At 60.9% G+C, this 56,071-nt stretch carries 54 protein-coding genes and 1 pseudogene (1 of these 55 cut by a window edge); 25 read left to right on the top strand and 30 right to left on the bottom strand.

Annotation, left to right across the window (positions count from 1 at the left end):
• The 3 genes from G5533_RS18600 to G5533_RS18590 form a co-directional block, all read right to left on the bottom strand.
• Window positions 1–667, bottom strand: the start of a protein-coding gene (locus G5533_RS18600) for a DUF885 domain-containing protein (protein WP_421255758.1). 1,445 nt of this gene lie to the left of the window's left edge; the window shows 667 of its 2,112 coding nt (coding positions 1–667); its start codon is at window positions 665–667; its stop codon lies off the left edge, out of view.
• Window positions 668–869: 202 nt separating this feature from the next.
• Window positions 870–1,349 carry a bacterioferritin gene (gene bfr / locus G5533_RS18595; RefSeq protein ID WP_005335967.1) on the bottom strand — a complete coding sequence of 160 codons (480 nt, stop codon included), beginning with the start codon at window positions 1,347–1,349 and terminating at the stop codon, window positions 870–872.
• 144 nt (window positions 1,350–1,493) lie between these two features.
• Entirely contained in the window at window positions 1,494–1,700 is a 207-nt protein-coding gene (locus G5533_RS18590; RefSeq protein ID WP_111901511.1) for a bacterioferritin-associated ferredoxin, read from the bottom strand.
• A 136-nt stretch (window positions 1,701–1,836) separates the two neighbouring features.
• On the opposite strand from G5533_RS18590, the gene G5533_RS18585 reads away from it, so the two are divergent.
• On the top strand, window positions 1,837–2,148 hold the full coding sequence (locus G5533_RS18585) for an HlyU family transcriptional regulator (RefSeq protein ID WP_005354958.1): 312 nt from the start codon (window positions 1,837–1,839) through the stop codon (window positions 2,146–2,148).
• Window positions 2,145–4,211 (top strand): tRNA(Met) cytidine acetyltransferase TmcA, encoded by a 2,067-nt coding sequence (locus tag G5533_RS18580; RefSeq protein WP_441255212.1) that lies wholly within the window; start codon window positions 2,145–2,147, stop codon window positions 4,209–4,211. Before G5533_RS18585 ends, G5533_RS18580 begins: the two co-directional genes overlap by 4 nt.
• Here G5533_RS18580 and G5533_RS18575 read toward each other — a convergent pair.
• Window positions 4,198–4,917, bottom strand: coding sequence for an SDR family NAD(P)-dependent oxidoreductase (locus tag G5533_RS18575; protein ID WP_255910860.1), 720 nt, complete (start codon window positions 4,915–4,917; stop codon window positions 4,198–4,200). The two genes, G5533_RS18580 and G5533_RS18575, sit on opposite strands and share 14 nt — an antisense overlap.
• Window positions 4,918–5,098: 181 nt before the next feature.
• Between G5533_RS18575 and G5533_RS18570 the strand changes: the two genes are divergently transcribed.
• The 3 genes from G5533_RS18570 (at window position 5,099) to G5533_RS18560 (ending at window position 7,402) form a co-directional block, all read left to right on the top strand.
• Window positions 5,099–6,115: a chemotaxis protein gene (locus G5533_RS18570; protein WP_005335957.1), complete on the top strand. Its 1,017-nt coding sequence runs from the start codon at window positions 5,099–5,101 to the stop codon at window positions 6,113–6,115.
• Between the two features lie 175 nt (window positions 6,116–6,290).
• A complete protein-coding gene (locus G5533_RS18565) occupies window positions 6,291–6,770 on the top strand; it encodes a hypothetical protein (protein WP_421206067.1) in 480 nt (159 codons plus the stop codon).
• 17 nt (window positions 6,771–6,787) lie between these two features.
• Window positions 6,788–7,402: a superoxide dismutase gene (locus G5533_RS18560; RefSeq protein ID WP_421202983.1), complete on the top strand. Its 615-nt coding sequence runs from the start codon at window positions 6,788–6,790 to the stop codon at window positions 7,400–7,402.
• A gap of 83 nt (window positions 7,403–7,485) precedes the next feature.
• Here the strand turns inward: G5533_RS18560 and G5533_RS18555 are convergent, their stop codons facing one another.
• The 9 genes from G5533_RS18555 to G5533_RS18515 all read right to left on the bottom strand — a co-directional run bounded on the left by G5533_RS18555 (window position 7,486) and on the right by G5533_RS18515 (window position 18,789).
• The gene (locus G5533_RS18555) at window positions 7,486–8,433 is read right to left on the bottom strand and encodes a SanA/YdcF family protein (protein ID WP_421255754.1); all 948 of its coding nucleotides are present in this window, start codon (window positions 8,431–8,433) and stop codon (window positions 7,486–7,488) included.
• 187 nt (window positions 8,434–8,620) lie between these two features.
• Window positions 8,621–11,380: a collagenase gene (locus G5533_RS18550; RefSeq protein ID WP_441255211.1), complete on the bottom strand. Its 2,760-nt coding sequence runs from the start codon at window positions 11,378–11,380 to the stop codon at window positions 8,621–8,623.
• Window positions 11,381–11,608: 228 nt separating this feature from the next.
• Entirely contained in the window at window positions 11,609–13,027 is a 1,419-nt protein-coding gene (gene menE / locus G5533_RS18545; protein WP_441255210.1) for an o-succinylbenzoate--CoA ligase, read from the bottom strand.
• Complete coding sequence (gene menC, locus G5533_RS18540) at window positions 13,020–13,949, bottom strand: o-succinylbenzoate synthase (RefSeq protein WP_323886296.1); 930 nt, start codon at window positions 13,947–13,949, stop codon at window positions 13,020–13,022. The genes menE and menC overlap by 8 nt, the downstream gene beginning before the upstream one ends.
• On the bottom strand, window positions 13,949–14,809 hold the full coding sequence (gene menB, locus G5533_RS18535; protein ID WP_042081860.1) for a 1,4-dihydroxy-2-naphthoyl-CoA synthase: 861 nt from the start codon (window positions 14,807–14,809) through the stop codon (window positions 13,949–13,951). The genes menC and menB overlap by 1 nt, the downstream gene beginning before the upstream one ends.
• A complete protein-coding gene (locus G5533_RS18530) occupies window positions 14,802–14,927 on the bottom strand; it encodes a hypothetical protein (protein WP_259265626.1) in 126 nt (41 codons plus the stop codon). Before G5533_RS18530 ends, menB begins: the two co-directional genes overlap by 8 nt.
• A complete protein-coding gene (gene menH, locus G5533_RS18525) occupies window positions 14,920–15,717 on the bottom strand; it encodes a 2-succinyl-6-hydroxy-2,4-cyclohexadiene-1-carboxylate synthase (protein WP_441255209.1) in 798 nt (265 codons plus the stop codon). The genes G5533_RS18530 and menH overlap by 8 nt, the downstream gene beginning before the upstream one ends.
• On the bottom strand, window positions 15,677–17,434 hold the full coding sequence (gene menD, locus G5533_RS18520; RefSeq protein ID WP_441255208.1) for a 2-succinyl-5-enolpyruvyl-6-hydroxy-3-cyclohexene-1-carboxylic-acid synthase: 1,758 nt from the start codon (window positions 17,432–17,434) through the stop codon (window positions 15,677–15,679). The genes menH and menD overlap by 41 nt, the downstream gene beginning before the upstream one ends.
• Before the next feature lie 32 nt (window positions 17,435–17,466).
• Window positions 17,467–18,789 carry an isochorismate synthase gene (locus tag G5533_RS18515; protein WP_441255207.1) on the bottom strand — a complete coding sequence of 441 codons (1,323 nt, stop codon included), beginning with the start codon at window positions 18,787–18,789 and terminating at the stop codon, window positions 17,467–17,469.
• Between the two features lie 208 nt (window positions 18,790–18,997).
• On the opposite strand from G5533_RS18515, the gene G5533_RS18510 reads away from it, so the two are divergent.
• Window positions 18,998–19,903, top strand: a complete 906-nt coding sequence (locus tag G5533_RS18510) for a 1,4-dihydroxy-2-naphthoate polyprenyltransferase (RefSeq protein WP_421255752.1) — start codon at window positions 18,998–19,000, stop codon at window positions 19,901–19,903.
• Between the two features lie 73 nt (window positions 19,904–19,976).
• Here the strand turns inward: G5533_RS18510 and G5533_RS18505 are convergent, their stop codons facing one another.
• Window positions 19,977–21,371 (bottom strand): PepSY-associated TM helix domain-containing protein, encoded by a 1,395-nt coding sequence (locus G5533_RS18505; RefSeq protein WP_421255751.1) that lies wholly within the window; start codon window positions 21,369–21,371, stop codon window positions 19,977–19,979.
• Between the two features lie 268 nt (window positions 21,372–21,639).
• Here G5533_RS18505 and G5533_RS18500 point away from each other — a divergent pair, with 268 nt between their 5' ends.
• A complete protein-coding gene (locus G5533_RS18500; protein ID WP_421255750.1) occupies window positions 21,640–22,044 on the top strand; it encodes a hypothetical protein in 405 nt (134 codons plus the stop codon).
• On the opposite strand, the gene G5533_RS18495 is transcribed toward G5533_RS18500, so the two are convergent.
• On the bottom strand, window positions 22,041–22,331 hold the full coding sequence (locus G5533_RS18495) for a YkgJ family cysteine cluster protein (protein WP_216980058.1): 291 nt from the start codon (window positions 22,329–22,331) through the stop codon (window positions 22,041–22,043). The two genes, G5533_RS18500 and G5533_RS18495, sit on opposite strands and share 4 nt — an antisense overlap.
• Window positions 22,332–22,420: 89 nt before the next feature.
• A complete protein-coding gene (dbpA, locus tag G5533_RS18490; protein WP_421332789.1) occupies window positions 22,421–23,800 on the bottom strand; it encodes an ATP-dependent RNA helicase DbpA in 1,380 nt (459 codons plus the stop codon).
• A gap of 544 nt (window positions 23,801–24,344) precedes the next feature.
• Between dbpA and G5533_RS18485 the strand changes: the two genes are divergently transcribed.
• Window positions 24,345–25,550: a NupC/NupG family nucleoside CNT transporter gene (locus G5533_RS18485; protein WP_005363118.1), complete on the top strand. Its 1,206-nt coding sequence runs from the start codon at window positions 24,345–24,347 to the stop codon at window positions 25,548–25,550.
• 64 nt (window positions 25,551–25,614) lie between these two features.
• Here the strand turns inward: G5533_RS18485 and G5533_RS18480 are convergent, their stop codons facing one another.
• Both G5533_RS18480 and G5533_RS18475 read right to left on the bottom strand, forming a co-directional pair.
• A complete protein-coding gene (locus G5533_RS18480; protein ID WP_041234360.1) occupies window positions 25,615–26,115 on the bottom strand; it encodes a metal-dependent hydrolase in 501 nt (166 codons plus the stop codon).
• A 125-nt stretch (window positions 26,116–26,240) separates the two neighbouring features.
• Complete coding sequence (locus G5533_RS18475; RefSeq protein ID WP_124928468.1) at window positions 26,241–26,690, bottom strand: YaiI/YqxD family protein; 450 nt, start codon at window positions 26,688–26,690, stop codon at window positions 26,241–26,243.
• 140 nt (window positions 26,691–26,830) lie between these two features.
• Here G5533_RS18475 and zntB point away from each other — a divergent pair, with 140 nt between their 5' ends.
• Entirely contained in the window at window positions 26,831–27,796 is a 966-nt protein-coding gene (gene zntB / locus G5533_RS18470; RefSeq protein WP_162506411.1) for a zinc transporter ZntB, read from the top strand.
• Window positions 27,797–27,809: 13 nt separating this feature from the next.
• Window positions 27,810–28,322, top strand: a complete 513-nt coding sequence (locus tag G5533_RS18465) for a mechanosensitive ion channel domain-containing protein (RefSeq protein WP_005354921.1) — start codon at window positions 27,810–27,812, stop codon at window positions 28,320–28,322.
• Between the two features lie 141 nt (window positions 28,323–28,463).
• Here the strand turns inward: G5533_RS18465 and G5533_RS18460 are convergent, their stop codons facing one another.
• Window positions 28,464–28,877: a hypothetical protein gene (locus tag G5533_RS18460; RefSeq protein ID WP_216952830.1), complete on the bottom strand. Its 414-nt coding sequence runs from the start codon at window positions 28,875–28,877 to the stop codon at window positions 28,464–28,466.
• A gap of 262 nt (window positions 28,878–29,139) precedes the next feature.
• Here G5533_RS18460 and pulA point away from each other — a divergent pair, with 262 nt between their 5' ends.
• The gene (gene pulA / locus G5533_RS18455; protein ID WP_441255206.1) at window positions 29,140–33,204 is read left to right on the top strand and encodes a pullulanase-type alpha-1,6-glucosidase; all 4,065 of its coding nucleotides are present in this window, start codon (window positions 29,140–29,142) and stop codon (window positions 33,202–33,204) included.
• Window positions 33,205–33,414: 210 nt separating this feature from the next.
• Here the strand turns inward: pulA and G5533_RS18450 are convergent, their stop codons facing one another.
• Window positions 33,415–35,838, bottom strand: coding sequence for a zinc/cadmium/mercury/lead-transporting ATPase (locus tag G5533_RS18450; protein ID WP_441255205.1), 2,424 nt, complete (start codon window positions 35,836–35,838; stop codon window positions 33,415–33,417).
• Between the two features lie 184 nt (window positions 35,839–36,022).
• On the opposite strand from G5533_RS18450, the gene tpx reads away from it, so the two are divergent.
• A complete protein-coding gene (gene tpx, locus G5533_RS18445) occupies window positions 36,023–36,523 on the top strand; it encodes a thiol peroxidase (RefSeq protein ID WP_005341463.1) in 501 nt (166 codons plus the stop codon).
• 58 nt (window positions 36,524–36,581) lie between these two features.
• Here tpx and G5533_RS18440 read toward each other — a convergent pair whose 3' ends face one another.
• A complete protein-coding gene (locus tag G5533_RS18440) occupies window positions 36,582–37,409 on the bottom strand; it encodes a transporter substrate-binding domain-containing protein (RefSeq protein WP_100646827.1) in 828 nt (275 codons plus the stop codon).
• 145 nt (window positions 37,410–37,554) lie between these two features.
• Here G5533_RS18440 and G5533_RS18435 point away from each other — a divergent pair, with 145 nt between their 5' ends.
• Window positions 37,555–38,784, top strand: a complete 1,230-nt coding sequence (locus G5533_RS18435) for a DEAD/DEAH box helicase (protein ID WP_421255746.1) — start codon at window positions 37,555–37,557, stop codon at window positions 38,782–38,784.
• 3 nt (window positions 38,785–38,787) lie between these two features.
• Here G5533_RS18435 and G5533_RS18430 read toward each other — a convergent pair whose 3' ends face one another.
• Complete coding sequence (locus G5533_RS18430; RefSeq protein WP_441255204.1) at window positions 38,788–39,618, bottom strand: lysostaphin resistance A-like protein; 831 nt, start codon at window positions 39,616–39,618, stop codon at window positions 38,788–38,790.
• A gap of 252 nt (window positions 39,619–39,870) precedes the next feature.
• Between G5533_RS18430 and G5533_RS18425 the strand changes: the two genes are divergently transcribed.
• On the top strand, window positions 39,871–40,485 hold the full coding sequence (locus G5533_RS18425; RefSeq protein WP_441255203.1) for a substrate-binding periplasmic protein: 615 nt from the start codon (window positions 39,871–39,873) through the stop codon (window positions 40,483–40,485).
• Window positions 40,486–40,556: 71 nt separating this feature from the next.
• Here G5533_RS18425 and G5533_RS18420 read toward each other — a convergent pair whose 3' ends face one another.
• The gene (locus tag G5533_RS18420) at window positions 40,557–40,853 is read right to left on the bottom strand and encodes a hypothetical protein (protein WP_005348860.1); all 297 of its coding nucleotides are present in this window, start codon (window positions 40,851–40,853) and stop codon (window positions 40,557–40,559) included.
• A 66-nt stretch (window positions 40,854–40,919) separates the two neighbouring features.
• Window positions 40,920–41,294, bottom strand: coding sequence for a YacL family protein (locus tag G5533_RS18415; protein ID WP_031227767.1), 375 nt, complete (start codon window positions 41,292–41,294; stop codon window positions 40,920–40,922).
• 195 nt (window positions 41,295–41,489) lie between these two features.
• Here G5533_RS18415 and G5533_RS18410 point away from each other — a divergent pair, with 195 nt between their 5' ends.
• The 7 genes from G5533_RS18410 (at window position 41,490) to G5533_RS18380 (ending at window position 48,917) form a co-directional block, all read left to right on the top strand.
• Window positions 41,490–42,605: a sugar diacid recognition domain-containing protein gene (locus tag G5533_RS18410; RefSeq protein ID WP_441255202.1), complete on the top strand. Its 1,116-nt coding sequence runs from the start codon at window positions 41,490–41,492 to the stop codon at window positions 42,603–42,605.
• 118 nt (window positions 42,606–42,723) lie between these two features.
• Window positions 42,724–43,986: a GntP family permease gene (locus G5533_RS18405; RefSeq protein WP_108613298.1), complete on the top strand. Its 1,263-nt coding sequence runs from the start codon at window positions 42,724–42,726 to the stop codon at window positions 43,984–43,986.
• 9 nt (window positions 43,987–43,995) lie between these two features.
• Window positions 43,996–45,129 (top strand): glycerate kinase, encoded by a 1,134-nt coding sequence (locus G5533_RS18400; RefSeq protein WP_266134741.1) that lies wholly within the window; start codon window positions 43,996–43,998, stop codon window positions 45,127–45,129.
• A gap of 232 nt (window positions 45,130–45,361) precedes the next feature.
• Complete coding sequence (locus tag G5533_RS18395) at window positions 45,362–45,925, top strand: NnrU family protein (RefSeq protein ID WP_042053314.1); 564 nt, start codon at window positions 45,362–45,364, stop codon at window positions 45,923–45,925.
• Between the two features lie 58 nt (window positions 45,926–45,983).
• Entirely contained in the window at window positions 45,984–46,520 is a 537-nt protein-coding gene (locus G5533_RS18390; protein ID WP_005340333.1) for a glutathione peroxidase, read from the top strand.
• Window positions 46,521–46,602: 82 nt separating this feature from the next.
• Window positions 46,603–47,538: a LysR family transcriptional regulator gene (locus G5533_RS18385; RefSeq protein WP_042053315.1), complete on the top strand. Its 936-nt coding sequence runs from the start codon at window positions 46,603–46,605 to the stop codon at window positions 47,536–47,538.
• Window positions 47,539–47,720: 182 nt separating this feature from the next.
• Window positions 47,721–48,917 (top strand): NupC/NupG family nucleoside CNT transporter, encoded by a 1,197-nt coding sequence (locus G5533_RS18380; RefSeq protein ID WP_005357935.1) that lies wholly within the window; start codon window positions 47,721–47,723, stop codon window positions 48,915–48,917.
• A 101-nt stretch (window positions 48,918–49,018) separates the two neighbouring features.
• On the opposite strand, the gene G5533_RS18375 is transcribed toward G5533_RS18380, so the two are convergent.
• The 5 genes from G5533_RS18375 to G5533_RS18355 form a co-directional block, all read right to left on the bottom strand.
• A complete protein-coding gene (locus tag G5533_RS18375; protein WP_111901074.1) occupies window positions 49,019–49,438 on the bottom strand; it encodes a DUF4426 domain-containing protein in 420 nt (139 codons plus the stop codon).
• A 43-nt stretch (window positions 49,439–49,481) separates the two neighbouring features.
• Complete coding sequence (yggU, locus tag G5533_RS18370; protein WP_123173809.1) at window positions 49,482–49,784, bottom strand: DUF167 family protein YggU; 303 nt, start codon at window positions 49,782–49,784, stop codon at window positions 49,482–49,484.
• Window positions 49,784–50,335 (bottom strand): YggT family protein, encoded by a 552-nt coding sequence (locus G5533_RS18365; RefSeq protein WP_042011910.1) that lies wholly within the window; start codon window positions 50,333–50,335, stop codon window positions 49,784–49,786. The genes yggU and G5533_RS18365 overlap by 1 nt, the downstream gene beginning before the upstream one ends.
• Before the next feature lie 11 nt (window positions 50,336–50,346).
• A complete protein-coding gene (proC, locus tag G5533_RS18360; protein ID WP_219295531.1) occupies window positions 50,347–51,171 on the bottom strand; it encodes a pyrroline-5-carboxylate reductase in 825 nt (274 codons plus the stop codon).
• A gap of 142 nt (window positions 51,172–51,313) precedes the next feature.
• On the bottom strand, window positions 51,314–52,015 hold the full coding sequence (locus tag G5533_RS18355) for a YggS family pyridoxal phosphate-dependent enzyme (RefSeq protein ID WP_204480235.1): 702 nt from the start codon (window positions 52,013–52,015) through the stop codon (window positions 51,314–51,316).
• 39 nt (window positions 52,016–52,054) lie between these two features.
• Between G5533_RS18355 and tapT the strand changes: the two genes are divergently transcribed.
• The 4 genes from tapT (at window position 52,055) to G5533_RS18335 (ending at window position 55,668) form a co-directional block, all read left to right on the top strand.
• On the top strand, window positions 52,055–53,089 hold the full coding sequence (gene tapT / locus G5533_RS18350; RefSeq protein WP_005340354.1) for a type IVa pilus ATPase TapT: 1,035 nt from the start codon (window positions 52,055–52,057) through the stop codon (window positions 53,087–53,089).
• A 28-nt stretch (window positions 53,090–53,117) separates the two neighbouring features.
• Window positions 53,118–54,227, top strand: coding sequence for a type IVa pilus ATPase TapU (gene tapU, locus G5533_RS18345; RefSeq protein WP_216954525.1), 1,110 nt, complete (start codon window positions 53,118–53,120; stop codon window positions 54,225–54,227).
• Window positions 54,228–54,274: 47 nt separating this feature from the next.
• On the top strand, window positions 54,275–55,048 hold the full coding sequence (yaaA, locus tag G5533_RS18340) for a peroxide stress protein YaaA (protein WP_421206081.1): 774 nt from the start codon (window positions 54,275–54,277) through the stop codon (window positions 55,046–55,048).
• Between the two features lie 194 nt (window positions 55,049–55,242).
• Window positions 55,243–55,668: a hypothetical protein gene (locus G5533_RS18335; protein ID WP_005340360.1), complete on the top strand. Its 426-nt coding sequence runs from the start codon at window positions 55,243–55,245 to the stop codon at window positions 55,666–55,668.
• 157 nt (window positions 55,669–55,825) lie between these two features.
• Here G5533_RS18335 and G5533_RS18330 read toward each other — a convergent pair.
• A pseudogene (locus tag G5533_RS18330) lies at window positions 55,826–56,071 on the bottom strand (integrase core domain-containing protein); the annotation flags it as partial.

The following is a 56,071-nucleotide window of genomic DNA, read 5'->3' as shown; positions in this document are numbered from 1 at the left end:
GAGCGCTGCCCAGTTCGAACTGGTGCTTCACCTCGGCAAGGTAGCCGTTATAGGCCTTGAGCCAGGTGAGGTGCTCCTGATACCAGGCCTGCGGGGTCATTGTTGTCTTTGCTCGAGTTGCCATTGCAAGTGCCGGCGCTGTGTCTGTACGGTCGAGATCCCGTCGCCATGCTCCATCACCCGGCGTGACCCTGTCGGCCGAGCTGTGCTCGAAATAGTCGAAGCCACTGCTGACGGTGCGAGCCGCTTTGCCGCTGGCAGGGGCTGCTCCGACGTCATCTGCCAGATCCACCACGCGGTTGCGGAAGTGATGGATCGGGATCTGGGATTGGGGTAAATCGTATCCTTCAAGATTGATCTGCAAGTCCCAGCGGATCATGTCGTAGAACAGCCGATCCCGCTCACTTAGCACCGTGGGATCCAGAGCATTCAGTCGTTGGAGCAGTGAGCTGTCGAGTGCTTTGCGCTTGGCGATGCTGGTGGCATCGATGGCAAAACCGTAGGGGTCGAGCGACTGGCTCTCTCGCAGGGCTTCATCCATGGTCTGCATCAGGGATGCCTTGGTGGCTGCGGGATCTGCAGGTGCGTTCGAGCTGTTGTCATTGCAGGCGGCAAGAGACAGGGCAATGGCGCAGGCTAGCGCGAGCTTGTTGGGTAGGAAGTGCATGATGTAGTCCTTTCACATGTTGTTATTGTATGTCCCTGTGAGGGGCCCCAATAGTGCAACTCCCAAGCGTCTGTTTTTGCGATCTGAATAGCAAAAATACGCTTATTTTTCATGCTGATAAGTGGCGTGAAAAGCTATGCAGCCAGACATTAAAAAACCCGCCTGAGCGGGTTTTTTAACCGTTTTTTCATGCCATAACTATTCAGGATGAACCATGGTGCAGTTGCGACTGCTGGTAGTTCTCCAGCCCGATGCGATCGATAAGGTCTAGCTGGGTCTCCAGCCAGTCCACGTGTTCCTCCTCATCCTCCAGGATCTCCTGGAACAGGTCGCGGCTGATGTAGTCCTGCACCGACTCGGCGTAGGCGATGGCTACCTTGAGGTCGGGGATGGCATCCATCTCCAGCGAGAGGTCGCAGCGCAACATCTCTTCGACGGTCTCGCCGATGCGCAGCTTGCCCAGATCCTGCAAATTGGGCAGCCCTTCGAGAAACAGCACGCGCTTGACCAGCTCGTCGGCGTGTTTCATCTCATCGATAGACTCGTGATACTCCTTGTGCCCGAGCGCCTTGAGGCCCCAGTCATCGTAGATGCGGGCGTGCAGGAAGTATTGGTTGATGGCAATCAGCTCATTGGCCAGCACCTTGTTGAGGTGGGCAATGATCTTGGGATCTCCTTTCATCGACAGTGCTCCTTGGTTCGTGCCTGAGGCTCCGATCGTTAGAGCTTAGTCCAGAAAAGTGACAACAAGAGGTCTGGCGAGCCAGCTCGCCTGAGAAAAGGGGTGACCCTGTTGGCGGGTCGCATCAGAAAAGAGGTGTCCGGATCACGCCACTTCGTAGTAGAGCACGGGTTGCTCCTGCTCCAGCTTGTCGAGCTCGGCGGCGATGATCTCCATGGTCATGCGCACGCACTTGCCACATTGGGCGCCCACCTCGAGCGACTGCTTGAGCTGGCGGAATTCGCTTTTACCTGACTGCACCGCTTTGCGGATCTGGGTATCTGTGATGCCGCGGCACAAACAGACGTACATGATGGTCACCTCTTGTGGAATGAGACGAAATCTAAATGAGAATGGTTCGTAGTGCAAATAACCATTGGTAATAAGATCCCCTGCTTGCCACTGTGCAACCCCTTGGGGACAATGCTGGCAACCAGAGGAGATCACCATGCTCAAGAAACTGTTCAGTGCCCTGTTCGGGGGCGAGCCGACCAAGGCGCCGGAAGTCACTCCCACCGAATATGCCGGCTATCTCATCTATCCGGAGCCCATGGCGGAAGGGGGTCAGTACCGATTGGCAGGGCGTATCACCAAGGAGCTGGACGGCGTGCTGCAAACCCACCGTTTCATCCGCTCCGATCTGTTTGCCAATCCGGCCGATGCCGAGCGTTTCATGGTGCAGAAGGCCCACACCTTTATCGATCAGATGGGAGATCGCATGTTCGAGCCCCGCAAACCGGCTGACAGCCAAGCTTCATGACATTGCAAGAGGTCACCCTGCTGCGCGAGGCGCTGGCCCGCGCCGGTGAGCGGCGCCTGATCTGGCTGGAGGGGGAGGATGCTGAGTGCATTGCCCGCGCCCAATCCCTGCTCGGCGAGACCGTCTTCTGGCTGGGTGCCGGGCCCGAGCATTATGCTCCGCAACCAGCAGCCAAGGCGCTGCAGCGGCTCGGTCAGGAGTGCGACACGCTGGTGTTCAACGCCTTCAGCGGCTTTCATCCCGACGCCTTCGGGGCGCTGGCGGGCACTCTATGCGCCGGTGGCTTGCTGTTGCTGCTGACGCCGCCCAGAGTAGAGTGGCCTTCATGGCCGGATCCCGACCGGATCCGGCTGGTGGCCCAGCCGGAGGAGGCGGGCCGGGCCGGCCACGCCTTTATCGCCCGGCTGGTGCGGTTGCTGGCGGGGGATCCTGCCCTCTCTCTGGAGCCGCCGGTTTGCTCGCAGCCGTGGCAACCGATTGGGCCGGAGCGCAGGCTGAGCTGCGATCAGACACGGGCGCTGCCCGCCATCCACAAGGTGTTGCACGGTCATCGCCGTCGGCCGCTGGTGCTGAGCGCTGACCGCGGTCGTGGCAAGAGTGCGCTGCTGGGGCTTGCTGCCGCCGAGCTACTGCGTCAGCAGCCCGCGCTGAACATAGTGGTGACGGCCCCCTCGCAGGCAACGGTGGCGACCCTGTTTGCCCACGCCGCTCGCGTGCTAGATACTACACCGGAGCAGCTGGCCGGGCTGAGCTACTGCTCGCCGGATCGGCTGGTGCACGAGGCGATTAATCCCGATCTGCTGCTGGTGGATGAAGCGGCCGCCATTCCGACCCCGCTGCTCGAGACCATGCTGGCCCGCCACAGTCGCATCGTGTTTGCCACCACCGAGCACGGTTACGAGGGGACGGGGCGCGGTTTTCACCTGCGCTTCAAACGGGTGCTCGATAGCCAGACCCCGGAGTGGCAGGAGATCCACCTCTCTGAGCCCATCCGCTGGAGTGAGCGCGATCCGCTGGAGCCGCTGATTTTCCGCCTGCTCGGCCTCAATGCCGAAGTGGCAACTCCCTTGCCGCCGACCAGCCCGAGCTGGCGTCTTATCTGTCAGGAGGCGCTGGCGAGCGACGAGGCGTTGCTCAACCAGCTGTTCGGCTTGCTGGTGCTGGCTCACTACCAGACTACGCCGAGCGATCTCAGATCGCTGCTGGAGAGTCCAGATCTCGACATCCATCTGCTGGAGCAGGATGCGAGCCTGCTGGGAGTGGCGCTGGTGGCGCGGGAAGGGGAGATAGAGCACGAGCTGGCCGAGGCGATTTGGGCCGGGCGTCGCCGTCCGCGCGGCCATCTGCTGCCCCAGTCGCTGCTGGCCCACGCCGGTTTTAAAACGGCGGGGGCGCGCAGCTACGCTCGGGTGATGCGTATCGCCATCCATCCCGAGCTGCATCGCCACGGGTTGGGGTCGCTGCTGCTTGGCAAGCTTGAGGAGCACTATCGCCAGATTGGCACCGACTACCTCGGCTCGGCCTTTTCGGCCAGCGCCGACCTGCTCCCCTTCTGGCGCAAGGCCGGACTGACGGTGCTGCGCATCGGTCTGCAACGGGATGCCGCCAGCGGCTGCCACGCAGCCCTGCTGCTCAAAGTGCTGAAACCCGAGCATGAGCCCGAGCTGGATCAGTGGCAGCAGCGTTTTGTTTGCCAGTTGCCGACCCTGCTGGCGGGTGAGTTGAGCGCGTTGGATCCCGAGTTGGTATGGCAATGTCTGCAAGGCAGCACCGTCACCGCGCCGGAGCTTGGCGAGTTCGAGCGTGACGAGATTGAATGCTTTGCCCTGCATCACAAGCCGTTCGAACTGAGCCAATCCAGCCTGCAGTTGTGGTTGGCGCGCAATCTGGATGTGCTGGCTTCGCTGACTCCTGACGAGCGTTATCTGCTGATCGCCACCATCTGGCAATATGCCGACTGGGGAAGACTGGCTGCGAGGTTGCAACTGGCGGGCAAGCCCGCCGTGATCAAGAGGTTGCGGGCGCTGCTGGCGCGTCTTCTGATCTCCCCTACCACTCGATAGGTTTGCCCTGCCAGTCGAGAAAGCTCAGCTCGCCATCCGGTTGCAGCCGGTTCATCAGCTTAATCAGATGGTCGGCTACCAGCTCGGGACTCTGCACATTTCCCGCCGGTACATTGGCGTGAAATGGGCGAGAGAGTTGGGTATCCACTGTGCCGGGATGGAAAGCCAGCAATTTGATGCCGGGGGCCCGCCGGGCCAGCTCGATGGCGGCACACTTGAGCAGCATGTTGAGGGCGGCCTTGGATGCGCGATAGCCATACCAGCCGCCCGCTCGGTTGTCGCCAATGCTGCCGACCCGAGCGCTGAGAACGGCCAGAGTGCAAGGCTCGCGGCCAAACAGCGGTAACAGCTGGCTGATCCAGCGCAGCGGCAGCAGGGCGTTGGTCTGGTAGAGACGGGTCATGGCATCGAGATTGATTGCTTCGAGCCGCTTCTCTGGCTGGATCTCCCCCTTATGCAGGATGCCGTTGCAGATCACTACCCTGTGCGGTTTCGGCGCCAACTCCGCGATGCGGGCCACCACTTTTGCCATCTGCTCATCGCTGTAGTCACAACATAGCCAGTGCAGGGCTGGCGAAGAGGCTCCTGCTGGTGCGGGCTGACGACTGATGGCAATCACTGGCCCGACACCAGCCGCCAACCAGTGTGCGACCAGCGCCGCCCCGATACCGCCAGAAGCGCCAATCACGACGATACCTTCACTCATCTCAGGCTCCTTATCAGCGCATGGATTTGTCCTGATTGGCAGATACGATCGTGCCAGCCTGCGGGATCAAGCGGTTAACGCTGCAATCTTGCCGAGATCCGAGCCGCTGGGTGAATTCCATTCCTATACTGAGGGAAAACCGCAGCGGTCTGCTGCCCGCGCAACCAGAATGAGAGTCACCATGATGTCCAAAGATGGGGAAGAGCGTAAATCTATCCTGACCGAAAGTGGCACCAACGAGCTTGAGATCATCGAGTTTCACCTCAAGAAGCAGCTACCGGACGGCCGTGAAAAAACCGCTTATTACGGGATAAACGTCGCCAAGGTGCGCGAGGTGATCCGGGTGCCGGAGACCACAGATTACCCCAACGCCCAGCGTCATATGGTAGGGGTCTTCTCCCTGCGGGATCGGTTGATCCCGCTGGTGGATCTGGCGGGCTGGCTTGGCATCAAGACCAACCCTGACCCCAGCCACAAGGTGGTGATCGTCACCGACTTCAACAAGATGGCCAACGGTTTTCTGATCGATAGCGTCAGCAGGATCCATCGGGTCTCCTGGGAGGATGTGGAGTCTCCCAGCCAGTTTCTGGAGGCGGGGGAGAACGACTGCGTGGTGGCCGTGGTCAGGCGTGATGGCAACCTCATCATGATCCTCGACTTCGAGAAGATCATCGCCGATATCAACCCCGAGCTCAGCATGGAGAAGTACGACGTCACCCAGGATCGCAAGGTGCTCATCGACGATCGCATGATGGCACTACGTCAGGGCAAGACCATTCTGGTGGTGGACGACTCGGCCTTTATCCGCAAGATGATCGAGACCACCCTGCGCACCGCTGGCTACAACGTGATCACGGCCAAGGATGGGGGAGAGGGGCTGGAGATGATGACGGATTTCGATCGCCTAGCCCAGGAGGAGAGAATGCCGGTGACCGGCTTCGTCAATGCGGTGATCACCGATGTGGAGATGCCGCGCATGGATGGCATGCACCTGCTCAAGCGGCTGCGGGACACCCCCTCCTACAAGGAGATGCCCATCGTGATGTTCTCCTCCCTGATGAGCGATGACAACCGTCAGAAAGCGCTGCAATTGGGGGCCAACGATACCATCACCAAGCCCGAGATAGGGCGCATGGTGGGGATGATGGATCACATGCTGCTGGGGATTGCCCCGCCCTCGCCCGCCAACAACATCTGACCTGCCGTTAACTTCCAATTGGCCGGTCGAATCCACTGACCGGTGCCTCAAGCGGCCACTCCTTGCCAAGGGGTGGCTGCGTTGTTTTGGCTGTTTACTGCGATTCCCGACGCCCCTTGTCTCCCGGATATAATTCATGTAATGATAATTATTATCATTTGTTGGTGTGAAGCATATGACAGCAACCTGGGTGAAGGGGTGGGTCGAGTCGACCGAAGGTGGCAGCAGCATGAGTCACTGGAAAAAGCAGACCCGAGAGGGCAACCGGCTGTTTGATTGCGGCGAGTATCATCATGCGCTGGCTCATTATCAGCAGGCGCTCTGGCTGGCTCGTCAGCAATTGGTGCAGTGGCACGATGCCGATGAGGCGGTGGCGGCGCTGGTTGTGGCTCACCACAATCTGGCGGATCTGCTGGTGGCCATGACTCTGCCCGATCGCGCCGCCGACCTGCTCTGCTATGTGCACGACTGCCTGCTGGCGACCTGTCACTCCCCCGCTTGCTCCTCTCGCCTGCGTGAAGCCGCGTTGCGCCATACCAGCACAACCCGTGCCGAGTTGCTGACGTTCGTACAGCGCCACGGCAGCCACGCCGGGATCATGCGTTCGCTCGGGCACTGCCTGTGTCAGAGCGAGCCCTCATCCCGGCTCCATTAATCCGAACAGAGGTCATCATGATCCATACCCTACCAGCTCTGAACTATGCCTACGACGCACTGGAACCCCATATCGATGCCCTGACCATGGAGATCCACCACAGCCGTCATCACCAGACCTATATCAACAACCTCAACGCCGCGCTGGAAGAGGCGCCAGAGCTGGCCGCACTGCCGGTAGAGGAGCTGCTGCGCCGCTTCGATACTCTGCCTGCCACCTTGCAGGGGGCGGTCCGCAACCATGGTGGCGGCCATGCCAATCACTCTCTGTTCTGGCTGGTGATGAGCCCGCAGGGGGGCGGTGAGCCGGGTGGTGAGCTGGCTCTGGCCATCGAGCGGGAATTGGGGGGATTCGATGCCTTCAAGCAGGCCTTCACTCAGGCGGCTCTGAGCCGCTTTGGCAGTGGCTGGGCCTGGCTGGTGGTGGACAAGGCGGGCAGATTGCAGGTGGAGAGCAGTGCCAATCAGGATAGCCCCCTGATGCATGGCCATACCCCGATCCTGGGGCTGGATGTGTGGGAGCACGCCTACTATCTCAAGTACCAGAACAAGCGTCCTGACTATATCGCTGCCTTCTATCAGGTGGTGGATTGGGCCGAAGTGGCCCGCCGCTATCAGGCGGCGCGAGGCTGACTTGGCCGCTGGGAATGGGTGTACAGGTCACCGCCACAACCTGCGCTGTAATAACAAGACCCGCCAGTTGGCGGGTCATCTGTTTATGGTGTGGCTGTGCTGGCGCTGGCGGCTGAAGGGGCCACCGGCAATGTGGGCAAGGCCGCGCTGGGCGTCTTGGCGGTGGTTTCTACCGCGGGTTTAGCGGGAGTGACCGGCTCAGTCGTTGCCGCAGCGGATAAAGCTAGCGTGACTTGTTCAGTCACAGCCGAGGCAGATGGGGTAGCCGACTCGGTGGCAACAGCGGCAGAGACTGCCGCTGGCTTTGCCTCATCCACCGCCGGTTTGGGTTGTTTTAGGCAGGGTTGCAGGCTGCCGATGGTGCTCAGTGACTGGCAAGGCACAGGCAGACCGATGGGGACCGGAGCCCCGAGGAACTTGGGCCCCTTGTCCAGTACATAGAGGTCGAGCAGCCCCATCAGGCGGGCAAAGACTTCCCGCACCCGGGTGCGGATCCCCTGATAGGCGCTGGGATCCTCGGCATTGAAGCCGACCGCATCGATACCGAAATGGCGAGCGATGAAAATGGCCCGCTCGTTATGAAAGCCCTGGGATACCACGGTAAAGCGCTCCTGGCCGAACACCTCCTTGGCGCGAACCACTGAGTCGAGGGTGCGAAATCCGGCGAAATCCATATAGATGGCGGAGGCGGGGATGCCCGCCTTGATCAGGGCGCGGCGCATCTGGCGTGGCTCGTTGTACTGCACGGTGGCGTTGTCACCGGAGACGATGATGAAGTCCACCTTGGCATTGTTGTAGAGCTCGGCCGCCGCCTTGATGCGGTATTTGAAGTAGTGGTTGGGGCCGCCACCAGAGAGATATTTGGAGGTACCCAGCACCACCGCAACCCGGTTGTAGGGCACCTTGTCCACCTGATCGTAGGTGTAGTGACGGGCATCCGAGACGATCCACTCGCTGTAGCCCAGCAGCATGGCAATCAGGGCCAGCAGCAAAACGAGGCAGGCGAGGAGGATCTTGGCAAACTTCTTCATGCGCGGTGCGGTCAGGGTCTGAAGTTGGGAGTGGCTATCGGCATTCTATTACAACTCGGCCGCTGGCGTCAGGCTTGATAACGGGCGGGCACCTCATTCGGGCAGAGGCTGTCGCAGCAGAGGCCGGGGGTGCGGGAGGATAAAGCGAGGGGCTGCAATGGCAGCCCCTCTGGTCGGCGAAGGTTTATCAGTGGGCGGAGTCGTTACCCTTGCAGGCGTCTGACTCCTTGTTTGCTTGCCACCAGGGCAGCAGATCCCGGGCGAGCCATGCCTGATAGGCGTTGCTGTCGTTGGCGATCAGCCGGTCCAGCTCCCCTTCGAAGTCGCTCATCGCCTGCTGCCGATCCGGATTGCGCAGCGCCTGTGCCAGCGCCAACCAGCTGGCGCCGCGACCGGTATCGTTGAGGAAGCGGTGCACGGTATAGGACCAGGAGTAGACCATCTCGCCACCCTGGTCGTAGTCAAGGTGGAGGATCGCCGCCAGTGTCGGACGCTGGTTGGCGGGGCGGTTTGCCACGTTATCCAGACCACGGGCAAAGCACTGGCCGTGGGCGATGTACTCTGCAATCCCCTCTGCCCACCAGGTGGTGCGGTTGAGCGGATAGTGGCCGAAGCTGCCGTACTGGTTGAAGCGACCATCCAGATAGTGAACGTACTCGTGGCGCAGGTTCCACACCTGGAAGGCGGGGCGTTTCCACTCCGCCTCATAGGCGAAGAAGCGGGCCTGATTGCCGGGCCGAGCCGGATCCCCCTCGATATAGATGCCGCCATTGTCGGTGGAGACACCAAACAGCGCGCTGCCGTAGCGGCCCCAGTCGGCGGAGGAGTTGAAGATCACCAGCTCCAGCGCTTCGTTGTGATCATCGGCCACCGGTTGCCAGCCTGTCTCCATCTGCTGGTGGAAGCGCTGCTCTTCATCACCCAGCTCGCGGCAGATCCCTTCGGCTTGAGCCAAGGTCAGATCCTGGGCGCGCAGACGCAGGGTGGGCGAGCAGGTGTGCTCGAACGGCAGAATATCTTCCATGCGGATCGGGGTACAAAGCCCGGCGAACTCGCCGCTGATACAGGCTTCGCTGGTGCGATCCGTGTAGGTGAGGTAGTAGCTGGAGAGGGTCAGGGAGACCTCTTCCAGCATGGCGGCAGGATGTTGGCCACCCGGGATCAGCCCCTGCTGGCGCATGATGGCGATGACATCGCGATCCAGCTGTTGGCGATAGGCGATCGCCTTATCCGGGCTGGTGTGATGGAGGTAGCGCATCATCTGGTAGAGACGGCTGTGGGCATCGAGGATGTTGTTGAAGATAAACAGATCCCGTGAGCCATCGCGCTGTTTCCAGAGGGCCAGCTCGCTCAGGCCCAGTTGCAGCAGGCTCTGGCGCAATGCCGCCTCCTGTTGCAGCACAGCTGCGCTGAAGTCAGCCTGCTGACCGTAAGAGGCGCTCTGATCGACCAGATTGAGCAGCTCGAACAGGCCATCGGCCCAGGGTTTGTGGCCATTGAGCTGCGCCGCATGTTGCACCGCATAGCCGAGCGCCTGGTTGAGCTGGGCCAGCATGGGGGCGGCACTCTGGCGGAAGGCGGCTTGCCCAAGCTGTCCCTGCGCCGCCACGCTCCAGGCTTCCAGCACTGTGCCTGCCTGATCCTGCGGTTCGGCGCCCAGCAGCAAGGGGTGGTTGAGCAGATCAATCATCACCCCGGCCAGTGCCCGGGCGGCCTGATCACTCTCCTTGCCAACGCCGCCGTGGTAGTTGTGGGCGCGCACATAGTAGAGCAGCTTGTCCATCGCCGGATGGGTCGGCTGGTTGGCCGCCAGCAGAGCACGCATGCCGCGCACTACCGCCATCAGCTTGGCGTCATCGTGGCCGTAATCCGCCTGCCAGGCAGGACTGTTCTGGCCGCTCACGTCGGCCACCAGTTTGGCGGCATCGCTGTCGAGCAGATCCACATCGGGCTGCTCTGGCTCGGAGCAGAGACGACCGTTGGCGCGGCGGCACTCCAGCTGTTCCTCCTTGCTGGCCAGCACGATGGGGCGATTGAGCACCCGACTCTCCTGCCACTCTTTGCTCTCTGGCAGGGGTTGCCACTCGCCGCCGGCGACCGGGTATTGGTAGCCGCTATCTTGCAACGTTACCTGAACCTCGCTGCCAGCGGGGATCACCTGACGGCAGATGCGATAGCGGATGGTGTTGCTCCCCTCCTTGCGCTCCTGCGGCTCATCACACTCCTGTTGAGGCGTGAGTTGATCCAGCTGCCACTGATAGCGGCGCCAGACATGGATCTCGCTGACCTGAGCGGCAGCCTGACTGCCTGCCACCGGTTGCAGACGGAAGAAGATCTGTTCCAACCGGCCATCCCGCTCACTCGGGGTCTCTTCAAGTACCTGCAACTGCTGCCAATCCTGCGGCTGATAGTGCCACTCCGACTCGGCGCAGCGGCCCTGCGCGTTGAGTTCGCAGCGATCCAGCTCCCTTTCGCTCTGACCCAGGATGATGGCTTGTGGCAGTGGCAGGCGATCCTGCCGTTGGGCGGTCGGCGTGCCCGCCAGTTGCTCCCAGCGACCCTGCTTGAGGCCATAACCGAAGTCATAACTGCTGGCCGGGATCAGCTTGCCCGCCGGAATCCGATCTTCACAGCGCACGAAGCGGATCTGCCAGCCCGCATCTACCTTGAGCTGCTGCTCGCCACACTGCTGCTCGGCCAGTGCGGCGAGATCGCTGCTCTGCCAGTCGAAGCGACGGTAGACCCTGAGCTGCTGATAGGGGGCGTTGCTGCTGCGCGCCTTGAGTTCGTAGGTGATCTCGGTGATGCGAGCGGCCAGTTGCCGGCTCGATTCGCCAGTCAGCTGATACTGTCGCCAGTCATTGGGGGAGTAGTTGGCTTGCGCCGAGGATGTCGCCAAAAGCAGGGGGCCTGCCAGCAGCAGCCACCCGGTACCTGAACGGTTCATTTTTATCCCTTTGTTCTTGTTTGTGTATTGTCTTGCGAGTAATCGCAAGGCAATTTAAACAGATCCAAAGGGATATCAATTGCCAATTAAAAATCAGATAAATCAATAAGATGATGGCTTTTTGAGTCTGATCGGATTCTCGTGGGCTGGCGCCGCAGTGAGGACTCACATGTTTCTTTTTCTGTTTTCAGAGCAGATCGGGAAATTGTGAGTCCGATCTCATTCAGCTTATTGTGACAAGGTGGTCAGCTGTCGGGCAATCTTGCCCAGCAGTTGGCGGGAGGGTTTGAGATTACCGCCAAGATCGGGCCAGGGGAGCCAGTGGTCGGGCACCATAAAGCCGGGCAAGGCGCTGCGGATCCAGGTGGCCAGTTCGGAGTCGGGAACCGGCTCGCCGTGCCAGTCGATAAAGGCGGCGGGGCGTTGCCCCCACTCGTCGCTCGGCACCGGCACCACCAGCGCCTGGGCGACGGCGGGATGATCCACCAGTCGCTGCTCTATGGTTTCGGGCTGGATGTTTTCGCCACCCGAGATAAAGAGGTTGTCGAGCCGCCCCTCTACCAGCAGTTCCCCTACCGCAGTGAACCTCCCCTTGTCGCGGGTATGAAACCAGCCTTCGTCATCGAGAGGCAGTTCCAGCTCGCCATCTTGGTAGTAACCGGCAAACAGGGTGGCGCCGCGCACGCAGATCTCCTGCTCCCTGATACACACTTCCCGTCCCGGTAGCGGTTTGCCAACTACGCCTGCATCGCCGGGGATAGCGGTGCAGACCTGACTGCCCATCTCGGAGAGACCATAACTCACCTTGGGTTCGAGCCCCATAGCGCAGAGGCGGCTCACCAGCGGCTGCGGGATGGCGGCACCGCCGAGCAGCAACTCGCGCAGGCGGGTACGGGCGGGATCAAAACCCTCTGCCAGCAGGCGCCAGAGCTGGGTCGGCACCAACGAGAGGTGAGTAATGGGCTGGCACTCCAGCCGCTCCTTGAGGGAGCGTTCACGTTGATCTAGTACCAGCGTGGCGCCCGCCAGAAAGACCCGAAACAGGATGGCGTAGCCGCCCACATGGAACAGCGGCAGGGAGAGTAGCCAGCCGCAGGCCTCATCGAGGGGAATGAGGGTGGCAGAGCCGCGTGCTGAGGCAAGGTGGTTGCAGAGCCGGTGCACCACAGCTTTCGGCGTGCCGCTGGAGCCGGAGGTGAGGATCATGTTGTTGAGTTGGGTCGATTCCAGCGGCCACGCTTCCTCGCTTGCCGGCAGTTCGCGCGTGAAGTCGAGCGGCAAGGGCTGCCAGTTGCCTGCCGGGATCTCCCCTGCCGACCAGAAGGCATCGGCATCGAGTTGCAGCGCCAGCTCGCTCTGCTTTTCGAGAGGAAAGGCGGGGTTGAGCGGGCAGAACACCACGCCGCTGCGTACGCAGGCCCACGCCAGCAGCACATCTTCCAGCGCACCGCGCACCACCGCAGCCAGATGTTCGCCACGGCGCACTCCGGCTTGTTTCAGCTGTTGGCACAGGCTGTTGAGGCGAGCATCGAGCTGGCGGTAACTGAGGGGCGAGGCGGCGTGGATGGCAATGCGGTTCGGGGCTGTGATTGCCCGGTGGCGTACCGGGCAAGGTGTCTGTTCGGGTGAACGTGTGGGTTCAATCACGGTAATACAGTTGCTCCAGTCGGCTCAGGTCCGGTTTGCCATCTTCCCCCAGCAGGTTGCCCGCCATCCAGCGGCGGGTATCCAGACCCGGCGCCTGTTCGGGAGCCCATTCGCTCGCCAGATGAAAGAGCTGGTTCAGGCCCAGATCCGATTCGAAGCAGGAGGAGATGATCACCTTGAGCCGCAGTTCGCGGGCGCGGGCGATCAGGGCTTCGCAGTTGGCGAGTGAACCGAGCAGGGTAGGCTTGAGCACCAGCGCGCGCAGTTGCGGGATCGGCTCCCACGGCTTGCCTTGTGCCAGCAGTTCGTCCAGCGCCACCGGCATGCCGGTGCGGTTGGCGACAAAGGCGATGTCGGCAAAGTCGGCACAGGGGTCTTCCAGATACTCGATGCGATTCGGGTCGAGGTGGCCGCAGAAGGTCCACGCCTCCTCGCGAGTCCAGCCCTGGTTGGCGTCCAGCACCAGCTTGAGGGAGGGGAGGCGATCGCACAGCAGGCGGATCAGTGCCAGCTCGTCACGCATCGGGTAGCGCGCCACCTTCAGCTTTGCCTTGCCGGGCGTGCGGTGCAGCCACTCTTTCCAGTTGCGCAGCAGCTCCTGGGGGGAACCTTGAATGAGGGGATAGGGCTCCGGCAGCGGGTTGCGCTGCTCGGGCCATGTCCGGCGTGCGCAGTCGAGGCCAAATTGCACCGACGGTAGCACGGGGTTTGGGGTTTCACCGGCGGCCAGGGCTGCCAGCGTGGCAAGGGCTTCTGCCTCTGCCTGTTGCAGGCTCTCTTTCGAGAAGCCGGGCAGGGGGGCAATTTCCCCCCAGCCGTCGTTGATGCGCACCAACAGCCCCTCTCGCGCCACCTCCACCTTGCCGTGAAAGGTCAGTGGCTGGGTAAAAGGCAGTTGATAGCGATACAGGGCGAGTGTCATCAGGGGTTCCGCTTGTATTTGGAGAAGTCGGGGCGACGCTTTTCGTTGAAGGCGTTGCGGCCTTCCTGACCCTCTTCGGTCATGTAGAAGAGCATGGTGGCATTGCCCGCCAGCTCCTGCAAGCCCGCCTGACCATCACAGTCAGCGTTGAGGGCGGCTTTCAGGCAGCGCAGCGCCATCGGGCTGTTTTGCAGCATTTCGCGGCACCAGCGCACGGTTTCTCGCTCCAGATCCGCCAGCGGCACGACGGTGTTGACCAGCCCCATGTCGAGGGCTTGCTGGGCATCGTACATGCGGCAGAGGAACCAGATTTCGCGGGCCTTCTTCTGGCCGACGATGCGAGCCATGTAGGAAGCACCCCAACCGCCGTCGAAGGAGCCCACTTTCGGACCGGTCTGGCCAAACTGGGCGTTGTCGGCGGCGATGGTCAGGTCACACATCATGTGCAGCACGTGGCCGCCACCGACCGCGTAACCGGCCACCATGGCAACCACAGGTTTCGGACAGGTGCGGATGTCGCGCTGGAAGTCGAGCACGTTGAGGTGGTGAGTCCCCTCGTCATCGCGGTATCCACCGTAGTCGCCACGGATCTTCTGGTCGCCGCCGGCGCAGAAGGCTTTCTCGCCAAAACCGGTCAGGATGATAGTGCCGATCTGATCGTCATAACGGGCATCGGCCAGCGCCTGCAGCATCTCTTTGACGGTGCGGGGGCGGAAGGCGTTGCGCACCTGGGGACGGTTGATGGTGATCTTGGCAATGCCATCGTTGGACTTGTGATAGAGGATGTCCTCGTAACCGGCGGAGCAATCCTGCCACTCAACCGGAGCGTACAGTTCCGCTTCCGTCATTGCTTCAATCATGTTTTTTTCCTTCTGATCTGGGAGAGTGCAGTTGAGCACCGAGTTGACCACTGAGTTGAGCAATCCCGGCATGTTGAACAGGTGCATACAGTTCAGCTTCCGTCATTGCTTCAATCATGACTCGTCTCTTCTTGTTGGTTGACCCACTCCGCGAGGAGTCGGGCAAAGTTATCAGGCTGATGGGCGTGCAGATTATGGCCGCCATCCAGCACCAAGTGGTTGATTCTGCGATTTTGGTTCGCCAGCTGGCAAGCCAGCTGATGGAATTTGTGATCCCGCTTGCCACTCACATAAGTAACCGGCAGCGGGCATGCCATGAGCCAAGGGGCGAGATCCGGCTGCTTGCCGAGCGAAGTGGCGCGTAGCATGGTGGCGATGCCCTGACCGTCGTTGCCAAGGCGGCGGGCGATCTGGCTGGCTCGGGCCGCATCGTCAAGATCGGCAAACACCCCTTGCCGGTACCAGTCAGCCAGCACGTCAGCCAGGGGCTCACGCTCGAAGCGCTGCGCCCACTGTTCATCGTGCTGGATGCGGGCGGCCCGCTCATTGTCTGGTAGCCCCGGGTGGCAGTTCTCCAGCAGCAGCCCCCGCAGCTCGGCGGGCTCGCGGCTGGCGTGATAGAGGGCCAGTCGCCCACCCAGCGAATAACCCGCCAGCAGATAGCGTTCAATGTTGCGGCTGGCCAGCTCGGTGACCAGCCACTGGTGGTTCTGCTCAAAGTCCCTGACGTTGAGATCGCTATGCTGGCCGTGACCCGGCAGATCGAGGGCGATGCAGTGGATGGCGGGCAGCCGGTCAATCACCGGTTGCCAGTCGCCGCTATCCCCCAGCAGGCCGTGCAGCAGCACCAGCGGCACATTGGCATCTTTATTCGCCACGGATGGCGGCCCCCAGCGCCTTGAGATCATCGGCCACCTGCTCGCTCGGTACCCGGATCTCGATCAAGGTAACGCCATGTTGGAGGGCGGCGCAGTAATCCTGTTCGAACTCGAGCAGGGTGGTCGGCGCCCGATAGGCGAGGCCAAACATGGCGGCGGCATGTTCAAAGCTGAGACCGTGGGGCAGCCGGTAGTAGCTCTCCAGCAGCTCCCCTTCGGTGGGCACCGGCAACATACGAAAGATGCTGCCGCCATCGTTGTTGAGCAGGATCACCACCAGCGGTCGGCTCGCCTTGCTGAGCAGGGCGAGGCTATTGAGATCGTGCAGGGCGCTGAGATCGCCAAGCAGCAGGGTGGTGGGCTCATCGCTGCCTTGCTCGACCGATTGGGCAAACCCGTAGGCGGTGGCGATGAGGCCGTCGATGCCGGAGGCACCGCGGTTGGTCATCACCCGGCTCGGCCCCTTGCCCGTTTCGCCGAGCATATCCATCAGTCGAGCAGGCATGCTGTTGCCGACAAACAGTTGGCCTTCGATCAGGCGGTTGAGGCGATAGCAGACCCCGAGCTCGGAGAAGTGCTCGCAGGCGGCGGCGATCTGCTGGCTGGCGTTGTGTTGCAGCTCGGCCAATGTGTGCCAAGGGGCCCGGGTGGTGACCGGATGGGCCGCAGCAAAGGCGCTGGCACTGCAGAGCAGCCGGTTGCGCAGCCGGTAGTCGGGATCGAGCCGCGCCGGTTGCGGATCCACCAGCCAGTAATCTTGCCATGAATGGTGTTTGATGAACTGGCCGAGCCGCTTGGAGACAAGCCGCGCGCCAAATTGCAGCAGCACCTCGGCGCGGCCCAGCTCGGCGACGAATTCAGGGTCGTTGAGCGCCATATCCATGTGGATGAGGTTGCGGCTATCGAAGCGGATCTGGCTCTGCAGATCTGCCAGCAGCGGCCAGCCGAGTTGCTCCGCCAGCGCGGCGACCGTCTGTGCCTGCTTAGGCTCGGTGATCCGTCCGGCCACAATCACCCCGCGCTTGTGCTGCCACTCGCGCCACTCGGGTTGCGGCTGGCAGGTCGCCTCGCTCTGTTGCCACGGGCTCCATGGCCTCTGCGAGCCGAGCCAGTCACCGAGGGGGGCCAGATAGTCGCCAAAATCCTGATAGTGCTCGCCCGGGTAGAGGGGCTCGGGGTACATGCAGTTGAAGTGCACCACCCCGGGAGTGAGCGCCTGTTTGGCCAGCGCCTGATCCACCGAGCTCAGCACAAACGCCGCCGGAATGGTCGGGGTGGGGCTTGGCAGGTTCTGCTGATAGACGGGGTAGTGGCCGAAGATCCCCTGCTGGTCGATCGCCTGATTGGCGCCGTTGTCGATAAGCTCGTGGGGGCGATCGGCGGATAGAATAATCAGCGGCACGCCGGTGAGCTGGGCCTCTGCCACTGCGGGCCAGAGGTTGGCTACCGCGGTGCCCGAGGTCATGATCACCGCCACCGGCCGGTTGCTCCCCTTGGCCAGCCCCAGCGCCATAAAGCCGAGGCCGCGCTCGTCAAAGTGCAGGTGACGACGAAAGCCCTGATGGGCCGCGGCGGCCATGGTCAGCGGCGCAGAGCGGGAGCCGGGGGCCAGCGCGATGTCGCGCACCCCGAGGCGAAAGAGCTCCTCCAGCAAGAGGGAGGACCAGACGTGGTTGAAGGTGGCGTGCTGGCTCGAAAACGGGGTGCAGGCAAACTCTTCGCTGGCAGGCTCTTTACGGGTGGGCATAGGGGCTCTCGTAGCGTGAAAAGGGTGAATGACTATCCCAGCAGGGAGAGCACATTGGCGATCTTGTTGTCGAGTTCGGCCCACTCGGCGACAGGCTCGGAACCGGCGACAATGCCGGCACCGGCAAACAGGGTGACGCTGCCCGGCTGAATGCGGGCGCTGCGAATGGCGACCGAGAACTCGGAGGTCTCCCGGCTCAGCATGCCGCAGGCACCGGCGTACCAGCCCCGATCATAGGGCTCGAACTCGCGGATAAAGGCGAGCGCTGCCTCGCGCGGGGCACCACCCACCGCCGGCGTCGGGTGGAGGGCGTCGAGCAGCTGCCAGTCGCAGACCCCGGGCTTGAGCTCGGCTTCGATATCGCACTTGAGGTGTTGCAGCAGCCGCAGTTTGAAAATGCGCGGCTCGGTCAGGGTGGCATCGTGGGTCAGTGGCGCCAGACGGCTGAGGATGTCGGCGTGAACCAGACGGTTCTCCAGCCGGTTCTTGCTGTCGGCCAGCAGCTCGGCGGCCAGTTGGGCATCCACCTCTTCATCGCCGGAGCGGCGGATGGTGCCCGCCAGTGCCTCGGTAAAGAGGTGGCGATCTTCCCGGCGGTAGAGCCGCTCGGGGGAGCAGGCGATAAAGGCCTGCTCGGGGGAGAATTGAAAACCGAAGTGGAAGCAGTCCTGGGCGTGGCGGGCCCACTGGTCGAGCATGGCCCAGGGATTGATATCCGCATCATGGTTCGGACTGGTCAGCACGCTCTCCCGCGACAGCACCACCTTGGGGGTGTGCGCCTGAAAATCGGGGGCGGTGACGCGCTCTACCAAGGTCTGCCACTGGGCGGGGCCAGGGCAATCCTGTCGCTGCCAGGGCTGCTTTTGCAGGGCGGGTAGCGGGGCTTCCGGGCGCAGGGCATCGAGGGCGGCTTCTGCCGCCTGCAGTTCGGCCTCGAGATTGTCGTCATCCAGCCAGAGGTTGAGGCAGAGGCTGACGCACTCGCCACGGCGCACCAGCTCGATGCGGGGCAGCACGAAACGGCAGGGGCCAAACCCTTGCCAGCCGGATTGGGCCGGATCGAACGCCAGTCCGCCATAGTAGCGGGGGCTGTCGTCATGATGCTGGTTGGCTGTGTTAGTGCACACCTGCTTGATGGCGTGCGGCTCGGTCAGTTCATGGATGGCGCCCAGCGCGACATACTCGGGACGAGCCTCTCCACGGGCCTGCCAGTAGATGCGGGGATAGAGGGTTTGCGCCGCGAGCCAGCCCAGAAAGGAGCGGATTTCGATCGCCACTCTCAACCGTACGAAGCCGCTGACGTTGCTGTGACGCAGGGCGTCCAGTTGTTGCTTGATATGGGTCTGAGCCAACATGGATTCTTGTCTGAGCCGGGTAGTAACGAGCGATCCGGTAGCTGGATGCCGTAGGTTTATGCCAAAGGGCGATGATTTCCTATATATTATCTGCCCATTCGTCCATGTAAATCGCCCGCGGGAGCTTCACTCTCCGGGGCCAAGTATACCCAAATCCGGTTCGATAACCCTTAACACGATCAATATCCGATTGTTTGGCCATCACAAAATGACAAATACCTTCTCTGTTTGGTTGCTGGCGGCGCGTTTGCGAACATTGCCGCTCGCCTGCTCTTCCATCCTGCTGGGCTCGGGGCTGGCTGCCAGTCGTGGTGCCTTCGATGGCACCATCATGGCGCTCTCTCTGCTGACCGCCATCCTGCTGCAGATCCTCTCCAATCTGGCCAACGATTACGGCGATGCGGTCTCCGGCGCCGACAACGGCGAGCGGATCGGCCCGCAGCGGGCGGTGGTCTCCGGCCTTATCACCAAAAAGCAGATGTGCGTGGCGATGGGGATGACCGCGCTGGCGGCGGTGGCCAGTGGCCTGCTGCTGCTCGGCTGCGCCTTCGGCGGCCAGTGGCTGCAGATTTTGGCATTTGTAGTGCTGGGTGGTGCGGCCATTGTTGCGGCGGTGACCTACACGGTCGGCAAGACTCCCTACGGCTATCGCGGGTTTGGCGATATCTCGGTGTTCTTATTCTTCGGCCTGCTCGGGGTGCTCGGCTCCTACTACCTCTTCACCAAGACGCTGGAGTGGGATCTGCTGCTGCCCGCCACCGCTTGTGGCCTGCTGGCCACCGCCGTGCTCAATATCAACAATGTGCGCGACATCGAGACCGACGCCGCCAGCGGCAAGATCACCCTGGCGGTGCGCCTTGGCCGCAACCGCGCCATCGCCTATCACTGGGTGTTGCTGGGGGCGGCGCTGCTGGCCACCATCGCCTTTATCCTGATCCAGCCCGCCAGTTTCTGGCCGTGGATCTTCCTGCCCGCCATGAAGCCTCTCAGCGATGCGGCCAAGACTCTTCGCGAAAGCTACGATGGCGAGGTGCTGACCGGTTCCCTCAAGAAGACCGCCATCAGCGCCTTTCTGTTCAGCCTGCTGCTCTCCATCGGGTTGGCGCTATCCTGACGGGGGGCGCAAACGCCAAGGCGAACAATGAAAAGGGCTCCCGAGATGGGAGCCCTTTTTGGTTTTGGCCGGTTTAGCTGGCGCGCGCCACCTTGAGCGTGCGGCGGGAGAAGAGCAGGGTATCCAGCAGCCAGATGGCGACCATGGAGGCGCCGACCAGCGGGAAGGCGATCCCCAGCAAAATGAGCAGGGCGATGGCACCGCGCATCGGCGGGAGTTTGGCAGGCAGTGGCGGCGCGGCGAGACGGCCCTGCGGACGGCGGCACCACCAGATCCACAGACCACTCACGGCGCTGGCCAGCACCATCAGGCAGATGGTCAGCATGGCCAGCTGATGGGGCCAGCCGTAGAGCTTGCCCATGTGCAGCATGACGCCGCTCTCCACCGTCTTGGCAACCGTGCCGTAATCCTGCCAGCGCACATCGGCCAGCACCTTGCCGCTGTATTGATCGATATGCAGGGTGGCGTCGTTGCGTGGATCGTCGGCAAACAGGGCGATGGTGTAGACGCCGGTGGTGCCGACCGGCGGGGTGATGCTGTACCCCGGACTCACCTTCCGGGCAGTGGCGATATCCACCACCTGTTGCAGCGGGATCCGCTGGCTGGCCATCACCATTCCCTCGTGCTCGCCGTGGTTCATGGCACCGTGATCGTGCCCCTCATCGACCGGCTGCGAGCTGGGCATGGGGGTGTTCTCCACCGCCCAGGGGACGGTCTGCTCATGGGCCTGATTGAGGTTGCGGGCCAGCGGTGCCGATTTGGGCACCTCGTTCCACATTGCGGCCGGGAAGCGGTTCCAGACCGCGGCAAACTGATCGCCCCAGAAACCGGTCCAGGTCATGCCGCTCAACAGCAATAGCAGCAGGAAACCGGCGCCCCAGAAGCCGACCACAGCGTGCAGATCCCGCCACCAGAGACGTCCGCGCTGGCTCACTCTGGGCCAGAGGATGCCGCCCACCCCGGGCCCCTTGCGTGGCCACCAGAGGTAGAGGCCGCTCAGCAGCAGCACCAGCCCCCAGCCTGCAGCCAGTTCGATCAGCCGATCTCCGGTGGTGCCGAGCAGCAGGTCGGCGTGCAGGGAGCGAGCCACCGCTTGCAGATTCCACTTGTTGTCCATGGTGCCGAGCAGGGCGCCGCTGGCGGGATCCATAAACAGGGTCAGTTCCTGTTCACCCCGATTGACGATGAACTGGGCGCTCAGGTCGGGAGCGGCAGGCGGCAGGTATTTACGCAGGCTAGCATCCGGCATGGTCATCATCGCCTTGGCCAGCAGCTGGTCGGCACTCAGGGTCTGGCTGGCGGGGGCGACCTTCATCAGCTCGGGGTACATCAGGTTGTCGAGCTGGGGTTTGAACAGATAGACGATCCCGGTCAGTGACAGCAGGATCAGGAAAGGGGCGACAAAGAGACCGGCGTAGAAGTGCCAGCGCCAGATCCGTTGGTAATGACTCGAGTCCCTGTTTTTCATTGCACATCCTTGTTGGGGTGCCAAACCTTTCGGTTGGTGGAATGTTTGTGGCGGCGCGGATAATAGCAGTAACGTTTCGTTAACTGCAATCACACATCTCGAGACCGATTCAGTGCGGGATGTCGGTAACATGAGGTGCCGACGGTTTGCTGGATAGGATGACCACACTTTGGGGAAAGCCTGTTTGCTGCTGGACTTTTCCTTATAAATTATTACCTTGTGGTAACAATTTGCAGGCGATGGTGGTGGTAACGGAATGGGAGCAGTCATGCAGCCACATGGGCAATTTGACATGGAGCGCAGGGGCCAGATGCTGATCTGCCGCCCGAGTGGCCCCTTCAATCTGGCAGGTGCCATGGCCTATGAGGCGCGCTTTCGTCACGAACTGGCCGGTCTGATGGATGGCCCCTGGGGAATTGTCGAGGTCGCGACCGAGTTTGAAGCGGCCGGGCCCGAGGTGCTGGCCCGTTTTCGTCGCCAGTTTGGCTGGTGTGCCGAGAGTGGCTGTCAGTTTCTGGCTGTGGTTTTCGTAGGGGGCTTCAAGCGCTATCTGGCCGATCAAATCTTCAAAGGCTTGCCGTTTCGGGCTGTGCGCTATTTCGAGCAGGAGGGGGCCGCCATTCGCTGGCTGGAGCAGGAGCTATCGCTCTGCGCAGTGAGCCGCTCAATTTAACCGAGATTGATAAACCACTTGTCCCGCTCGTCGATGCAGTCGGGTTCCCCCATCTCGAATTCACGGCAGATCAACGGCCGTACCTCGTAGATACGGCACATCATGGTGTTGCGGTCGAGGGCGGCGCACCAGCCATCGTCCAGCCGGCGCATGACCGGTATCTCGCCTTCCCGTTCCAGTACATAACGGTCCGGCACGCCAGTATCGGTAAAGAGCATCACTTCGAGGCGGCAGCAGCAGGCTTCGCAGTTCTGGCAGCTCACATCGGTCTGGATTGCTTGGGTCATGGTGCCTGTCTTGCCGCATGGCGGCATCGGAGATATGAAACAGGCGCCTGTCAGGCGCCTGTGGTCTGGCTAACGGCTTGCAAAGAACCTTAGCCCAGTTTGCGGGCGCGGTAGCTGCGACCCTTGATCTTGCCTTCCTGCAGCCGCTTGAGTGCAGCCTTGGCCACGCTCTGTTTGACCGCGACGTAGGAGTATTGCTCGGAGATCTGGATCTTGCCCACGTCGGCGCCGGCAATGCCGCCTTCACCGGTCAGGGCACCCAGAATGTCACCGGCCCGCACCTTGGTCTTGCGGCCTGCATCGATGGAGAGGGTTACCATCTGCGGTGCGATTGGCTTGATGTCGCGGCCGATGCTGTCGAGATCACCCAGCGGCATCGGAGCCTGCTGGTACTCTTCGATAAAGTTGACGCGCTGGGCCTCGTTCGGCTGATAGAGACTCAGGGCCAGACCCTGCTGGCCAGCACGACCGGTACGACCGATGCGGTGCACGTGCACTTCCGGATCATAGGTCAGCTCGTAGTTGATGACGGCGCCCAGCTCCTTGATGTCGAGGCCGCGGGCCGCCACATCGGTGGCCACCAGAATGGTGGCGCTGCCGTTGGCAAAGCGCACCAGCACCTGATCCCGCTCGCGCTGCTCCAGATCGCCGTTCAGCGCCAGCGCCGAGAAGCCCTTGGCGGCCAGATGGTCGGCCACGTCGTTACAGGCGCGCTTGGTGTTGCAGAACACCACGCAGGAGCTGGGCTGGTAGTGACTCAGCAGCCAGGTGAGGGCGTCGAGGCGCTGACCGGCAGGCACTTCGTAAAGCTTCTGTTCGATGGCGCTCCCCTCGTGCAGGGACTCCACGCTCACCTCGACCGGATTGCGCTGCACGCCGCGGCTCATCTGGGCGATCCCTTCCGGATAGGTGGCGGAGAAGAGCAGGGTCTGACGCTGTTGGGGGGCATAGCTGATGACCCGGTTGATATCTTCGCCAAAGCCCATGTCCAGCATGCGATCCGCTTCATCCAGCACCAGCGTCTTGAGGCCGGATAGCTCCAGCGTGCCTTGCTCCAGATGCTTGAGAATACGACCCGGGGTGCCGACGGCGATGTGGGCACCAAAGCTCAGGGTGGCGGACTGCGGTGCGGTCGGGGTGCCGCCGCACAGGGTGACCAGCTTGACGTTGGGCAGGGCGCGCGCCAGACGACGGATCTCCTGAGCCACCTGATCCGCCAGTTCGCGGGTCGGGCAGAGCACCAGCGCCTGCACTTCGAGGCGGTTGACGTTGAGCTTGGCCAGCAGGCCGAGGCCGAAGGCGGCGGTCTTGCCGCTGCCGGTTTTTGCCTTGGCGATCAGGTCTTTGCCATCGAGCACCAGGGGCAGGCTCTGGGCCTGGATCGGGGTCATCTGCAGGTAACCCAGGCTGGTGAGGTTCTCTTGCAGGGCGGGGGAGAGATTGAGGCTGCTAAATTCGCTGTTGTTCACAAAAGGACTCTATTTCGGAGAAAACGGGGATGCGCGAGCGCTAAGGCCGCGCATCATACCAGAATGTGGCACCGGATGTGGCGGATTTTTGAACGGCTGGTCACGAGGGGGCCATGAAAGGTTCATTTGTTGCCAAACCGATCGCGGGCGAGCACTGACAATGTAATAAGGACTATTTTTCAAACACACATCTAATTATTTATCGCGGATAAACGTTTTCTATTTTCAGTGTTTTAATATAATGACTGGAAAATATTCCACGAGTAGTTATTGCGCCATAGGGAATGTTGCGAAAATGCTGATGAAATATTTTCAAAGAACATAAAAACGGCGCCAGCCTTACTCAATATGATGTTTTTAAAGGAATTTATATTTTCCATGTTGCGCGATTAATATCAGTTCATTGCACAATTAATTTAAAAACGTTTGTATTATCCTGCCTCCATAATATTGCGCGGGATTGTGATGGCTATCTGATTTTTAAATGTGCAAATGTCTATGATGGCGCCGGTCAAAAATTACAATTTACTCAGGTGCTACAGGTATGGAATACGTTCACTTTGTGCTCGGACTGGTGATGGTCCTCGCTCTCTCTCTGCTGGCTAACCGCCACAACTGGAAACAGATCAAGCTGCGTTATATCGGCCAACTGCTGGTGGTCGAACTGGCGCTGGCCTGGTTCATGCTGAACTCGGAAGTGGGTCTGGCGGTGGTGGGGGGCTTTGCCGCCGGCTTCACCAAGTTGATGGAGTTTGCCAAACAGGGTACCGACTTCGTGTTCGGTGGTCTGGTCAACGAAGGGGCCTTCTCCTTCTTCCTGATGGTGCTGATGCCCATCGTCTTCATCTCCGTGCTGATCGGTATTCTGCAGTACATCCGCCTGCTGCCGCTGGTGATCCGCGGTATCGGTACCGTGCTGGCCAAGATCAACGGCATGGGCAAGCTGGAGTCTTTCAACGCCATCAGCTCGATGATCGTCGGTCAGTCCGAGAACTTCATCGCCCTCAAGAACATCCTGCCGCACCTGAACGAGAAGCAGATGTACACCCTGGCGGCGACGGCCATGTCTACCGTCTCCATGTCCATCGTCGGTGCCTACATGCAGCTGATCGAGCCGCGCTACGTGGTCGCCGCGCTGGTGCTCAACATGTTCAGTACCTTTGTGGTGCTCTCTCTGATCAACCCCTACGAGCCGGATAACTCCGTGACCGACATCAAGGCCATTGCCGAAGGTGACGAGCACCACACGCCGAAGAAAGAGAACTTCTTCGAGATGCTGGGCGAGTACATCATGGCCGGTTTCACCGTTGCCGTGATCGTGGGTGCCATGCTGGTGGGCTTCATCGCTCTGATCGCCCTCATCAACTACCTGTTCGAGATGGCATTTGGCGTGAACTTCCAGTTCGTCATGGGCTACCTCTTCTACCCGATCGCCTGGATCCTGGGCATCCCGAGTGGTGAAGCGCTGCAAGCTGGCTCCATCATGGCGACCAAGCTGGTGACCAACGAGTTTGTGGCGATGATGGATCTGGGCAAGGTGGCTGCCGAGCTCTCTCCGCGCACCGTCGGTATCCTCTCCATCTTCATGGTCTCCTTCGCCAACTTCAGCTCCATCGGCATCATCGCCGGTGCGGTAAAAGCGCTGAACGAAGAGAAGGGCAACATGGTTTCCCGCTTCGGCCTGAAGCTGGTCTACGGTTCTACCCTGGTCAGCCTGCTCTCTGCCGTTATCGCAGGCATCATGATCTGATCCTCTAGTGGTTCGCACCACTGCTTGGGCCCCTGACCTCGTCAGGGGCTTTTTTGTTTCTGGCTCACAGCCGCCAGCCGCACCACCAGCCGGCGACCAGCAAGGTGAGAGTGCAAAAGCCGGTTTCGATGGCACCGCCGCTGCGCAGCGGCCAGCCCGGCAGGCGGTAACGGCGCTTGATGGGCCAGAAGAGCGGAATGCCCGCCGGGGTGAGCCAGTCCCCCAGCAGATGGCTGAGGTAGCCGACGATCAGCGCATCCTTGACCCCCATGGGCAGGGTGTCCGGCGGCAGGCTCTGGTTCAGCCCCCAGACAGCGGCGGCGACCGCCAGCAGACTGTGGGTGAAGCCGCGATGGCCGAACAGCCGCGACAGAGGTTTCGAGATCCACGGCAGGCGCTGCCCCAGCACCGATTTGGGGTGGTCGAGGTCGGGCAACAGGGCGCTGGCCAGCGCGGCAGGGATTGTCTGCCACAGGCTGGCATCGGCCAGCGCCGGAGTGAGCTGCAGTTTGTGGGCGATCAGGGTGCAGGTAACGGAGAAGAGCAGGTGCCCTTGGGCGGTCATGATGATTACGGCGTGGACAAGATGGCGGCGCATCTTACCAGCCTGACGGTTGTGGTCAGCTCTTATTTTAAAAATCAGGATGTTACGGCGAAAAAGCGCCCAAATTGGGCGCCTTTATAGCCTATTTATAACTTGCCTTTGACCAGCCACTTGTCGAGGGCATTGGCAAAACGCTGCTTGTCGGCGGCATTGAGGGGGGCCGGGCCGCCGGTCTGCACCCCGGCCGAGCGCAGCTCTTCCATAAAGTTGCGCATGCCGAGCCGCGCCTTTATGGTCTCGCGGGTGTAGATCTCGCCACGGGGATTGAGCGCCTCGCCACCGGCATCGATCACCCAGGAGGCGAGGGGGATGTCGCCGGTGATCACCAGATCGCCGGGTTGAACCTGCTGGGCGATGACATGATCAGCCACATCGAATCCCTTCTCCACCTGCTGGGTTTTGATGAAGGGCGAGGGGGGCACCCGCAATCCCTGATTGGCCACCAGGGTGGTGACGACCTGGGCGCGGTGGGCGGCGCGGTAGAGGATCTCCTTGACCGGAATGGGGCAGGCATCGGCATCAACCCAGATGGGCATGGCATGGTTTCCTGTAGTGAAAGCGGATGGAAAACGAGAGCGGCCATGTTAACACAGGCCTCCCCTTCCAGGCGCGGGGCTGAGTCGGCCCCGCCTTTGGTGTAAGCTGGGGCCAGCACATGAAACGAGAAGGAGACGAGATGGATCGGGTGCCCGGTGAAGTGATTTATGCCCTGACCCTGGATGGCAAGGGTGGCATGGCGCCGCTGACGGCGGGAAGCGAAGTCCCGGCGGGACATCCCGGCTGGCTGCATCTGGATTACGGCAATCCCGATTCGGCGCGCTGGCTGTTGCAGACCCCCTTGCTCAGCGAGGCGGCTAGGGAGTCGCTGCTCGGCCAGAGCAATCGTCCCAAGCTGGTGCGGATGGGGGAGACGGTGCTGCTGATCCTGCGCGGCATCAACCATAACAAGGATCACAGGCCCGAAGAGATGGTGGCGCTGCGCATCTTCATCACCCCGGATCTCATCATCAGCAGCCGTCGTCGTCCGCTGCTCTCCGAACAGGATGTCTTCAACCAGCTCAAGCTGGGGGGCGGCGCCGATACCCCGGCCGACTGGCTGGTGGAGATCTGCGATGCCCTGACCGATCGGGCGGGGGAGTTTGTCGAGGAGCTGCACGACAAGATCCTCGATCTGGAGGAGATGGTGCTGATGCGCGACATGCCCGCCAATGGCCGCTTGGCGCTGATCCGCAAGCAGCTCATCATGATCCGCCGCTACCTCTCGCCGCAGCGGGATCTGGTGGCGCGGCTGGCCAACGAGAAGATCAGCTGGCTGGATGAGGATGATCGCCGCCGTCTGCTCGATATCGCCGACCGGCTGCGGCGCTGGCTCGATGACCTCGATGCCGGAGTGGCGCGCACCGCCGTGCTGGCAGACGAGATCAACAATCTGATGGCAGAGGCGACCAACCGCCGCGCCTACCAGATGTCGGTGATGGCACTGCTCTTTTTGCCGGCCAGTTTCCTGACCGGTCTGTTTGGCATCAACCTCGGCGGTATCCCCGGGGCCGAGAATCCGACCGCCTTCTGGGTCTTCTGCGGATCCTTGGTGGCGCTGGCAAGCGGGCTGGCTATCTGGCTCAAACATCGGCGCTGGTGGTAAGGAGGCATAACCCATGTGGCAATCAATTGGCCTGACCCTGCTGCTGTTGCTGGGTCATACCCTGATCCGGCGGCTTATTCACAAGAGCCTGCTGGCGCTCGGCCAGAGCAGGCAGGTGAGCGAGAACCGGGTGCTCTACGTGGCCCATGTGTTCCACTTCCTGCTCGGCTGCGCCACCCTGCTGGTGCTGGCCGGGGTGTGGGGGCTCGACTTCTCCCGACTGGTGGTGCTCGCGTCCTCCTTCTTTGCGGTATTGGGGGTCGCCATGGTGGCCCAGTGGTCGATCCTCTCCAACATCACCGCCAGCATCACCATCTTCTTTGCCTTCCCCTACAAGATTGGCGACCGGATCCGCATCCTTGACAAGGATGATTCGGTCACCGGCGTCATCACCGAGATTGGCCTCTTCTATGTGCGGGTGCGTGATGACAACGGCGATCTGGTCACCTATCCGGCCAACCTGATCCTGCAAAAGCCGGTCAGAAAGCTGGAGGGCAAGGTGGCGGAACCGCTGCAACCGGAGTAGCAGGACATTTGCTGCCGGGGGCTGGGCGTAGCGAGGAGTGATGCTCTGGTGTAAATCCACCACGCCTTCATTCGACACAGGCTATTGTGGATGCGTGCTGCGGCCACAATAGCCAGAACGACTCAACAGTTGGCTCCGCAGCTAGATCTCCTGTTGTGAGAGATCGGCCTGCGGCTTGTGTTGCCAGATTGCGCCGAGCAGCAACTTGAGCAGCAGTCCGGGCGGGTTGTCCAGCAGTTTGCCGGACTCCAGCAGCAACTGGCCATCGGCGCGAAATCCGAGGCTGGCATCTATGGTGCCATCCTCCGAGACCACCTGGATCAGGCCATTGAGGGCGGAGCGCTCACCGGGCTGACAGCGCAGCCGCAGTTCGCGGGGTTCCCCCAGCAGGGTAAAGGCGCGGCTCAGCGGGGGTGAGTCTTCATAATCGGGCCAGTTGAAGAAGTGATACTGTTCGGCCAGGGCGCCTGCCTGCTGGCAGAACTGGTCGAACAGCTGCCCGATCGCCTGATACTCCTGATCGAGTCGTCTTGCCTGCTCTTCAATCCGTTTCATTGCTTACTCCTTGTCTATCCACTTGATCAGACATTGCTTTTCTGACCCCGTGACTGCCGTTTTCCAGATATGAGGCCAAATGGCCGCGAGGTCTGTGAGCCGGATCGAAGTTTCAGTCTGAAAACGTTATCTTGTTGAAACTGGATGGTTTTTTTGCCCTCTCGCTCACATTTGAATCGATTACCGCTGATTAATATGGCACCACCTGGCAATGACCGGGTGCTCGACTATCGAGACTAACTACAGCGGGAATTATAAAAATATGGATATGAAAAAGACCAAAGTGGCGCTGGTAACAGCCTCACTGCTCGCGCTTTTGTCTGGCTGTAATGACAACAGCTCTGATGCCTCCGGTGTGAACCCCGTCCCCCCTACACCGCCTACACCTGAAGTCACCGATGGGCCTGTCGCTCGTCTGCCCAAGATGGATCCCCCGAAAGAGTTGCTGGTTGCCGGCGACAATCAGGTGGTCATTGCACTGGTGGATACCCAGTCGGCAGCCAAAGGCGCCAAGGCACCGTTTGACAGCTACAGCCTGCACCTTTGGAACAACGACGCCTGCAAGGCAACGGCAGATAGCGGCCTGAATACCGGGTGGGATGACAAGAGCAAGACACCGGCCACCGCCGACAGCTTTGGTCCGGCCTGGGTCGTTCCGCTCAACAAGGTGGAAGGGTGCATCAACTTTATCGCCCGCAACGGCGATCTGGCCAACCTGACCGGCAGCGATATGAAGGTGATCTTCAGTGAGCACCCGGATCGCACCGTGGCCATTGTCGCGGGCAAGAAAGATCTGTTTGGCAGCCGTGCCGAAGCCTTTACCGCCGCCTTTGGCGTGGCGGGGGCCAGCGCTCATTTGATCGATGGCAATACCCTGATTTGGCAAGGGGGCAAGGACAAGCCCCACGTTCGCCTCTATTACACCGACTCGGGCACCATCAAGGCCAATGCCGATGGGGTGTTCGATTTCCCCTATATCAGCCTGACCGCGACCAGCCTGACTGCCGAGCAGCAGGCCAAATATCCGCACCTCAAGGATGCGGCCGCCTTTGCCCTGCCTGCCGGGAAAGATCTCAAGCCCCTGCTCAAGGGTGAGCTGGTGGCTATCGGCACCGATGCCGACGGTATCCTGCAAGGAGCCACCCTGGTGCAGAGCGCCGGCGCCCTCGATGCGCTCTATGCTCCCGAGGCGACCAAGCTGAGCTATGGCGCCGTGGTAGAGGGCAATCGGGTGACCTTCCGTCTCTGGGCGCCGACCGCCAAGTCGGTCAAGCTGGCCCTCTACAACGCCAGCCACCAGAAGAGTGGCGAGGTAGCGATGACCTTTGACAGCGCCAGCGGCAGCTGGAGTTATGAAGGGGGCAGCGAGCTGATCGGCCAGTTCTATCGCTACGATATGGAGGTCTACCATCCGCTGAGCCGCAAGGTTGAGCACTACGAGGTGACCGATCCCTACTCCCTGAGCCTCGCGATGAACTCCGAGTTCAGTCAGGTAGTGGATCTCGAGGACCCGGCCCTGAAACCGGAAGGGTGGGACAGCCTCAAGGCGCCCCACAGCCAGCAGAACCCCGCCGACATCACTATTTATGAGGCCCATGTTCGTGACCTGACCGGCAACGATGCCTCCACCGATGAAGAGAAGCGCGGCAAGTTTGTCGGTCTGACCCAGCCCGACTCTGTACCGGTCAACCATCTGAAAGCGCTGGCAAAGAGCGGCGTCAGCCACTTGCACCTGCTGCCGGTGTTCGATATCGCCACCGTCAACGAGGATCCGGCCAAGGTGGCCAATCTCGGCGATGACTTCAGCAAGCTCTGTCAGGTCAATCCGGATGTGAAAACATCCAAATTTGGTGGCTATTGCGGTGGCGGCCAGACCGTGGGAGATGTGCTGGCCGACCTGCAAGGGGGCGACAGCAAGGATAATCCGCAGGTGCAGGAGCTATCCGGTTACCTGCGCGGCGTCGACTCCTTCAACTGGGGTTATGATCCCTACCACTACACCACGCCGGAAGGCTCCTACGCCACCAACGCCGAGGGCACCAAACGTATTCTGGAGTTCCGCGAGATGGTCAAGGCCATCAAGCAGAACATCGGCATGAACGTGGTGATGGATGTGGTCTACAACCATACCAACGAATCCGGGCTCGGCCCCAAGTCGGTGCTCGACAAGATAGTGCCCTGGTACTATCAGCGCCTCAATCCGGAGACCGGCTCGGTGGAGAACTCCACCTGCTGCTCCAACACGGCGCCGGAACACGCCATGTTCGCCAAGCTGATGGATGACTCTCTGGTCACCTGGGCGCGCGACTACAAGATCGACGCCTTCCGCTTCGACCTGATGGGCCACCATCCGAAAGATCAGATGGTGCAGGCGCTGGCCGCGGTGAAGAAGGTCAATCCCGAGATGTACTTCTACGGCGAGGGGTGGAACTTCGGCGAAGTGCAGGATGACAAGCGCTTCGTGCAGGCGACCCAGAAGCATCTGGGTGGTACTGGCATCGGCTCCTTCTCCGACCGCTTGCGCGATGCGGTGCGCGGCGGCAGTCCGTTTGACGGTGGCGATACCATTCGCAAGACCCAGGGCTTTGGCAACGGTGCCTTCGTCGATCCTAACGAAATGAGCAAGGTGGAGCTGGCAACGGCCTTGCACCAGTCCGATCTGGTGCGGCTCGGCATGGCGGGCAACCTCAAGGAGTTCGTGCTGACCGACAAGGATGGCATGCCAAAGAAAGGCGCCGAGATCGACTACAACGGTCAACCTGCCGGTTATGCCCAGGATCCGGTGGAAGTGCAGAACTACGTCGACAAGCACGACAACCAGACCCTGTTCGACAACCTGATCTACAAGGCGCCTGCCGGAGCCGATCTGGTGCGGATGCAGGGGGTCTCGCTAGCGACTGCCATGCTGGGTCAGGGCATTCCCTTCACCCACGCCGGTGTCGAGCTGCTGCGTTCCAAATCCATGGAGCGGGACAGCTATGACTCGGGCGACTGGTACAACAAGGTCGACTACACCCTGGGCGACAACAACTTCGACAAGGGATTGCCGCGCAAGGACAAGGATGGCGACAACTATCCACTGATCGAGCAGGTGCTCGGCAAGCATGCCAAGCCTGGCTCGGCCGAGATGGCGCAGATGGTGAGCTTCTATCAGGAGCTGGCGGAGCTGCGCAACTCCTCCCGCCTGCTGCGTCTGGGCAGTGGCGCCGAGGTGATCAAGCGGGTCGACTTCCGCAATACCGGCCCGGATCAGGTGCCCGGCCTTATCGTCATGACGGTGGATGATGGCGTCAGTGCCGGAGCGGATCTGGATCCGGCCATCGACGGTCTGGTGGTGATGATCAACGCCAGCAACCAGAGCCAGAGCATCGGCGACTTCCGTGACGGTAACGATCAGCCGATCGATCTGAGCGGTATGGTGCTAAGCAGCAAGCATCGCGCAGTCGACAGCATCGCCAGCGGCGCCGCCTATGATAACGGCCAGCTGACGCTGGGGGCCTGGTCTGCCGCTGTGTTCGTCAAGCCGCAGTCTGGTGCACAGGGTGCGGGCCTGCCGGTCAGCAAGAAGACCGACCTGAGCACCCTGCCACCGTTTGGCAACACCGATGTTTATCTGAAGGGGTTCCTCGATGAGTGGGGCAACACCAACCAGATGACCTTCAGCGGCAACTTTATGTACGAGTTCACTACCGAGGTGAGCACCGACAAGCTGGGTACCACCAGCGTCAAGATCGCTGACGCCAGCTGGGGGCCGGTCAACTACGGCAGCTGTAACGCCGGTGACAAGCTGGTGGTTGGCACTCCGCTGACCCTTTGCAAGGGGGGAGAAACCGGCAATATCGGTGTCGATCTGGCCAAGGCAGGCAGCTACAAGTTTGTCTTTACCGCCATGAACAAGGACAAACCGACCCTGAGCGTCAGCTTCACCGAGCCTGTGCAGAGCTGCAAGGTGCTGGATACGGTGGCGGGCAATCCGCTTGGCTACAACCTCTTCGTCAAGGGTGAGCTCTCCGGCTGGGGAGCCCAACCTCAGTACCAGCTGAGCTACAAGGGGATGGACGGCGATCTCGCCATCTATCAGGCGGCGTTCAACTACGCTGGCAGCACCGAGTTCAAGGTCGCCAACGAGGACTGGAGCAAGGAGTACCTGCTCAACGGTGGCGGCGCGGTGAACGCTGAAACCGGCTATTCGTTCGCCTTCTCCAAGGGGGGCAGTGCCAATAACAGCATCACCCTGCCGCAGGGGTTGTGGAGTGTGCTGGTGAAGGTTGACCCGGCTGGCGTCAAGGCGGGCACAGCCGTCATTCAGGAGTGCAGCGTCAAGTAAGCAAGCCATTGAGTCCGGGGGATGGCTCGGCGCCCCCGGGTTGAATTCCACCTTGCCAAGGGTGGGATAACTCCGAGAGAGTAAGCAAAGCGCGACTGCCGACCGGCAGGCGCGCTTTTTCTTTTACGGGGTGCCGTGAGAGAAATGAGAGGAAAAAGAAAAGCCGTCCCGGTTGGGGGACGGCTTTTGGCTGGGATGCTATCGGCTGGCTTAACGCTTGCGCAGCAGCCGCAAGGCGTTGGCGGTCACCAGCGCTGTGGCGCCGGTATCGGCCAGCACCGCAATCCACAGACCGGTGATGCCGAGCAGGCTGGTGACCAGGAAGATGGCCTTCAGCCCCAGCGCCAGCGCGATATTCTGGTGAATATTGGCCAGTGCCGCCCGCGACAGCCGGATCATCGCGGCAATACCGCCGAGCTGGTTGTGGGTCAGCGCCGCATCTGCCGTCTCCAGCGCCACATCGGTGCCGCCCCCCATGGCTATGCCGATACTGGCCCGCTTCATGGCGGGGGCATCGTTGATGCCATCGCCGATCATCGCGACTTTCTGCGAGCTGGCGAGCTTGGCAATTTCATTGACCTTGCCCTCCGGCAGCAGACCGGCGCGCCAGCCCATGCCCAGCTCGGTGGCGATCGCCTCGGCGGCGTTGGGGTTATCCCCGGTTAACATGATGCTGTTGAGCCCGAGTCGGTTGAGCTCTTGCAGCGCGGCCGCTGCCTCCGGCCGGATCTGATCCCGCAGCGCCAGCAGGGCAATCGGCAGCGCCTGGTCGCCACTGCTCTGGCAGAGCACCACGACGGTCTTGCCCTGCCGCTCCAGCGAACCAATCCGTGTCTGCTGTTCCACATTCAGGGTCGCCACCCGGTTCGGTGCCAGCAGTTGCCACAGTTCACCGTTGATGCGTCCCTCAACGCCCATGCCCGGCAGGGCACGCAAGTCTCGGGCCTCCGCCAGCGTCAGCCCCTGTTCGGTCGCGTTGGCGACCACGGCGCGGGCCAGCGGGTGGTGGGAGCCCTGCTCGATGGCAGCCGCCAGTGCCAGCAACTCGGCCTCCGGTTGGCCATTGAGGCTCACCAGTTCGGTCAGTTGCGGCTTGCCCAGGGTCAGGGTGCCGGTCTTGTCAAAGGCGACGGTATCGATATGGGCCAGTCGCTCCAGTGCGGCCCCCCCTTTGATCAGCGCTCCCTGACGGGTGGCGGCTGCCAGCGCCGAGGTGACCGCTGCCGGGGTGGAGATGACCAGCGCGCAGGGGCAGCCGATCAGCAGCAGCGCCAGTCCGCGATAGATCCATTCGTCCCAGCTCTGGCTGAAGGCAAGGGGCGGCACCACCACCACCAGCAGAGCAACCAGCATCATGGCCGGGGTATACCAGCGGCTGAAGCGGTCGATAAAGCGCTCGATGGGGGCGCGCTGGCTTTCGGCCTCCTCGATGAGGTGCAGAATGCGGTCGATGGCGTTGTTGCCGGGCTCGGAGACGACTTCAAGGCGCAGTACCCGATCGGCCGCCAGACTACCGGCCGGCACCTTGTCACCCTGACGGCGTTCCACCGGAATAGACTCACCTGTCAGGGCGCTTTCGTCAAACGCACCGAGTTCATCGAGCAGGCGGGCGTCGGCAGGTAGACGGGCACCTGGGGCGATTTCGATGATATCGCCGGGACGCAGCTCATCGGCAGCTACCTCTTCCCGCACCTCGCCCTCGGCAGTGGTACGGATGCGCAGCGCCTTGTCGGGTACCAGCGCCATCAGGGCGGTCACTCCGGCCCGGGCGCGTCCGGCGGCGTAGGCCTCCAGATGTTCACCCAGCATAAAGAGCAGCAGCACCATGGCCGCTTCGGCGGTTTCGCCGAGAAACAGGGCGCCCAGGGCGGCGACCGTCATCAGGGTCTCGATGGCGAAGGGGGAGCCGCTTTTGGTCAGCGCCCACGCCTTGCGGGAGATGGGCCACAGCCCCCAGAGGGTCGCCAGGGTAAAGAGTGGCTGACCGAGCTCTTTCGGCAGCAGGGCGGCGACCAGCATCAGACTGGCCAGTGACAGGGGCTGCCAATATTTGCCCAGGGTGTTTAGCTGCGGGCTTTGGCGTGTTGCTCCCTTTGTGATTGTGTGGGCTCTGGTGGCTTGAGCACCCTTGAGCTGGAAACCAGCAGCCAGCACAGCGGCGGTGACGGGATCCGGGGAGAGGCCTGGGGCCAGATCCACTACCAGCTTCTCGGTGGCAAACAGCACGCGTGCCTGCTGCACGCCGCTCACCCGGCAGACGGCTGTCTCGATCTTGCGGGCGCAGCTGGGGCAATCCATCCCCAATACCTGCCAGCTGTGGCGGCTGTTGCCTTGCACCGGCGCAACCAGCGGGTCTGCAGGGGGCATATCATGCTCATGCTCGTGAGCTGGTGATAAGGAGGCGCTGCAGCACGCTTGATCGTGACAGCCTCCCCGGGGAGGCTCTTCATCCCCGGGGGATTCATTGCCGTCACGGGATGCGTGCTCATGAGGCGTCTGGGTTGAACAGCAACTGACGGGCGTGGTGTTGTCGCAGCAGTGGCTATCGTGGTGATGTTCACTCTGGCCAGAGGCCGCCTTGCTGACGGCCTTGATGGGGGCTGCGTGCTGATGATTGCAGCAGGATTTGCTCATGATGAGTCCCTCTTGATGGATCCCGCCCCTGCGAGATCCCTGATTACCGAGAAGAAGTCTAAACCTTGGTGTTAAGTCCAAGGTCAACCCCTTTATATCCCTTGTCTTCGCGGGTGTTTGTCTGGTCTCGCCGCCCCTATACTGATCACTCGGATTTTTACTACACCAATAAAGGACATAACACATGAGCAACTCAGTCACTCTGCAAGGCAACCCGGTTTCCGTCGCTGGTCACTTCCCGGTCGCCGGTGAGCAAGCCAAGCCCTTCTCTCTGGTGGCCAAGGATCTCTCCGACGTGACCCTGGCAAGCTTTGCCGGTCAGCGCAAAATCCTGAACATCTTCCCGAGCGTCGATACCCCAACCTGCGCGACCTCTGTGCGCAAGTTCAACGAGCAGGCCAGCGCGCTGGAGAACACTGTCGTGCTGTGCATCTCAGCCGATCTGCCGTTCGCCCAGTCCCGCTTCTGCGGCGCCGAAGGTCTGGACAAGGTAGTGACTCTCTCCACCCTGCGCGGTGCGGCCTTCATGGAAGATTACGGCGTGGCCTTCTCTTCCGGCCCGCTGGTCGGTCTGACCGCTCGCGCCATCGTGGTACTGGATGGTGACAACAAGGTGCTGCACAGTGAGCTGGTCGCAGAAGTGGCCGACGAGCCGAACTACGCCGCTGCGCTGGCCGTGCTGTAAGGCTGCAAGCCATAAAAAATCCCGCTTCGGCGGGATTTTTTATGCGGGAATTGTCTGTTCAGGGTGTTGCGGGCGGGGTGGTCGCCGGTTCAGCCTTGGCGGGTGGGGAGGGTTGCCACTCCACATAGGGGCGGTGGATCTTCTCGTAGATCTCGGCCAGTTTGCCGGTGGCGGCGAGTTGCTCAATGGAACGACTTAAAAATTCGTCTATTTCATCCCCGCTCCCCCCTTTCTGGATGATGAAGACATCCTCGAAATCACCAAAGAATTCACGGCGAATATTGGTCAGCTTCAGATTTTTCAGCATCAGGTCCGCCTCTTCTTGTGCCCAGACAAAGGCGTCTATGCGACCCCGAGACAGTTTGCGCAGTGACTGCTCGATACTCATCGAGCGCTGTACCGAGAAGGGCATATAGTCGGGAACGGCTTCAATCAGCAGATCCCGTTTGGTGGGCACTATGCCATAGGCCATATCTGTGGTGACCGGATGGGCCGTATTGCTGTAAATCACATGGGCCACCTTGCCAAAGCTGCGGGTACTGAAACGGTAGGGGAGCATATCGACCTCCCTGAGATTGCGGATGGCGGGCAGACCGAGATCTGCCTTGCCAGCGATCACTCCGGCCATGGCCCGGGCGATGGGATAGATGGTGATCCTGATGGTCACATCGGGATGAAGATCGTCGATGGCGCGCACTAAATCAACGAAAGGTCCTGTCTTGTCGGCATTGATCAGTCCCGGCAGCTCACCGAGATGCGCGTTAAGAGTACGCACCGGTTTGGCCTGTTCGGCCGCACTGTCGCTCGCCGTGCTGCCGGACAGGCCGAGCGAGATGCTGCCAAGCAGCGCACTGGTCAGCAGCAGGATGGGGATGTGTCTGGTCATGACAGTTTTCTCTGTGATGGGTCAGCTCAAGTGTAGTCAGCCCGTTGCAATCCCCCCCTTGGCCTGGCCATCATTGATAGGGTTTTACTTCTCGGCCCCCGCTCACTAGACTTCGCCTCCCACTTCTCTTTGTTAACGTAGCGCCATGACCTTTCGCGAACTTGCCCTCCATCCCGCTCTGCTGGCCTCTTTGCCCGCCACCTTGCAGACGCCGACCCGCATCCAGCAGCTGGCGATTCCGGCGGCGTTGGCGGGGCAGGATCTGCTGGCACTGGCCCAGACCGGCAGCGGCAAGACGCTGGCGTTTGGTTTGCCGCTGCTGCAACGGCTGGATCCTGCCTCCAGCCAGGTGCAGGGTCTGGTGCTGGTGCCAACCCGCGAGCTGGCGATTCAGGTATCTGCCGCGCTTAAAGAGGGGGCCGAGGCGCTGGGATTGTGCATCGTGACGTTGTGTGGGGGCGTTGCGCAGGAGCGGCAACAGGCCGAACTGGCGCAGGGGCCACAGCTGCTGGTGGCTACACCCGGGCGGTTGCGGGATCTGCTGACCCAACAGTTGCTGGGGCTGGATGGTCTGCAGCTGCTGGTGCTGGATGAGGCGGATCGCCTGCTGGAGATGGGCTTTGCTCCCGACATCAAGGCGCTGCTCGGCTTTATTCCGGCGGATCGCCAGACCCTGTTCTTCTCCGCCACCTTGCCTGCCGAGCTGGAGGCGCTGGCCAACGGCCTGCTGCGTGAGCCAACCCGTATCGAGGCCACACCCCTCAACAGCGTGGTGAACGAGATCGAAGAGCGACTCTATCTGGTCAACAAGAGCAGCAAGGTGCCGGCGCTCATCAGCCTGCTCAAGGAGCAGGCGTGGCCGCAGGTGCTGGTCTTTATCAGTGCGCGGGATGATGCCGACGGGGTCGCCAGAAAGCTGGCCAAGGCGGGCATTGCGGTGGCTGCTCTCCATGGCGAGAAGGAGCAGGCGGTGCGCGAGCAGGCGCTCAATGATTTCAAGGAGGGTCGGGTGCGGGTGCTGGTGGCCACCGACCTGATGGCGCGCGGCATCCATGTGGAGGCGCTGCCGCTGGTGATCAATCTGGACTTGCCCGCCAGTGCCCCTGTCTACGTTCACCGCATCGGGCGTACCGCCAGGGCTGGCCGCGAGGGGTTGGCCATCTCGCTGGTTTGTCATGGCGAGAGTGACATGCTGCAAGCCATCCGCACCCTGACCGGCCGCGAGCTGCCGCTGGGAGATCTGGCGGGATTCCCGGTCACCGACCAGCCTGCCAGCGGGGAGGGCAAACGCCCCCCTCGTGACAAGCAGGCCAATCGCCGTACTCAGGCCAAACGCAGCGTCAAGCCGTTCAAGGGCAAGACGCCGCGCAGTTGACCGTCAGGCTCTGGCCAGCGGGTAGGTGAAGAGCACCAGATGGGCGAAGTTGAAGGCGAAGTGGATCAGGATGGCCACGGAGAGTCGCCCGCTGAGCTGGAATACCAAGCCGTAGCAGCAGCCTGCCAGGGTCGCAAACAGCGCCAGCAGTGGGCCACCGGGCAGGTGGATGGCTCCGAACAGTAGCGCGGCCACGATGATGCCAATCCAGGGGCGGTAACGCTCGGTCAGCCCCTGCTGAATAGCGCCTCGAAACAGCGCCTCTTCCGCCACGCAGGTGAACAGCAGGTTGTTGAGTGCAAACAGCCACCACCAGTGGGGCAGACCCACTTCCGGTTTCAGTGCCCCCAACTGCCAGGCGATGACCAGCAGGGCACCCAGCGGCAGCAGTAACAGAGCCAGCGGACGCCAGCGGATAGCGCCTCCCTTACCAAGCAGCGTCGGACAGGCCAGCAGCAGCCCAAAGAAGAGCAGTGGCTTGTCGAGGTTCAGATACATGTTGAATGGCACACTGGCGGGGCCTGCCAGTACCTGATCCAGCACCTTGAGATTGCTGAAACCGGGGATCAGGTGCAGGGTCAGTGCCACCGCCCATGCCAGCAGGGCTGACCATGCGAGGGGGCGGCTATGACAGGAGAAGGTGGGTAGACGCCAGGCCAGCAGCAGGGCTGCCAGCGTTACCAGCAGTGCTGTCGTGGTGATGCGATCCAGCCAGAGCGCCAGCAGCAGGGCCACAGCCAGCAGCAGGAAACCTGGCAGGCGTTGGCGTGCCATGCAGAGCAGGGTGGCCAGTGCCAGTGCTGCCCAGATCAGTATGTCAGGTAGGGGTAACATCGGAACTCCTCTGTAACAAAAGCGCAGCACCTTAGCAGGGGCATTGGCGTAAAGGCAACCGAACCGGGCTATTCGGGTCAGCCTCCTATACTGAACTGGAGAGTAAAAAGAGGGATGGCGATGAAGCACTATGGTTGGTTGTTCTGTTGTTGGTGTGGATGGTTGTCATGCACTCCCCTGTCACTGGTAACCGGGGAGTTTTCGCCTTATTCCGGTGCGGCATTACCCGATGGGGGTCAAAGTACCAGGTTGGTGACGACTCTGTTACATGAGGCTGGCTATGACGAGTTAAAGGTGGATTATCTGCCATGGAGCCGGGGTTACGAGCTGGCTCGTAACGGCGTGGCGTCAGCTACATACCCCTATGCCTGGACACGTGAGAGGGCCAAGCTCTTCTATTACAGTGCCCCCATTCATATCGATCACCTCTCCTGGTTTACCTATCGTGGCAGCGATGCGGTACTCGATGGCAAGTGGCAGGGGTTGAGAGTCTGTATTCCCGCCGGTTGGAGCACCAGCCATGCGGATGAGGTAATTGCCCGTTTTTCATTGCGGCTCACTCGTCCAAAGAGTCTGGCGCAATGCCTGCAACTGCTTGAACTGAAACGGGTTGAGCTGATGCCGATGAACGATGCGGTAACGGCGGACGCCAGCATGCAGGTGTTCGGCGACCCGAACTATCTGCAACCGCTCCCCTATTTTCGCCAGCGGGATACCTTTTATTTGCTGGTGTCGCGCAAGATGCAAAATGGACGTGAACTGATAGAACGCTTCAACGACGCCTTGGCTGCTGCCCGTGCCAGTGGCCATTACGACCAACTGGTTCCTTGGGGACAGCCACGTCTGCTGCGCTGTGAGCAACCCTGAGTCAGAGCAGATTGGCGCCAATTAAAAAGCCGGAGCAGTGGCTCCGGCTTTCTTTATGCCTTCAGAGGCGATTAGCGGCCTGATTCGGCAATCACGCGGGCGATGATATCGGCGCGCTTGCCGGCTTCCAGTTCGCCCAGGGCGATCAGGCCAGCCTTGAAGATGACGTTCTTCGGCAAGCTGACGTCGTCCAGCGTGGCGATCGCTTCAACGTGCATGCCGTTCAGACGGCTGGCATCGCGCGGGCTCAGGTTGACCTGAGTGTTCATCACCTGCTTGCCTTTCTTCTTGGCAGGTGCAGCCGCTTTCTTGGTGGATTCCTGTTCTTCGTCTTCCGGCAGTTCGTCATCAAAATCGTAAATAGACATAGTCAATCCTGTTGAGTTAGGCAAAAGGGCACGTTTGCCCGACATAGTAATCCGACATTGGCTCAATCAGCCCATATCCTCGTTACGGATAAAGGCGCGCCAGGAGCCGAGCACCTGGGCAAAATCTTCCAGCCCGCACATGGCCAGCTGTTCATCATCGTAGTAGGCGAGATCGTCAAGATCCTCACCCAGCTCGATATTGAGGGCGTTGGCTTTCACCTCCGCCTCTTCATGGGTCAGCAGCAGGGAGTAGTCACCGCCGTTGAGCCGGTATTCGACTCGGGTGCGGTTGGAGAGCTGATCAATGATGGAGAAGAGCTCGTCGAGCTTCTCCTCATCCTTGCCAACCTCGTCGATCAGCCACTGACCGATGGCTTCATGGCCCATGGAGAACCGGGCGCGATAGCCACCAAACGGGTCGCGGCGAAATTCATAATCCATAGCACAGTCCAGATCGGGGGGATGGGCCTGCACGAAGCCGTGGTGGCAGCACCAAATCCTGCTCCATGGCGGGCTCACATCGGGTAAAGTGGCCTATTCTAGCGATCCCCCTCTCGCTTGTCTTGATGATGTGGCATCTTTGCCCCGTAGCAGGCGCTTTCCTGCGGGTTGCCGAGTCCCTTCTTTGGAGATGTTATGCAGCTAAACGATACCCTGGCGCGCCAGATTGTGAGCCGGGCGATGAAGATCCTGTCGTTCTCGGTCAATGTGATGGATGAACACGGTCTCATCATTGCGTCCGGTAATCCGGAGCGGATCCATCAGCGCCACGAAGGGGCCGTGCTGGCGCTGACCGAAAACAGGGTGGTGGAGATCAGCGAAGCGACTGCCTTGCAGCTCAAAGGGGTGCGCCCCGGCATCAATCTGCCCATCTCCTATCAGGGGGAGCTGATCGGGGTGATCGGCATCTCCGGCGATCCGGAGGAAGTGCGTGCTTACGCCGAGCTGGTGCGAATGACGGCAGAACTGATCCTGGAGCAGGCGGCGCTTACCGAGCAGTTGCAGTGGGACAAGCGCCACAAGGAGGAGTTGGTGTTGCAGCTCATTCGTGGTGAGGGGCGAGTCGATCAATTGCAGCAGGCGGCCCGTTTTCTCGGGTTGGAGTTGGCCCAGCCTAGGGTGGTGGCCGTGCTGGCCCTGGAGGAGGCCGATCCGGCGCGTCTGCGAGAGCTGGTTCATCAGCTGGAAAATCCGGAGCGGGACAATCTGGTCGCCATCAACGGGCTCGACGAGATAGTGGTGCTCAAACCGGCGCAATTGAGTGAGGGCGTCTGGCAATCGGCGCAGGAGCGCAGCCGGATCAAGCAGTTGCTGGCGCGTATTCCTCACTTCAAGGTGCATATCGCGGTGGGCGATTACTTCGCCGGGATCGACGGGCTGGCGCGCTCTTACCAGACGGCGCGAGATACCCTGCGCCGTGGCATGCGGCAGGCGCCGCGCAAACAGGTCTACTTCTTTGAGGACTACCGTTTGCCAGTGCTGCTGGGCAGTCTGGCGGACTCCTGGCAAGCGGATCAGCTGCGCACACCGCTGCAGAAACTGGCCCGGGAAGATGGCAAAGGGGCGCTGCAGAAGACCCTGCGCCACTATTTCTTGCAGGATTGTGATCTGCATCGCTGTGCCGAGGCTCTGTTCATTCACCCCAATACCCTGCGCTATCGGCTGGGGCGGATAGAGCAGATAACCGGGTTGAATTTCAACAAGTTAGACGACAAATTTTTGCTCTATCTCGGCCTTAATCTCGACTTGTGATTGTAAAATTAGACAAAAAACTACTTTTACATGACGCTATTTTTGGCTATTCAGCCAAAGCATTCTGATTGCAGATCTCCATAATGGCGGCCATTCACTCCCATTGAAGGTGTCCGTCATGATCCCGGTTACAGCCCTTGGCGCCATCGCGGCGCTCTCCATCGCCATCATCCTCATTTTGAAGAAGGTGCCGCCCGCTTACGGCATGATCGTGGGTGCCCTGGCCGGTGGCCTGATTGGCGGTGCCGATCTGACTCAGACCGTTGCCCTGATGATCGGCGGCGCCCAGGGGATCACCACAGCTGTGATGCGGATCCTGGCGGCCGGTGTACTGGCGGGCGTACTGATCGAATCGGGTGCGGCCACCACTATCGCCGAGACCATCGTCAAGAAACTCGGTGAAACCCGCGCCTTGCTGGCACTGGCGCTGGCGACTCTGATCCTGACTGCGGTCGGCGTATTCGTGGATGTGGCAGTTATCACGGTCGCCCCCATCGCGCTGGCCATTGCCCGCCGTGCCGACCTCTCCAAGGCGGCCATCCTGCTGGCGATGATCGGCGGCGGCAAGGCGGGTAACGTCATGTCCCCCAACCCCAACGCCATTGCCGCGGCTGATGCCTTCCATTTACCCCTGACCTCTGTGATGGCGGCGGGCATCATTCCGGGCCTGTTCGGTCTGGTGATGGCCTACTGGCTGGCCAAGCGTCTTAACAACAAGGGCAGCAAGGTTGCTGCTGATGAAGTGGTGAGCTTTGCCGGTGCCAAGTTGCCGGGCTTTGCCGCCGCCATCAGTGCACCGCTGGTCGCCATCCTGCTGCTGGCCCTGCGACCGGTCGCCGGTATCGTGGTGGATCCGCTGATTGCGCTGCCGCTTGGTGGTCTGGTCGGCGCCCTGATGATGGGTAAATTCCGCAAGGTGAACCAGTTTGCGGTCTCCGGCCTCGCCCGTATGGCGCCGGTCGCCATCATGCTGCTGGGTACCGGTACCCTGGCGGGCATCATTGCCAACTCCGGCCTGAAAGATGTGCTGATCAGCGGCCTGACCGCCTCCGGTCTGCCTTCTTACCTGCTGGCGCCTATCTCCGGTGCCCTGATGTCGCTGGCAACCGCCTCGACTACCGCAGGTACCGTGGTGGCCTCCAACGTATTCAGCTCCACCCTGATTGAACTGGGGATCAGCAGTCTGGCCGGGGCGGCGATGATCCATGCCGGTGCCACTGTGTTTGACCACATGCCCCACGGCTCTTTTTTCCATGCCACCGGTGGCAGCGTCCACATGGGGGTGGGTGAGCGCCTGAAACTTATCCCTTACGAAACTGCAGTCGGTCTGACCATTGCCACTGTCTCCACCCTGATGTTTGGCGTGTTTGGCCTCGCCTAAGGAATTGATATGAAAATTGTTATTGCCCCCGATTCATTCAAGGAGAGTCTGAGCGCCATGGCGGTGGCTGATGCCATCGAGGCCGGTTTCAAGCAGGTACTGCCGAACGCCACCTACGTCAAATTGCCGATGGCCGATGGTGGTGAAGGCACAGTGCAATCGCTGGTCGATGCCACCGGTGGCCGCATCCTGCCGGTCGAAGTGACCGCGCCCCTAGGTAACAAGGTGCAGGGCTTCGTCGGCCTGCTGGGTGATGGCGAGCGCGCCGTCATCGAGATGGCCGCCGCCTCCGGCATCCATCTGGTCGCTCCCGAGCAGCGCAATCCACTGCTCACCTCCAGCTTCGGTACCGGCGAGCTGATCCTGGCCGCGCTGGAGATGGGGGTGAAGCATCTGATCCTCGGTATCGGCGGCAGCGCCACCAATGACGGCGGAGCCGGTATGATCCAGGCGCTCGGCGGCAAGTTGCTCAAAGCCGATGGCTCTGCCATCGAGCTGGGTGGCGCGGGTCTCGGTGAGCTCGAGACCATCGACCTGAGCGGTCTGGATCCGCGTCTGAGCGAGCTGGTTATCGAGGTGGCGTGTGATGTGAACAACCCGCTCTGCGGCCCGAAAGGCGCCTCTGCGGTGTTTGGCCCGCAGAAGGGGGCAACGCCTGAAATGGTTGTCGAACTTGATGCCAACCTCTCCCGTTATGCCGACTGCATTGAGCAGGCCCTTGGCAAGCAGGTGAAGGATATTCCGGGGGCGGGCGCTGCCGGTGGCATGGGGGCCGCACTGGTCGGTCTGCTTGGTGCCGAGCTCAAGCCCGGCATCCAGATCGTCATCGAAGCACTGAAACTGGCCGAGGAAGTGGCCGATGCGGATCTGGTCATCACCGGCGAAGGGCGCATCGACAGCCAGACCATCCACGGCAAGACGCCAATCGGTGTCGCACGTTGCGCCAAGCAGTTCGGCAAGCCGGTGATCGGCATCTCCGGTTGCCTGACCGACGATTGCGGTGTGGTACACGATCACGGGCTGGACGCGGTATTCGCCGTAGTCAACCGCGCCATGTCTCTGCCGGAGGCGCTGGAGAGCGCCAGCACCAACATTCAACTCACTGCGCGCAACGTAGCAGCGCTCTATCAGCTCAAGGGCTGATCCGGTTCGGCCGATGCGCCCCATCGGCCACTCAATATCCCCGTTTGGGGCATCTCCCATCTCGCGAGATGTCTGACTGCCCTGGCACTTATTTGCCGATCCATCGTGATCGGCTCTTTTCTTTCTGCTCCTTTGTCTTGCCACACTTTTGACTCCATGGGTCAGCGCGGTTTTGATAGGCGCACATCTCCCTTTACGGCATAGTGGTCGTACCAAGTACAAGGAGAGACTCATGTTCCTGCTGACCCTGGGGGTTGCGCTGTTTACCCTGATCCATCTCTACCCCTGTTTTGCGGTGGCCCATCGGGCGCGGCTGCGCGAGCGGCTGGGGGAGAATCGCTACAAGGGGCTCTTCTCCCTGCTGGTGTTTGTCGCCATTGCCTGCATCATCGCCGGTTGGCGCTCGGCCAGCTCGCTGCCGCTCTACTTCCTGCCGGATTGGGGGCCGATGACCATGACGGTGATGATGCCCTTTGCGCTGATCCTTTTCTTCTCCGGCCAGGGGCCCAACCATCTGCGGCGCTGGCTGGTGCATCCCCAACTGCTCGGTACCCTGCTCTGGGCGGTGGCCCATCTGCTGGTCAACAGCGAGGCGCGCTCTCTGGTGTTGTTTGGCGGCATCGGGCTCTGGGCGCTGGTGAGCATGGTCTGGATTTCGGTGCGGGACTGGCAGCGATATCCCCGTCCGGCGGCCAACTGGACTGGCACAGGCATCAGCGTCGGGGCGGGCCTGGCTGCCACCGCGCTGCTGGTGTTCTGGGGCCACGGCTGGCTGACCGGCATTCCATTGCATTGAGAGTGAACTGCGGCTCTGGTAACCGCGTATGATGGACAAAACAAAAGGAGTCTTGGCGATGAAATGGTTCACTCTGTTGCTGTTATTGGGGGCTGGCGCGGCCTCTGCGGCGTGCCCCGATTATTTCAATGTGGAGATGCGGGAGCTAAACAACTCTCAGCGCCATAACCTCTGTCAGCTGACCGAGGGCAAGGTGGTACTGGTAGTCAATACCGCCTCCTACTGCGGCTACAGCGGCCAGTTCCGCGATCTGGAGAAGCTCTACCAGAGCTACAAGGATAAAGGGCTGATTATTCTCGGTTTCCCCTCCAACGATTTCTGGCAGGAGGCGGGAAACGAGACCAAGACCGCCGAGGTGTGTCGCCGCGACTATGGCGTCACCTTCCCGATGTTCAATCGGGTAGCGGTGCGGGGCTCCGATGCTGTGCCACTGTTCAAGGGGTTGGCGGCGGCCGCTGATGGGGATGAGCCGAACTGGAACTTCCACAAGTATCTGGTGGGGCGCGATGGCAAGCTGATCGCCAGCTACGGCGCCAACCAGAATCCGGCTGACGACCCCCTCAAACTGCAGATCACCCGGGCGCTGGGGCTCTGACCCTACCCCTTGGCGGGCGGCTCTGGAATAATGGGCTACCGCCACTCAATCCGGTTATCCTGTGCTGCAACGTCTTCCTCAAATGGTGATCTTCGATGCGCTGGTGCGCGAGCAGGGGATCTCTGCCGCCGCCCGTCGTCTCGGGGTCTCCAAATCCCATATCAGCAAGCAGCTGGCGCTGCTGGAGACCACCCTTGGCGCCCAGCTGGTGCAGCGCACCACCCGCCGCTTCGTCCTGACCGAGCTGGGTCAGGAGTATGCCCGTCACTGCCATGCGCTGGTGGCGGTGGCGCAGGAGGCTGACTCCATGATCGCCGAGCGGCGTGGCAAGGTGAGTGGCGTGCTCCATCTCGGGGTGGGCCAATCTTTTGGTCGTCTGCACGTCATTCCCCATCTCAAGGCGTTTCAGGATCGCTATCCCGAGCTGGAGCTGGAGGTCTCGCTGTTCGACCACAGAACCAATCTGGTGGATGAGGGGCTGGATCTCTGGCTCACCACCTATGAGGACAAGCCGGAAGGGCTGGTGGGACAGCGGCTGGCCGACATTGGCTTCGTGGTGGCGGCTTCGCCGGATTACCTGCTGAGCCACGGTACGCCGCTCCATCCCAAGGATCTGGCCCAGCACAACTGCATCACTTACCAGAGTCGGGAGCGGCGCTATCACCAGTGGTCGTTTCGCCAGGGCAAGGAGCGCCAGACGGTGCAGGTGGCGGGCAACTATCGGGTGGATATGGCGGAGGCGGTGCGGGATGCGGCACTGGCCGGGCTCGGCATCGCCTATATCGCCAACTACTTGCTGGACAAGGAGTTACAGAGCGGCAAGCTAATCCCGGTGTTGCCAGGATGGCGACCGAACCAGCAGATGGCGGTACACGCCGTTTATGCCAGGCGCGAACATCTGGATCCCAAGATCCGTCTCTTCATCGATTTCCTCAAGGCCAGATTTGGCCCCGAACCCTATTGGGAGCAGCGACTGGTCCCCTGGCTCGGGGGTAAATTGTCCGGCAGTGAGGAATGATTGTTTCCATATAAAAACTCTCGATTTCTCCTGATACTAAAACCGAACCAAATCAGCCAGTTGGCGCAACCGATATCGTGCAAACGTTTTTTCTAACAGGCTTGTAACCAAGCGGACTTGCAGTGACGGGGTGAGAGGCGCAGAATCCGCGCCCATCTTTTGCCCCACCTGATGGAGTCCCTATGATTGCCCTGCTCGGCATCCTGAGTATCCTGGCGCTTGCCGTCATCTGCTCTGATAATCGTCGTCGTATCCCATTGCGAACAGTTGGTCTTGCCCTCTGTCTGCAAGTCATGTTTGCCGGTCTAGTGCTCTGGCTGCCTGCCGGTCAGCACGTGCTGAACGGGGTCAGCGAGAGCGTAAGCAGCGTGATCGGTTATGGTCAGGAGGGGATCGCCTTCCTGTTCGGCGATCTGGCCAAGTTCAAGCTGGGCTTCATCTTTGCCTTCAACGTGTTGCCGGTCATCATCTTCTTCTCTGCGGTGATCGCCATCCTCTACCACATCGGCATCATGCCGCGGGTGATCGCCCTGCTGGGTGGTGGCTTGCAGAAATTGCTGGGCACCGGCCGTGCCGAGAGCCTCTCCGCGACCGCCAACATCTTCGTCGGCATGGTGGAAGCGCCGCTGGTGGTCAAACCCTACCTCTCCAAGATGTCCGATTCCCAGTTCTTCGCCGTGATGAGCTGTGGTCTCGCCTCCGTCGCCGGTGGCACCCTGGTGGGCTATGCCAGCCTCGGGGTTGAGCTGAAATACCTGATCGCGGCAGCCTTCATGTCGGCCCCTGCCGGTCTGGCGATGGCCAAAATCCTGGTGCCGCCGGGAGCTGAAGAGGTCGATCACCATCAGGATGTAGAGATCCCCCGCGCCACCAACGTGATTGAAGCGGCGGCCGATGGCGCCATGTCCGGTCTCAATATCGCGGTGGCAGTTGGTGCGACTCTGCTGGCCTTCGTTGGCGTGATCGCCATGCTCAATGGCCTGCTCGGCTGGGCTGGCGGTCTGGTGGGGCTGGATCTGAGCTTCCAAATCATTCTGGGCTGGCTGTTTGCCCCCGTCTCCTGGCTGATCGGTGTGCCCTGGGATCAGGCGCAAGCCGCTGGCGCCCTGATCGGCACCAAGATCGTGGTCAACGAGTTCGTCGCCTTCATCGGTCTGGTGCAGGATCAGACCCTGAGCGAGTCGAGCAAGGCCATCGTGACCTTTGCCCTGTGTGGCTTTGCCAACATCTCCTCCATGGCGATCCTGATCGGCGGTCTGGGTTCCATGGTGCCGGAGCGCAAATCCTTCATCGCCCGTTACGGCATGCGCGCCATTCTCTCCGGCGTGCTGGCGAACCTGATGAGCGCCTGTCTGGCCGGTCTGTTCCTCGCCCTGTAACCGCTGCGGTACGGAATAGATGTAACAAGGGCGCCCTGATGGCGCCCTTGTCATATGGATAAAATGAAGCCCCTACCTTGGTCGGGGCTTCTTGTTGCTGCTCAGTCGACGTAGAAGGTCTGCTGGAAGCTGAGGTTCTGTTGCTGCCCACCGCCCATGATCTTCAGGGTGAACTGATAGGTATCTTCGTTGCGGTAGGGGAGGGTCGCCAGATAGTAGATGGCATCCCCCTCTTTTACCTCCTGAAAGCTCAGGGTGCGGATGGTGCCGGTCAGGTTCTTGGCCTCACCGGTGATCCCCACGGCTTGCGCCACTTTCTGCTTGTCCTGTACCGCGATATTGATGATGGCGTTGTAGCGACTGCGCTCCAGTCCATACGCCTTGGCGACCTCGGGGGTGAGGAAGCTGGAGTTGAAGGCGCTGTAGTGCACCAGCCAGGGCCCCAGCTCCTTCATCTGTTCTGCCTTGAGCGGCAGTGTCATCAGCAGTGCCAGCAGGCCACTCATCCAGGCTGTTTTCATCTGTCATCCCTCTCATATCTACGGTTGGCGCAGGCCGATTCATTCAGCCTTGCGTGTCATTCAGCAGTGCACTCACTTCTTGCGGCAACTGTTTGGGGCTGTCGATGGTGACGGTTTTGTGTCGCCCCAGCTCGCCCCGCACTATGGTGATCTGTCCCTTGGCCACCTTGAACTGCTTGGCCAGAAACTTGATCAGATGGCTGTTGGCTTGGCCATCGACGGGCGGCGCCGTGATTGCCACTTTCAGCTCTTCGCCATGCAATCCGATGATCTGATCCCGACTCGCCTTGGGCTGGATCACCAGATGCAGTACCAGTTCATCCCCTTGTTGCAGGACGGCAGGCATCAAATCATCCACCACAGCTGGCCGAACAGGTCACCCAGCAGGTAGTTGATGGCTTGCAGGCCGATAAAGGCGACCAGCACCGAGAGATCCAGTCCGCCCAGTGCCGGCAGTACGCGGCGGATAGGGGCGAGGAACGGCTCGGTCAGCTGATGCATCACGTATTCGATGGGGTTGCGGCCCTGGCTGACCCAGCTCAGGATGGCGCGGATCAGCAGTACCCAGAAGATCATCGAGCCCGCTTTCTTCAGCACGGTCAGCGCGGCGAACAGGCTGATGCTGAGCCAGTCCGCCAGCAGCACATTCATGCTCTTGAGTAGGGCCAGCTTGGCGAAGGCGATGACCAGCGCCAGCACCACAGAGGCGAGGTCGATGCCGCCAAAGCCCGGGATAACGCGGCGCAGCGGGATCACCAGCGGATTGGTCAGCTTGACCACCATCTGGCTCATCGGGTTGTAGAAGTCGGCACGGGCCCACTGCAGCCAGACGCGCAGCAGGATCACCATCAGGTAGAGATCGAAAACGGTGTTAATCAGAAAGTAAGCAGTGTTCATCTGGGCTCCTGTTAGAAGAGGGTTTCCATTTCGGTGGCACGAGCAACGGCCGCCTGCATGGCTTGCGCAGTCAGCGGCATCAGCCCCTGCTGCTGGAATGTCTTGATGGCTTCAGCTGTGGTGCCGCCCTTGCTGGTGACCTGCTCACGCAGGGTTTGCAGCGCCAGCTCAGGGTTCTGCTCCACCATGGCGGCTGCGCCCAGCGCGGTCTGCTGCACCAGCAGGCGTGCCTGATCGGGCGAGAAACCCATCGCCTCCGCCTCTTCGGCGATCGCCTGCATAAAGAGGAAGAAGTAGGCCGGAGCACTGCCCGCCGCGGCGATGACGCCGTTGATGCCAGACTCCTGCTCCACCCAGAGGGTCTTGCCGACCGCCTGCATCATCTGCTCGGCAAAGTCACGATCCACGGCGGCAATATGTTCGGGTGCATAGAGACCGGTCATGCCCAGACCCAGCAGGGCAGGGGTATTGGGCATGGTGCGGATGATGCGGTCATGGCCACCGGCCATCTCGCCAAGGCGCGCCACCTTGATGCCAGCCGCGATGGAGATGAGCAGCTTGCCCTCAAGGGAGCCCAGCTCGGCAACCAGAGCGGCCAGCATGCCTGCCATCAGCTGCGGCTTGACTGCCAGCACGATCACTTCGGCGCCTCGGGCCGCCTCGGCATTACTCTGGGTGATGCGAATGCCATGTTCGCTCGCCAGCGTCTCCAGCTTGGGCAGACTGGGGTTGGCGGCCGTGATCTGCCCGGCGGGATAACCCGCCTTGACCAGTCCGGCGATGATGCTGCGGCTCATGTTGCCCGCGCCGATAAAGGCCAGCGTTCTATGCTGCATCAGATGCTCCTGTTGCACATGGGGTCGCGGCGGGGTTGGCGCTGCCTGCACCACCTGACGCCAGAATTCGGTGTTCCATCAAACGCTCCTGTTGATGAAGTCGCGGCAAGAGGCGGACGTATGGGTTATCCGCTGGCCTTGCCTATGAGTAGTCACGGGCGCCGAAGATGGCGGTGCCGACCCGCACCATGGTGCTGCCGTGGGCGATCGCCAGTTCAAGATCCTCGGTCATGCCCATCGAGAGGGTATCCACCGTGGGGTATTGTCGCGCAAGCTCGGTGAACAGAGTCTGCATACGGGTCATTTGGGCGGCCAGTATGCTCTCGTCGCTGGTGTGCTCTGGAATGGCCATCAGTCCCCGCAGCACCAGTCGCTCACTTTGAGAGACCAGCTCGGCAAGGCGGAAAATCTCTTGTTCCGACGTTCCGGATTTGCTGCTCTCTCCGCTAATATTGATTTGCAGACAAACATTTAGCGGTGCCATTGTAGTTGGGCGCTGGTTGTTGAGGCGGTCGATCAGCTTGTCCCGATCCACGCTCTGCACCCAGTCAAACCGTTCGGCGACCAGTTTGGATTTGTTCGATTGCAAAGGGCCGATAAAGTGCCACTCTATGTCGCTATATTCCGGCTGCTGGCGCAAGGTATCGATCTTGGCCGCTGCTTCCTGAGCGTAGGATTCGCCAAAGCAGCGCTGACCTGCGGCATGGGCGGCCATGATGGCCTCGACAGGTTTGGTCTTGCTCACGGCCAGCAGGCGGATCTGCTGCAGGTTGCGGCTCGCCCGTTCGGCGGCCTGGGCAATACGTTCCTTTACCTGAAACAGGTGCTGGGCAATCTGGTTCATATTTCGTTAGTGATCTTGTGATGGGAGAATGACAAGTCTATGGATATCACAGAGTTATTGGCTTTCAGTGTAAAGCATAAAGCCTCGGATCTACACCTCTCGGCCGGGGTTCCCCCGATGATCAGGGTTGATGGTGAGGTTCGCAAGATCAATTTGCCCGCCCTGGAACACCGGGAAGTGCATGCCCTCATTTACGACATCATGAACGACCATCAGCGCAAGGAGCTGGAGGAGAACTTCGAGGTCGACTTCTCGTTCGAGGTACCCAATTTGGCCCGTTTCCGGGTTAACGCCTTCCAGCAGGCGCGCGGCTCGGGTGCGGTATTTCGTACTATCCCCAGCACTGTGCTGAGCCTCGAGGATCTCGATGCGCCGGAGATCTTCCGCAAGATTGCCGAGTTCCCGCGGGGTCTGGTACTGGTGACCGGCCCGACCGGTTCGGGTAAATCGACCACCCTGGCGGCCATGGTCAACTACATCAACGAGAACTTCCATCACCACATCCTCACCATCGAGGACCCCATCGAATTCGTCCACGAGAACAAGCGCTGCCTGGTGAACCAGCGGGAAGTACACCGTGATACCAAGAGCTTCAGCAACGCCCTGCGCTCGGCCCTGCGGGAAGACCCGGACATCATTCTGGTTGGCGAGATGCGCGACCTTGAGACCATTCGTCTGGCCATGACTGCCGCCGAAACCGGCCACCTGGTGTTTGGCACCCTGCACACCTCGTCGGCGGCCAAAACCATCGACCGTATCATCGACGTCTTCCCCGGCGCGGAGAAGGACATGGTACGCTCTATGCTCTCCGAATCCCTGCGGGCGGTTATCTCCCAGACCCTGCTCAAGCGCATTGGTGGCGGTCGGGTGGCAGCTCACGAGATCATGATGGGCATTCCGGCGGTGCGTAACCTCATTCGGGAGGACAAGATTGCCCAGCTCTACTCGGTGATCCAGACCGGGATGACCCACGGCATGCAGACCATGGATCAGAGCCTCAAGCAGCTGGTAAGTCGCGGCGTGGTGGCATCCCTCGATGCCAAGGCCAAGGCCGTTGATCCCAACAGCATTTAAGCGACTTGTACCCAGGGAGGGATAAATGATGAATCTGGATGATCTGCTGAGCCAGCTGGTCGAGCGAAAGGGATCGGATCTGTTTGTGACGGTGGGATCGCCGCCCATTCTCAAGGTAAATGGCCATCTGGTGTCGCTGGGGGGAGACGCGCTCGACAAGAAAGGGGCGCTGACGCTGGTCAGGGATACCCTCAGCAGCGATCACTTCGAGCGCTATGTCCGCACCAAGGAGGCCAACTACGCGATTTACCGCGAGGCGCTGGGTCGTTTTCGGGTCAGCGCCTTCTGGCAGCAGGAGCTGCCCGGTATGGTGATTCGTCGTATCGAGACCCGCATTCCCACCTTTGAAGATCTGCAGCTCCCCAGGATCCTGCAGGAGGTGGCGATGGCCAAGCGCGGGCTGGTGCTGTTTGTCGGTGCCACCGGGGCGGGTAAATCGACCACTCAGGCGGCGATGATCGGCTATCGCAACCAGCATGCCGATGGTCATATCCTGACGGTGGAAGACCCGGTGGAGTTCGTCCATCAGCATGGCCGTAGCCTGGTGACCCAGCGGGAGGTGGGGATCGACACCGAGTCGTTCGATGTAGCACTGAAAAGCTCGCTGCGTCAGGCACCGGACGTGATCCTGATCGGCGAGATCCGAAGTCAGGAGACCATGGAGTTTGCCCTGCAGTTCGCCGAGACCGGCCATCTCTGTCTCGCCACTTTGCATGCCAACAACGCCAACCAGGCGCTGGATCGCATCCTCCATCTGGTGCCGCAGGAGAAACATCGCCAGTTTCTGTTCGATCTCTCCTTCAACCTCAGAGCTATTGTCGCCCAGCAACTGGTGCCGAGTGTCGATGGTTTGCGGCGCAGTGCGGCATTCGAGATCCTGCTCAATACCCCGCTCATCACCGACATAATCCGCAAGGGAGAGATGCACCGTCTCAAGGAGGTGATGACCAAATCTGCCGAACTGGGCATGCAGACCTTCGATCAGGCGCTTTTCAGCCTGTTCTGCGCCGGCCAGATTGGCTACAGTGAGGCCCTCGCCCATGCCGACTCGGCCAACGACCTGCGGCTGCTGATCAAGCTCTCCGGTCGCGAGCAGCTGGGGTCCGGCACACTGGAAAATGTGACGCTGGATGAATGAAACATGGGGCCGATCCGCTGTTCGGCCCCTAGCCAGAAAGGAACGTTATGCTGATTGTGGTTTCCCCGGCCAAGACGCTGGATTACGAGTCACCGCTGGTGACCCCCCGTTTCACCCAACCCGAGCTGCTGGAGCACTCCGCCGAACTGATTAGCCGAGCCCGCCAACTGAGCCCTGACCAGATCGCCACTCTGATGAAGATCAGCGACAAGCTGGCCGGTCTCAATGCCGCCCGGTTTGCCGAGTGGCAGCCAGATTTCACCCCCGCCAATGCCCGTCAGGCGCTGCTGGCCTTCAAGGGGGATGTCTACACCGGTTTGGCGGTAGAGGATTTCAGCGAGGCCGATTTTGACTTCGCTCAGGCACACCTGCGGATGCTCTCCGGCCTCTATGGCGTGTTGCGTCCCCTCGACCTGATGATGCCCTATCGACTGGAGATGGGGACCAGGCTCGACAATAGTCGCGGCAAGGATCTCTACCAGTTCTGGGGGGAGGTGATCACTCATCACCTCAACGACGCGCTGGCAGCCCAGAGGGATGAGGTGCTGATCAATCTGGCCTCCGACGAGTATTTCAAGTCGGTACGACCCAAGAGCCTGAAAGGGCGGATCGTCACGCCGGTGTTCAAGGATGAGAAGAACGGTCAGTTCAAGATCATCAGCTTCTACGCCAAGAAGGCTCGCGGCATGATGGCCCGCCACATCATCAAGCACCGTCTGACCGAGGTGGAGCAGCTGACCGGCTTCAACGCCGAGGGCTACTACTTCGTGCCGGAAGAGTCGGACGCCAATACCCTGATGTTTAAACGCGCCGAAAATTAATTACAAAAAGAGGGAACCAATCTTTCGACCCGAGGGTCTGAATATGTGAATCCTCTGTTGTAAGCACTTTTTATTCGCCGACGTTTGATACGTCGGCTTTTTTATTGCCGTTTTTATTGTCCATCGATTGCCTTCGCCGGGACTATGTGGTTCAGATAGACTCAAGACAGGGAGCGAGTTGTCGTGAGGTGAATATGGAACAGAAAAATGCCATTCGGCAGGTTGCCGTCCCTTGGGCTCCGTCCCGCCAGCTACCGCCCGGTCTGGTTGTGGCCGAGTTGCATCAGGATCTCTGGAGCGACTCCCTGACCATCATGCTGGGGCGGGCGCGCAGCATCGATTTACCCCCGCAAATCCTCTGCCGGGTCTATTTTCGCCATATTTATGCCCTGCGGGTCATCGAGGATTGCGATCTGGCCGAGGGGAAGGATAGCCACGCCATCGAAGAGCAGATCCAGCTCATCACTCCATCCCGTTTTGCCAGCTGGTTCCATCAGGAGTCGGACGGCCTGCATCTGGATGAAGATCTGCAGCACTATCGCATCTCGACCTGGGATTATTGCGCCGATGTGCTGACCTCCTCGGCGCCGGAGCTGCAGTTCCTGCCCCAGAGCGAGTAGCCAGCTGTTACGTCAGAGGCGAAGGGTGATCCTTCGCCTCTTGGTTTTTGGACGGGGCAGATTTTGTGGCATTCAGGCCATTCAGCCTGGGTGGTGGCCTGTTGTGTTTGTCTAGTCCTGAAATAGGTTTACACATTTTCAACTAGCATTTTTCTACTCAGAACCCTCTATGTACCGCATCGGGGGTTCTGTATTTCAACGCATGATGCGGCCGCTCCGCGTTGTAAATATCCACTGCTTCACGCACCATTTCCCGCGCTTGCGTCAAATCCTGCGGGCTTTGCAACAATAACTCTCCTTTCAAAATCCCGTTCACCCGCTACGCCAACGCATTCTGGTAGCAGTCATACCCATCCGTCATCGAGCATTTCACCCCGTACCGTTCATGTAATGACTGATACAG

Origin of the sequence: Aeromonas sp. A600620 (assembly GCF_029479985.1) — a bacterium.
In the GTDB taxonomy this organism is placed as follows: Bacteria; Pseudomonadota; Gammaproteobacteria; order Enterobacterales; family Aeromonadaceae; genus Aeromonas; species Aeromonas veronii_A.
The sequence above is the reverse complement of the archived record's forward strand: the minus strand, read 5'-3'. Positions and strand labels throughout refer to the sequence as shown.

Bases quoted from the DNA above. Each gene is read 5' to 3' on its own strand.
- G5533_RS18485 (WP_005363118.1), top strand. From the start codon at position 24,345: ATGGAATACGTTCACTTTGTGCTCGGACTGGTGATGGTCCTCGCTCTC.
- menC (WP_323886296.1), bottom strand. From the start codon at position 13,949: ATGACACTCGCCCTGTATCGCTATCAACTGCCTTTTACCCAGCCACTG.
- G5533_RS18415 (WP_031227767.1), bottom strand. From the start codon at position 41,294: ATGGATTATGAATTTCGCCGCGACCCGTTTGGTGGCTATCGCGCCCGG.
- G5533_RS18505 (WP_421255751.1), bottom strand. From the start codon at position 21,371: ATGAAAAACAGGGACTCGAGTCATTACCAACGGATCTGGCGCTGGCAC.
- G5533_RS18510 (WP_421255752.1), top strand. From the start codon at position 18,998: ATGACAAATACCTTCTCTGTTTGGTTGCTGGCGGCGCGTTTGCGAACA.
- menH (WP_441255209.1), bottom strand. From the start codon at position 15,717: ATGATCTCAAGGCGCTGGGGGCCGCCATCCGTGGCGAATAAAGATGCC.
- G5533_RS18405 (WP_108613298.1), top strand. From the start codon at position 42,724: ATGATCCCGGTTACAGCCCTTGGCGCCATCGCGGCGCTCTCCATCGCC.
- G5533_RS18550 (WP_441255211.1), bottom strand. From the start codon at position 11,380: ATGAACCGTTCAGGTACCGGGTGGCTGCTGCTGGCAGGCCCCCTGCTT.
- G5533_RS18580 (WP_441255212.1), top strand. From the start codon at position 2,145: ATGACATTGCAAGAGGTCACCCTGCTGCGCGAGGCGCTGGCCCGCGCC.
- G5533_RS18390 (WP_005340333.1), top strand. From the start codon at position 45,984: ATGAAATGGTTCACTCTGTTGCTGTTATTGGGGGCTGGCGCGGCCTCT.
- G5533_RS18380 (WP_005357935.1), top strand. From the start codon at position 47,721: ATGATTGCCCTGCTCGGCATCCTGAGTATCCTGGCGCTTGCCGTCATC.
- zntB (WP_162506411.1), top strand. From the start codon at position 26,831: ATGGATCGGGTGCCCGGTGAAGTGATTTATGCCCTGACCCTGGATGGC.
- G5533_RS18460 (WP_216952830.1), bottom strand. From the start codon at position 28,877: ATGAAACGGATTGAAGAGCAGGCAAGACGACTCGATCAGGAGTATCAG.
- menB (WP_042081860.1), bottom strand. From the start codon at position 14,809: ATGATTGAAGCAATGACGGAAGCGGAACTGTACGCTCCGGTTGAGTGG.
- G5533_RS18530 (WP_259265626.1), bottom strand. From the start codon at position 14,927: ATGATTGAAGCAATGACGGAAGCTGAACTGTATGCACCTGTTCAACAT.
- G5533_RS18410 (WP_441255202.1), top strand. From the start codon at position 41,490: ATGCAGCTAAACGATACCCTGGCGCGCCAGATTGTGAGCCGGGCGATG.
- proC (WP_219295531.1), bottom strand. From the start codon at position 51,171: ATGCAGCATAGAACGCTGGCCTTTATCGGCGCGGGCAACATGAGCCGC.
- G5533_RS18515 (WP_441255207.1), bottom strand. From the start codon at position 18,789: ATGTTGGCTCAGACCCATATCAAGCAACAACTGGACGCCCTGCGTCAC.
- G5533_RS18480 (WP_041234360.1), bottom strand. From the start codon at position 26,115: ATGACCGCCCAAGGGCACCTGCTCTTCTCCGTTACCTGCACCCTGATC.
- G5533_RS18440 (WP_100646827.1), bottom strand. From the start codon at position 37,409: ATGACCAGACACATCCCCATCCTGCTGCTGACCAGTGCGCTGCTTGGC.
- G5533_RS18590 (WP_111901511.1), bottom strand. From the start codon at position 1,700: ATGTACGTCTGTTTGTGCCGCGGCATCACAGATACCCAGATCCGCAAA.
- G5533_RS18585 (WP_005354958.1), top strand. From the start codon at position 1,837: ATGCTCAAGAAACTGTTCAGTGCCCTGTTCGGGGGCGAGCCGACCAAG.
- tapT (WP_005340354.1), top strand. From the start codon at position 52,055: ATGGATATCACAGAGTTATTGGCTTTCAGTGTAAAGCATAAAGCCTCG.
- G5533_RS18435 (WP_421255746.1), top strand. From the start codon at position 37,555: ATGACCTTTCGCGAACTTGCCCTCCATCCCGCTCTGCTGGCCTCTTTG.
- G5533_RS18570 (WP_005335957.1), top strand. From the start codon at position 5,099: ATGATGTCCAAAGATGGGGAAGAGCGTAAATCTATCCTGACCGAAAGT.
- tapU (WP_216954525.1), top strand. From the start codon at position 53,118: ATGAATCTGGATGATCTGCTGAGCCAGCTGGTCGAGCGAAAGGGATCG.
- yggU (WP_123173809.1), bottom strand. From the start codon at position 49,784: ATGCCTGCCGTCCTGCAACAAGGGGATGAACTGGTACTGCATCTGGTG.
- G5533_RS18355 (WP_204480235.1), bottom strand. From the start codon at position 52,015: ATGAACCAGATTGCCCAGCACCTGTTTCAGGTAAAGGAACGTATTGCC.
- G5533_RS18420 (WP_005348860.1), bottom strand. From the start codon at position 40,853: ATGTCTATTTACGATTTTGATGACGAACTGCCGGAAGACGAAGAACAG.
- G5533_RS18495 (WP_216980058.1), bottom strand. From the start codon at position 22,331: ATGACCCAAGCAATCCAGACCGATGTGAGCTGCCAGAACTGCGAAGCC.
- G5533_RS18500 (WP_421255750.1), top strand. From the start codon at position 21,640: ATGCAGCCACATGGGCAATTTGACATGGAGCGCAGGGGCCAGATGCTG.
- yaaA (WP_421206081.1), top strand. From the start codon at position 54,275: ATGCTGATTGTGGTTTCCCCGGCCAAGACGCTGGATTACGAGTCACCG.
- pulA (WP_441255206.1), top strand. From the start codon at position 29,140: ATGGATATGAAAAAGACCAAAGTGGCGCTGGTAACAGCCTCACTGCTC.
- G5533_RS18475 (WP_124928468.1), bottom strand. From the start codon at position 26,690: ATGCCCATCTGGGTTGATGCCGATGCCTGCCCCATTCCGGTCAAGGAG.
- G5533_RS18395 (WP_042053314.1), top strand. From the start codon at position 45,362: ATGTTCCTGCTGACCCTGGGGGTTGCGCTGTTTACCCTGATCCATCTC.
- G5533_RS18565 (WP_421206067.1), top strand. From the start codon at position 6,291: ATGACAGCAACCTGGGTGAAGGGGTGGGTCGAGTCGACCGAAGGTGGC.
- G5533_RS18575 (WP_255910860.1), bottom strand. From the start codon at position 4,917: ATGAGTGAAGGTATCGTCGTGATTGGCGCTTCTGGCGGTATCGGGGCG.
- menD (WP_441255208.1), bottom strand. From the start codon at position 17,434: ATGCCCACCCGTAAAGAGCCTGCCAGCGAAGAGTTTGCCTGCACCCCG.
- tpx (WP_005341463.1), top strand. From the start codon at position 36,023: ATGAGCAACTCAGTCACTCTGCAAGGCAACCCGGTTTCCGTCGCTGGT.
- G5533_RS18450 (WP_441255205.1), bottom strand. From the start codon at position 35,838: ATGAGCAAATCCTGCTGCAATCATCAGCACGCAGCCCCCATCAAGGCC.
- G5533_RS18365 (WP_042011910.1), bottom strand. From the start codon at position 50,335: ATGAACACTGCTTACTTTCTGATTAACACCGTTTTCGATCTCTACCTG.
- G5533_RS18400 (WP_266134741.1), top strand. From the start codon at position 43,996: ATGAAAATTGTTATTGCCCCCGATTCATTCAAGGAGAGTCTGAGCGCC.
- G5533_RS18555 (WP_421255754.1), bottom strand. From the start codon at position 8,433: ATGAAGAAGTTTGCCAAGATCCTCCTCGCCTGCCTCGTTTTGCTGCTG.
- G5533_RS18375 (WP_111901074.1), bottom strand. From the start codon at position 49,438: ATGAAAACAGCCTGGATGAGTGGCCTGCTGGCACTGCTGATGACACTG.
- bfr (WP_005335967.1), bottom strand. From the start codon at position 1,349: ATGAAAGGAGATCCCAAGATCATTGCCCACCTCAACAAGGTGCTGGCC.
- G5533_RS18385 (WP_042053315.1), top strand. From the start codon at position 46,603: ATGGTGATCTTCGATGCGCTGGTGCGCGAGCAGGGGATCTCTGCCGCC.
- G5533_RS18335 (WP_005340360.1), top strand. From the start codon at position 55,243: ATGGAACAGAAAAATGCCATTCGGCAGGTTGCCGTCCCTTGGGCTCCG.
- G5533_RS18430 (WP_441255204.1), bottom strand. From the start codon at position 39,618: ATGTTACCCCTACCTGACATACTGATCTGGGCAGCACTGGCACTGGCC.
- G5533_RS18560 (WP_421202983.1), top strand. From the start codon at position 6,788: ATGATCCATACCCTACCAGCTCTGAACTATGCCTACGACGCACTGGAA.
- G5533_RS18465 (WP_005354921.1), top strand. From the start codon at position 27,810: ATGTGGCAATCAATTGGCCTGACCCTGCTGCTGTTGCTGGGTCATACC.